Source organism: Lysinibacillus sp. NPDC056959, from assembly GCF_042674095.1.
GTDB lineage: Bacteria > Bacillota > Bacilli > Bacillales_A > Planococcaceae > Lysinibacillus > Lysinibacillus zambalensis.
The window spans coordinates 1-57,671 of record NZ_JBHURE010000008.1; the positions used below are offsets into that span (position 1 = coordinate 1).

Here is a 57,671-nt window from a genome sequence, read left to right on the forward strand (position 1 = left end):
TTGATGTCCAAAATTTTGTTTCGTTCACTAACTCAAGGTTAGTTACTAAAAACTTTATTGATTACGTTTTGCTTGTTCAGTTTTCAAGGTTCATTTTTTAATTTACTGTGTCACCTCTTGGCGACTTATACATAATAACATCGATTATTCATGAAAGTCAACACTATATCATAAGTTTTTTTAAGACTTTATTTTTCCGTATTATTTATGCCTCGGCATAATCGCGTCCAGAGGCATTAACTCCTGTAGCTGACGCTTTGCTTTCGCTACGAAAACATTTGCTGAAAGAAGTTAAAAATTTAGAAACGAGGTTGTTATGATGATTCGTAAAACATTGATTTCTCTGATTTTCATCGTAATATTGTTTGTCTTTATAAAGCCGATAAATTCTACTATGATCTCTGTATTCAACATCGCCGATGCTCCAGCAGTTGTAACAAAAGGACATTATGGCACATCACTTGTTGTCGAAATTTCTTTCTCTGATGAAGCCCTGTTGGACTGGCTTAAAACTGTAAAAGAACCTTATCCACTTCTTTTGTTAGATGCTGAGTGGATTAAACGTTCACCTGAGCACATAAAAGTCATTCAAGAACGCAAGCTACCTACAGGCTTATTAGGACCTGAGGATTCCTTGGATAAGCCAGTTGATCTTGCCGCCGTTCAAAAAGATATTAATATTTACGAAAAGCATTTACAAGAAACCCCACTTTGGTTTGCAACACGAAATCACCAGTATTCGCAGGATTTACAAAATAACTTATTTCAACAACAAATGAATATACTTTCTCCCTCCCTAATCTGGACAGGTGAAAAGACACCTAAATTACAAAAGGGAGATTTTGTTTTTCTATCTTTACACCAAAATAATAAAGTCTCGATTAAAGAGCTCAATACATTCCTACAACAAAATAAATTTATGTCGATTGAGGAAAATATATTCGGCTATAAAGTTCAAACTAAAAAATCACCATAAAATGATACTTTAATCAGTGGGGTTTCTTCATCCCCACTAGTCTTCCCCAACGGACAGTTGATCTCTCATATACCTTTACTTTCAAAAATTACTATTTGTTAATACAGGATAAAAAAGAAGTTGCCTCCACGAATTATAGAGGCAACTTCTTTTTTATGATTATGCGTTTTTAGCTTGTTCACGACGTGCTTTACGGCGTGCTTCTAATTTTTGACGATCTTCTTCGGATTTTGCATTATATTTTGGTAATACTAATAGTTGATAAGCATTTACAGCGAGTAGTGGGAATAGTAATAATGCAACATATTCGTTAATATTTTCATCTCGACCCATTAATGCAATTGTCCATTCTAGTGTTGTAACAACAATCATAAAAAATAATGCCGAAATGAAAACGTGTTTTTTTCCAGTTAATTTTACTTTTTGAATAGCTGTTGCTATAGCACCGAATATTAATAAAATTAACAAACCACTATAGAACACCCAGCTTTGTCCATCTTTCACACCAGGTATAAAGCGGAAGAATATAATATCAAAAATAGTAATAGCAATTAATACCAGCTGCACCCAATTCCATAATGTAAGTGTTCTAAAAATATTAACCCCTACTTGATGAAGCGTTAAATAAGCAAAAAAGCCTGCCTGTGCAATAACACTCATTGTAAATCCTAAGAAAACCATCCATAAAAGCCCGGCCAAAAATTCTCCCCAGTGACCGTTTGCAATATATGGTTGGAAGAAGTCCCATCGAATAAACAAACTGCAAATTCCGTTGACTGCGCCACCAACAAGCATTGCAAAGAAGAAAAACTTAGCCCAATTTCGTATTGTCACAACTAAAAGTCCCCCAATTTCTTATGTATATCTGTACTTATTTTAACAATGCATTGTTAAAAAAGCTATTTCTCATCTTAACCAATACATAAAGTCATCATAAATGTGAACAATAATTGAAAGAGTCTATCTATAAGAAAGGACTGATTATTCATGCGAAAATTCTTCTTACTACTAATTCTAATGCTGTTTCTTTCTGCCTGTTCACAAGAGAAAGCCTCTACCATGTCCTATGAAGAAATAAAAAAAATAATGATCGACTCTTTACAAACCGAGGATGGTAAAAAGGCGCTGCGAAAGCTTTTAGAGGAACCAAGTTTCCGTGAATTATTGGTTTTGGAGCATGATGAAGTGAAGAAAGCTACTGAGGCTACCTTGCTTTCCAAAGAAGCAGAAGACTTTTGGAAGAAAACTTTCGAAGATCCAAAATTTAAAGAAACCGTAGCTAAAAGTATGCAGAAGCAACAACAGGATATTATGAAGGAATTAATAAAAGACCCCACTTTCCAAAAAGATATGGAGGCTTTCTTTGGCCAGCCAGATATGCAAAAGCAGTTAGAGACCATTCTAAAATCCTCCAATATGAGAAAAGAAGTGGAAACTGTCGTCAAGGAAACGATTGAAAGTCCACTTATGCAAGCAAAATGGCAGGAGCTTATTAGGAAAAGCGGTGGCGAGACAGGTAAGGCTGGCGATAAAAAAGAAGCTAGTGGCGGTGGAGAAGATAGTGAACAAAAAGGCCCTCAGTAATCACTTATATGTAAAAACGGATTTCCTCCATTGTTTGAGGAAATCCGTTTTCATTATTTATTTAATTTATTAATGATGTTCGTCGCAATGTCTAAATAGATTTGACCTGTTGTGTGTTTTTCAGCATAAACAGAAGGTGCAAAATCTTCTTCTGACCAATCAGGTTGACCAAGAGGAATTTGACCAAGTAGCTCTGTACGTAGCTCTTCTGCTAACTTTGGTCCTCCACCTTGACCGAATACGAATTCACGGTCACCTGATTTCGATTCATACCATGCCATGTTTTCAATAACACCTAAAATTTCATGGTCTGTTTGTAAAGCCATTGCACCTGCACGAGCTGCAACAAACGCTGCCGTCGGATGTGGTGTTGTTACGACAATTTCTTTTGATGAAGGAAGCATTTGGTGAATATCTAATGCAACGTCACCTGTACCTGGTGGTAAATCCAATAGTAGATAGTCTAGCTCGCCCCATTCTACATCACGGAAGAACTGATCTAACACTTTACCTAACATTGGTCCACGCCATACAATCGGTGCGTTATTTTCAACAAAGAAGCCCATTGAAATCATTTTCACACCTAAACGATCAACAGGGAAAATTCGATTGTCCACCACTTTAGGCATATCTGTCACGCCCATCATATCAGGTACACTGAAACCATAAATATCAGCATCAATTAAACCAACCTTCTTACCTAGTCGAGCTAATGCAACAGCTAAGTTAACTGATACTGTAGATTTCCCTACCCCGCCTTTACCAGAGGCAATTGAAATAACTTGTACTGTGCTAAGCGGAGATAAAATATCTTGCGCTTCAGCTTCAGTTGCTACACCACGGAAGCTCTGTAGTTTTTCTGCTGACAACTCTTCGAAACGAATTCCAACTGTATTTGCACCCGCTTCTTTTAAAACTTCAACAATTTTCATTTGTAGCTGTAATTGTTCAGGTGTATTTGTTTTAGCAATCGCAATTTTTACACTCACATGATTCTTCTCTTCTTTTATTGTTACGTTTGTAATACCGTCTGTTTCAGCGAATGATTTATGTAAAAATGGATCTTGTAGTTGTCCTAGTATTTCTCGTACTTGTTGTTCATTTATCACGACGAACACTCCCCTTATATTATCTCAATGTTAGTATATCATAATGATTTGATTTCCGTTGTGTTGTTGCTCTATTCAATTTTTGCTAATAAATACTCTTCTATACCTTCAACAATGGCATCTCCCATTTTTTCTTGGTATTTCTTATCTATTAATAGTGCACGTTCCTCATCATTACTTATAAATCCTGTTTCTACTAGTGCAGCAGGTACCTCAGCTTTTTTCAGTAAATATATTTGTTTTATCGACATTGCTTCTCGATCAGTATTTTTCAAATTAGTGCGAATGGAATCTTGAATACTCTTTGCTAAAAATTCACTTTCAGCATGTCCTTCTTGATGATAAAACACCTGTGCTCCACGCCATTTTGTTTCAGGAATGGCATTTGCATGAATTGTAATAAAAATATCCGGTTTTTCTTTTTCTACTATGTCTTTTCTTAAAAAGATGTCCTGCTTTTTTCGTTCTCTCAAAGTTCCAAACTTTTCTGAGGACGCATGCTCATCGATTACATCACCATCTTTTGTTCGTGTCATTACGACTGTTGCGCCTTTTTTCTTTAATTGCTTCTCAACATGCTGAGCAATTGCAAGTGTAATCTCCTTTTCAATTACTTCACCCTTCGAAGCACCTCCATCTTGACCTCCGTGTCCCGCATCAATGACAATTTTTATGCCACCAAGTGGGTCCGGTAAGAAGAAGTTACGGTTCGAAGCATTCGTTTCATATGCCACGACCACTATACTCATTAGCATAATTACTCCTAGTGCAAGCCAGCGCTTCACCCATATCCACCACCCTTTTATATTTAGTGTACGAAGTTAGTGATTGAACTATGCTAGAAAGTAAAAAAACTCTTTAAGTAATTAGAAAGGAACTCTTAGCCTACTTTTTGCGGTTTTTTGTTTATCGAAAGAAGTTAAAATTGAGTGTTTGATTAGTAGTGAAAGATACTTTTTGGGTAATGATAAAACGGCATTAATCCATTTGTACTCTAAGGACTAACGCCGTTAATTTCTTATTTTAGCGTAAATTCAGGTTTAAACTTACCTGTATAAGGTTCATGCTCAACAAATACTGTTATATCCTTACCATCTTTATCTTTCCCAGTTCTTTGATACGTAAATTTCTTATTGTTTAACTCGGTAATTTCGAGTACAGCCCCATATTTATTGTCGCCAATTGAAACATGGGCTCTTAATTTATTTCCATCGATAACATTAAAGTACCCATAGTCACCGCGACTTTCACCTGTTTCAGGATTGAAAAATTCGTATTTATTCGTATTAGCATCATATTTCGCTAGGCTAATGAAATTTCTATTATACTGTGTTACATCATTCTTATTTACATCTAATACAACGCTTCCTTGCCAAAGCGTATCAGCTAAGATTTTATCTCCATCCACATCCTTAACAACAGTGCCCGTCGAATTATTTAAAGCTTTAGCTGATTCAGTAAATGTTAGCTTTTTTTCCTTATAAGGGACATGCTCAACGAAGACCTCTACATCTTTACCATTTGCATCTTCACCCATTTTTTTATACGTAAACATATCATTTTTTATCTTAGTAATCTCTTCAATTGCTTGGTAATTTTTCGTTTCTGAAATCAATATTCTATGCTTTCCGTCATTCGTAAAAAAGAAAATCCCTTTATCGTCAAGACTTCCAGCTGTATTTGGATCGAAGAATTCATAGCGTCCTGATTCAGCATCATATTTCGCAAGGGCCATTAAATTAGAATTCTCCGCTGTTACATCTTTATTATTTTTATCGTAAACTTTTGAGGCTTGCCAGTTCGTACTACTAAGAATGGCGGCATTTGCTTGACCTTCTGTCATTTCCAGCTGTCTCTGATCTTCAGTTTTCCCTGTTTTTACTTCCTCCGTTTTTTTTACGTCAGTTTTATTCTGACATGCACCAAGAAGTGCCATTGCTGCAAGTGATACTATTAGTAGCTTTTTCATCTATTGACCTCCACTTTCAGAATAAACAACTTAAAAGTAGTATCCGCCATTTCTATATAAATTACACATCATAATTGCTACTAGCATTAGCCAATAAAAGTGCCTCAGGGCTTCTTGCAATACTTGAAGTTCACTAAGAACCCAGGTATAACATTTTCCAAACAAAAAAACCCTTTCTCGAAAATATTCGAGAAAGGGTTTGGAAACGTTGATATACGTAATATTAACGTTTTGAGAACTGAGGTGCACGACGAGCGCCGCGTAGACCTGGTTTTTTACGTTCTTTCATGCGTGAATCACGAGTAAGTAATCCAGCAGATTTTAATGCAGCACGGAAATCTGGGTCTACTTGAAGTAGAGCACGTGCGATACCATGACGTACTGCACCAGCTTGACCAGTGTATCCACCACCGTTAACGTTTACGTGGATGTCATAGCTTCCTGTAGTTTCAGTAGCTACTAATGGTTGTTTAATTACTTCACGTAATGCAGCGAATGGTACGTATTCTTCGATTTCACGTTTGTTGATAACAATTTTACCTGTACCTGGTACTAAACGTACGCGAGCTACAGAGCTTTTACGGCGACCAGTGCCGATGTATTGAACTTGTGCCAAAGTAATATCCTCCTCTTAATTTATATTATCCGCGAAGCTCGTATGCTTCTGGTTTTTGTGCAGCGTGTGGGTGCTCTGTTCCAGTGTAAACGTTTAGTTTACCGAACATTTTGCGACCTAAAGAGTTTTTAGGAAGCATCCCTTTAATTGCTAATTCGATCATTCTTGTTGGGTACTTGTCTAGCATTTCACCAGCAGTACGAGTTTTTAATCCACCTGCAAATTGAGTATGGTGACGGTAAAGTTTACCCTCTAATTTGTTACCAGTTAAATGGATTTTGTCAGCGTTGATGATGATTACGTGATCACCTGTGTCAACGTTTGGTGTGAATGTTGGTTTATGTTTACCACGTAAGATAGCAGCTACTTCAGAAGCTAAACGTCCAAGAGTTTGGCCTTCTGCATCAACTACTAGCCATTTACGGTCTACTTCGTGACCTTTAGCCATGAATGTTGTACGCATGTATATATCCTCCTAATCGATTCGATTACCGTTATTTTTCATTAAACTACACTATAAGTTTTCGGGGCTTATTTGTGGTGGTAATGAAAATACCATCTGTTATCATATAATGAATGACTTTTAAAGTCAAGCAATTTCAATAAACACCTGGAGAAGTTGTTCAGATTTATTGATTGGTTAAATTAGGGCTTTTATGAGCCTTCATTTTTAAAATATAATGATATTTCGCGTCAAAAATTTCACAACATTCACCAGTTGTTCTTTTTAATAACTGTCATAAAAGCTGGAGATGACAGTTGTTAAAACGTATGCAATTACGCCAAGGCGAAATTGATATAGGTTGATTGAAGTGGAGACCGGGCGACTCCTTGGGGATCAGCAATAGAGGAACGAAGGCTAAAAGCATCACGTCCTGTGATAACGCCTTCGTGACCAACATCCTGTTGCCCCGACGCCCCCAGGGAGCTTTGCTCTGTGCGAAAGCGAAGCGTCAGTGACAAATGTTTTAACTGCGCGAAAGCGAAGCGTCAGTGACAAAGCGCCCAGTCGGAACGGAAATCAACCTCACGTTATGGTGGGAGCCTTTAATAGAAGACTTTCTCAAGATATAGACCTTGTGGAGGTGCAGTTTTGCCTGCTTGATCGCGATTCATAGATTTAACGACTAACTCCACGTTCTCAATGTCACGACGTCCTATACCAACTTCCCAAAGCGTGCCTGCGATAATTCGGACCATATTATATAAGAAGCCATTTCCTTCAATCACCATATGTAGCTCCTCACCATACCATTCAAATCGTAGCGTAGACACTGTGCGTACTTTATCTTTGACACTTGTATTGGCTGCACAAAAGCATGAAAAATCATGTGTACCGATAATAGCCTTTGCCGCCTCCTGCATTGCCTCAACATTTGGCTTCACACCATTTGTCTCTACTGTGTAATGTCTGCGGAATGGACTTTGTACGGGCTCACATGTCCATATATATCGGTACCGCTTCCCTGTTACACTGTAGCGAGCATGAAAATCAGCAGCTACTTCTTCCATCGACATTACTCGAATATCTCTTGGCAGTTGAACGTTTAATGCTTTCATGTATTTTTCTACTGGAATCGCGAGTGGTGAATCAAAATGCAATGTTTGACCTGTTGCATGCACTCTTGCATCTGTACGTCCACTAGCTGTTACCTTGATCTTTTCTCCTTTATGCATAATGGCTAGAACACGTTCAAGCTCTGCCTGTACTGTACGCTCTCCAGGCTGTACTTGGTAACCAGAAAATTGCGTTCCATCATAACTTATAATTGCTTTTAATCTTCGCATAAAGATTACTCCTTTTAACTTCTATAGAAGAATAGTAATACGGCCATTGCTACTAATAACATAAGTGCAAATGTATCACTCATATCCCACTTTAGCTTGCGATATCTCGTACGCCCTTCGCCTCCACGGTAGCCTCTTACTTCCATAGCTGTTGCTAAATCCTCAGCTCGTTTAAAAGCACTTACAAAGAGAGGTACCAATAATGGCACAACCGCTTTAATACGATCCTTAATTGGCCCTGAAGATAAATCCGAACCACGTGCCATTTGTGCTTTCATAATTTTATCTGTTTCATCCATTAACGTTGGGATAAAGCGCAATGAAATAGACATCATTAGAGCTAACTCATGTACTGGCACTTTCACCGCTTTTAATGGATTTAGCAGCACTTCAATGCCATCCGTAATGGAAATCGGTGACGTTGTAAGTGTTAAGATAGATGTCATAAACACTAGAACTAGAAAACGTATCGAAATAAATATCCCTTGTCGGATACCTTCTTCATAAATAGTGATAAACTTCCACTCAAATACAAGGGCGCCTTCTTTCGTCATAAATATATGAATTAAGAAGGTAAACGCCATTAGAAAAAGTACTGGCTTTAGACCGTTAATTAAAAAATACAATCGAATCCGTGACACTAGTACAATGAGTAAGGTAAACGCTAATAGAAAAGCATATGTCACAGTATTGTTTGCTAAAAAAACAATAATGATGAATGCAAACACAAATATAAGCTTTGACCGTGGATCGAGCTTATGAACTGGAGAATTTCCTGGAAGAAAGCGTCCAAATATCATTTTCTCCATCATGACTGTCCACGCTCCTCTCTTAGAACTCGAGCAATTTCAATTGCTAACTCTTCTTCAGTTAAGCATATCTTCGAGAATGATTTGTTTATCATTTTTTCAATTTTTTGTTGAAATCGTACGATACGAGGTGGTTCTAAGCGGAAATTCTTTAATGTCTCTACATCTTTAAAAATTTCTTGAGGTTTGCCACTTAGTACATTTTTCCCTTCATGCATAATGACAATACTATCTGCATAACGAGCTGCGTCCTCCATACTATGCGTAACGAGTATCGTTGTTAGGCCACGTTCCTTGTGTAGATTATAAAACATATCCATAATCTCTTTTTGACCGCGTGGATCAAGCCCTGCGGTTGGTTCATCTAAAACAATCACTTCAGGTTCCATCGCCAAAACACCAGCAATTGCTACCCTGCGCATTTGTCCACCGGATAAATCAAAAGGTGATTTTTCAAGTACGTCACCTGGTAAGCCTACTAAGCCTACTAGCTCCTTTGCTCGTGCTTCTGCCTCTTGCTCCGAAACACCAAAGTTCATAGGACCAAACATAATATCCTTTAATACAGTTTCTTCAAATAGCTGATGCTCCGGGAATTGAAACACAATGCCAACCTTTTGACGTACTGCCTTTAAATCCTTGGCTTTTTTTCCAGCTACAACAATACGATCCCCGATATGTACTTCTCCAGATGTTGGTTTTAGAAGTGCATTAAAATGTTGAAGAATTGTCGATTTACCGGAACCCGTATGTCCGATAATTGCCTGGTACGTATGTGAAGGAATTTCAAAATCCACATCAAATAAAGCACGTTTTTCAAAAGGTGTACCCTGTGCATAAGCATAACTTACTTGTTGAAGTTTGATGTCCATAAATCATTCACCAACTCTTCTTCTGTCATATGTTGTCCCATTAATGGAACACCTTCCTTTTGCAATAGCTTTGATAACTTCATGGCAAATGGCAAGTCTAATCCAAACTCAACTAGCTTGTCCCCAAGTGTGAAAATTTCAGCAGGTGTACCCTCAGCAAATTTCTTACCGTCATTCATAAAGAGAACACGGTCTGCAAGCATAGCTTCTTCTAAATCATGCGTAATAGATAGTACCGTTAACCCTGTTTCAGCACGTAAAGTTTGAACTGTTTGTAGTACCTCAATACGGCCTTGTGGATCTAGCATAGAAGTAGCTTCATCAAGAATAAGGAGCTTAGGTTTCAACGCGAGTGCGCCTGCAATGGCAACACGCTGCTTTTGCCCACCCGATAAATGATGTGGCTCATGATCTAAAAAGTTATTCATTTTTACTTGGTCGAGTGCTGCATGGACACGTTCTACCATCTCTTCAAACGGTACTCCGTTATTTTCAAGAGCAAAAGCAACATCATCCTGCACTGTCGCTCCAACAAATTGATTGTCTGGATTTTGAAAAACCATGCCCATTTGTGAACGGCTTTCCCACAAGTTTTCTTCACTCAATGGTTGTCGTAAAATACGGACATCCCCTTGCTGTGGATAAAGCAATCCATTCATAAGCTTTGCAATAGTGGATTTACCGGAACCGTTATGGCCAACAATGGCAATCCATTCACCTTCCTGTACCGCAAAGCTTACATTTTCGACAGCATTGCGACTTTCTTTTTCTTCTGGTGTATATGAAAATGTCACATTATTTAATGATAAAATTTCTGGCATTTCTAGAACTCCTCTCTACATGCTCAGCTCTACTAACTAACTTACACTTTTTTATGTATGATTTCTACTACAATCAGTATGTCGATAAAAGAAAAGTGCTAAAATCACTTTCCATTCTTTTGTCTGCCCCATATAAGTGTACGTATAATTTTAAGGTTATCTTTCAAGAATACATCATATATTGGAACGAGCCACCCTAATCGTCCCGGTGACTACCATTATAAAATCAGCCTATAAAAAAAAGCACCATTAAATTGGCGCTATCTCTTACTTCCCTAAAAAATAAAAAAGCGCGCACCTCATTCGATAGAAATGCGCTAGTCGTTACATTTTCAAGAAACACGGGTGCTCAAGCCCTTGTTCCCTCTGAATGAGGTGCGGAGAGCTAAACGAGACGCCACACAACAGTGTCCGCTCATCATAACGCTCAGCTTAATTATTTGTCGTATAAATCGTTTATAAAGAAAGAGGGTGGTGATTCCACCCTCTTCACCACTTGTTTTCTCTTATGATTAAACTAATTCAATCACAACAACAGGTGCACCGTCACCACGACGAGGACCTACTTTAAGAATACGAGTGTAACCACCTTGACGTTCTGCATAACGTGGTGCAACATCATCAAATAACTTTTGCAGTGCAAATGAAGTTGTTTCGTTACCTTCAGCATCAGTAGTTGTTACTAGTTCACGACGGATGAATGCAGCAGCTTGACGGCGTGCGTGTAAATCTCCGCGTTTACCTAAAGTAATCATTTTTTCAACAGCTTTACGTACTTCTTTAGCGCGAGCCTCAGTAGTTTCGATACGCTCGTTGATGATTAAATCAGTAGCTAAGTCACGTAACATCGCTTTACGTTGAGAACTTGTACGACCAAGTTTTCTGTAACCCATGGATGTTTCCCTCCTTTATAAAAAATTATCTGATCTTGTAAGTTTTGTTTAAATCGCTTAGTCTTCTTTGCGTAACCCTAAACCAAGCTCTTCTAACTTCGCTTTTACTTCTTCAAGTGACTTACGTCCAAGGTTACGAACTTTCATCATGTCGTCTTCTGACTTATTCGCAAGTTCTAGTACTGTATTAATACCAGCGCGTTTTAAGCAGTTATAAGAACGAACAGAAAGATCAAGTTCTTCGATAGTCATCTCTAAAACTTTTTCTTTTTGATCTTCTTCTTTTTCGACCATGATTTCAGCAGTTTGTGCCTCATCTGTCATGCCAACGAAGATGTTTAGATGCTCGGTTAAAATTTTTGCTCCGAGCGAAATCGCCTCTTTCGGACCGATGCTACCATCTGTCCACACATCAAGAGAAAGTTTATCGTAGTCAGAAGACTGACCTACACGAGTATTTTCCACTTGGAAATTGACGCGTGATACTGGAGTGTAAATAGAGTCGATCGGGATCACGCCGATAGGAAGATCCTCACGTTTGTTTTGATCAGCAGGAGTGTAACCACGGCCGCGTTGAGCGTACATACGCATACGTAAATGACCGTTTTTAGCGATTGTTGCAATATATAGATCCGGGTTTAAAATTTCTACATCACTGTCATGTGTAATGTCAGCAGCTGTAACTGTACCATCGCCTTTTACATCAATCTCAATAACTTTTTCTTCGTCAGAGTAGATTTTAAGAGCTAGTTTTTTCACGTTCAAAATAATTGAAGCTACATCCTCTACAACGCCTTCTACAGTTGAGAATTCGTGAAGAACACCGTCAATTTGAATTGAAGTGACAGCAGCTCCTGGTAATGAAGACAGAAGGATACGACGTAAAGAATTACCCAAAGTGTTTCCATATCCGCGTTCAAGCGGTTCTACAACAAACTTTCCATATTTGGAATCTTCGCTGATCTCCACCGTTTCAATCTTTGGTTTTTCAATTTCGATCATTTTATTTACCCTCCTTCAAAACATCGAATGTATAGGTTCTTTCCATCATAGATTCGATCGTCATTGACGTATCGTTTATTATCTGCACAAGACAGTCTGTACAAAAAATGATGTTCTCATACAATATGAGACGCACCCATTACACGCGACGACGTTTTGGCGGACGGCAACCATTATGAGGAACTGGAGTAACGTCTTTAATAGCAGTTACATCTAAACCAGCAGCTTGAAGTGCACGAATTGCAGCTTCACGACCTGCACCAGGACCTTTAACAGTTACTTCCAACGTTTTCAGACCATGTTCAAGGGATGCTTTAGCAGCAGTTTCTGCAGCCATTTGAGCAGCGAATGGTGTAGATTTACGTGAACCACGGAAACCAAGAGCACCAGCACTTGACCAAGATACAGCGTTACCTTGCATATCTGTAATCGTTACGATTGTATTGTTAAATGTAGAACGAATGTGTGCGATACCAGATTCGATATTCTTTTTCACACGACGTTTACGAGTTTGTTGTTTACGAGCCATGTTAAGAAGGAACCTCCTTTACTTATTATTTTTTCTTGTTCGCTACAGTTTTACGAGGACCTTTACGCGTACGCGCATTGTTCTTCGTATTTTGACCACGAACAGGTAAACCACGACGGTGACGGATACCACGGAATGAACCGATTTCCATCAGACGTTTGATATTTAATGAAGTTTCGCGACGTAAGTCACCTTCAAGTTTGTAAGAGTCTAATTGTTCACGGATTTTGTTTAACTCATCTTCAGTTAAGTCGCGTACGCGTGTATCTTCTGAAATACCTGCGTCTGCTAATACTTTCTGAGCTGTAGTTTTACCAATACCGTAAATGTAAGTTAATGAAATTACCACGCGTTTGTCGCGAGGAATATCAACACCAGCAATACGTGCCATGTACGTTGTGCACCTCCTTTAGAATTAACCTTGTTTTTGTTTGTGTTTAGGATTTTCACAGATTACCATTACTTTACCGCGTCGGCGAATTACTTTACATTTTTCGCAGATCGGTTTCACAGATGGTCTCACTTTCATCTAACCTAACCTCCTTAGTAGTCCGGAGCGCAAAAGATTATTTAAAACGGTATGTGATACGACCGCGAGTTAAATCATAAGGAGATAACTCGATAGTAACCTTATCTCCAGGTAGAATGCGGATAAAGTGCATACGAATCTTACCAGAAACGTGTGCTAGAATCACATGTCCATTTTCTAATTCTACCTTAAACATCGCGTTTGGCAAAGTCTCAACAACTGTCCCTTCGACTTCAATTACATCATCTTTCGCCATCTACTCTGTCTCCTCTCTATATGCAAATTAAAGTTCTCATCGTTACATCAAACGGATATCTGCTGCAACTATAGAAGCAACCTCGTTTCAACATATGTTTGGATTGTATGAGAGATGTTTGAAAGACGCTCGTCTGGTTTCGCTTCACACAATCCACGGAATATACAGAACCATTTAGGGCACTGAACCTCCCATGTTTACACGAATACCGGAATGTCTTTGATGAGATATTCATACCCGTTACACAGATGCTTCCACGAAACCCATTATACTCTTTCAAAAGTCATGTTGCACTTTTTAAAAGAAATATATACCGGGCACAATATGCTTTTGCAACTCTCAAAAAAAATTATGTTTCGTTGTTGCTCCCGCATGCCTCCCGCGGAAGCAGTATTCTGCGCCCGGAGCCGGGTATCAGCTGCGGCTGCCCTGTAAAAGAGCATCAAGATCAGCAAACACTTTGTTAATATCTTGCTGTCCATCTATATTTGTTAACACACCTTTTACTTCATAGTAGTTCAGTAAAGGTTGTGCTTGTTTCATATTTACTTCCAGACGGTTTGCAACCGTTTCAGGATTATCATCCGCACGTGTGTAAAGCTCGCCACCATCTTTATCACATTTTCCTTCCTCAGCTGGAGGATTGAAAATTAGATGATAAGATGTTCCACAAGTTTTACAAATACGACGACCTGATAGACGAGCAACTAACTCATCTTTTTCAACTTGGATGTTAATTGTATGTTCAATAGCTTTACCAAGATCAGCAAGGATGCTGTCTAAAGCTTCAGCTTGAGGAACAGTACGTGGGAATCCATCTAATAAGAAGCCCTTTTCACAATCATGTTTAGCAAGTCGCTCGCGAACAATACCAATCGTTACTTCATCAGGTACTAGAGCACCTTGATCAATGAACGATTTAGCTTGCAAGCCTAGTTCTGTACCATCTTTCATAGCAGCACGGAACATATCGCCTGTAGAAATATGAGGAATCGCGTACTTCTCAACGATTTTATCTGCTTGAGTACCTTTACCAGCACCTGGCAGACCCATTAAAACGATATTCATACGGAAATATTCCTCCCACAAAAGGTTTGCTGATTTCAGGAAACGATGAACCGTTCCCTAAAAACCAACATTATTTCATAAAGCCTTTGTAGTGACGTTTAACAAGTTGAGATTCTAGCTGTTTCATCGTTTCCAGCGCAACGCCGACTACGATAATTATACTAGTACCACCGATCTGCACTGTGGCAGGTAGATTCATAAAGTTTATGATTATAATCGGCATTACTGATATAACAGTTAAGAAAATCGCACCGACAAATGTCAGACGATATAACACGCTTGTTAAATACGTTTGAGTACTTTCACCAGGACGAATACCTGGAATGTAAGCACCTTGCTTTTTCAAGTTATCTGCCACATTTTCTGGATTCACTTGTATGAATGCATAGAAATATGTGAAAGCGATGATTAAGATAACGTAAACAATCATCCCAACAGGTTTTGTATAATCAAACGTGTTAGAAATAAATGTTGCTACGCCACCTTCACCCAAGAACGGAACTAACGTACGAGGTGTCATCAGAAACGCTGAAGCAAAAATTACCGGAATAACTCCTGCAGCATTTACTTTTAACGGTAAATGCGTTTGTTGAGAACCTGTTTGTTGATTGCGTCCAGTAACTCGTTTTGCATATTGAATTGGAATTTTACGTAGTGCTTGTTGCACATAGATAACTCCAACAACAACTGCAAGCAAAACTAAAACAAGTAAACCAAGAATCACTAGATTGATAAATAACTTATCACCAGCACCCTCGATTTGCTGTGCATAGATTTGGTTAATGCCAGTCGGTAATGCCGCAACGATACCTGCGAAAATTACAACTGAAATACCATTCCCAACTCCATGCGCAGTAATTTGATCAGCAAGCCATACTAGGAATGCTGTACCCGCTGTTAATACAATAGCAATAATAACATATGTTAAAATCCCCTCATCTTTAATCAAAGATCCACCATACATTCTATTAAAACCAAATGACATTGCGAATGATTGGATAAAGGCAAGAATAATTGTAAAGTAACGAGTAAATTGTGCAAGTTTACGTCTTCCGACTTCACCTTGCTTTGCCCACTCAGCAAATTTCGGTACTACGTCCATTTGCAATAACTGAACAATAATTGAAGCAGTGATGTAAGGCATAATCCCCATCGCGAAGATAGAGAAGTTTTTCAAAGCACCACCGCCAAAAGTATTCAGGAAACCAACGAGGTTAAACTCATCAGTTGCCTTTAATACATTAGCGTCAACGTTTGGTACTGGTACGAACGTACCAATACGGAAAACGATTAACATTAAAAGAGTAAAAATGATTTTATTTCGTATATCTCGAACACGCATAAAGTTAGAGATCGTCTGAAACATTAAATCACCTCAGTAGTTCCGCCGGCATTTTCAATTGCTTCTTTAGCCGAAGCTGAGAATTTATGAGCTTTTACTGTAAGCTTTTTGTTAAGAGTTCCGTTTCCAAGAACTTTAATTCCAGCTTTTTCATTGCTCACTAAACCTGATTCAAGTAATAATGCAGTTGTTACTTCTGCACCATCTTCAAAACGGTTTAATGTGTCAAGATTAACGATCGCGTACTCTTTACGGTTAATGTTAGTAAAGCCGCGTTTCGGTAAACGACGGAATAAAGGGTTTTGACCACCTTCGAATCCTGGGCGTACACCGCCGCCAGAACGAGAGTTTTGACCTTTATGACCTCTACCTGCAGTTTTACCGTTACCAGAACCGATACCGCGACCTACGCGGTTACGTACTTTACGGGAACCTTCTGCTGGTTTTAACTCATGAAGTTTCATATTGGATGGCACCTCCTTGTTCGTTAATTAAAAATTAGTTTTCTTTTACAGTAACTAAGTGAGCTACTACATCGATCATACCGCGAGTCGCTGCATTATCAGCTTTCTCAACAGTTTGGTTTAATTTACGTAAACCTAATGCTTCAATAGTTTTGCGTTGTGCTGGTTTAGTACCAATCACAGATTTTGTAAGGGTGATTTCTAATTTGTTAGCCATTATCTTTCCCCCCTTATCCTAATATTTCTTCCACTGATTTACCACGTAATTTAGCTACGTCCTCTACGCGTTTTAATTCAGTTAAACCTTGAATAGTTGCACGCACCATATTGATTGGTGTGTTAGTTCCAAGAGATTTTGAAAGAATATCAGTAATACCAGCAAGTTCTAGTACGGCACGTACTGGACCACCAGCGATAACCCCTGTACCAGGAGCAGCAGGTTTAATTAGGATTTCTCCTGCACCAAAGCGACCTTGCACTAAGTGTGGAGTTGTTCCACCTACGCGTGGCACTTCGATTAAGTTTTTCTTCGCATCTTCAACAGCTTTACGGATAGCATCTGGCACCTCTTGAGCTTTACCAGTACCGAATCCAACGTGACCGTTTTTATCGCCAACAACAACTAATGCTGTGAAGCGGAAGCGACGTCCACCTTTAACAACTTTAGCAACACGGTTAATAGTAACTACGCGTTCTTCAAGTTCTCCAAGTTTGTTTGCGTCAATTCGACTCATGAAATGTGTCCCTCCTTTTTATTAAAATTCTAAACCGTTCTCACGTGCAGCTTCAGCTAAAGCTTTTACACGTCCATGATATAAGTAACCACCACGGTCAAATACTACAGCAGTAATATTTTTTTCCGTAGCGCGTTTTGCGATTGTTTCACCGACTTTAGTTGCAGCATCAACATTGCTACCAGCAGCTTCAAAACCATTTTCTTGAGAAGATGCGCTAACAATTGTTACGCCTGCTACGTCATCGATAAGTTGAGCGTAGATGTTCTTGTTTGAACGGAATACGTTTAAGCGTGGACGCTCAGCAGTACCCGAAATTTTAGAACGTACGCGCGCATGACGTTTTTTACGAACCTGATTTTTATCTTGTTTCGTAATCACAAGGGTCACTCCTTTCTAATGCTTAGGCAGCATTATTTACCTGTTTTACCTTCTTTACGACGAACATATTCGCCTTCATAACGGATACCTTTACCTTTGTAAGGCTCTGGTGGACGCACGTCACGGATGTTAGATGCAAGAGCACCAACGCGTTCTTTGCTAATACCTTTAACGATGATCTTAGTGTTTGAAGGAACTTCAACTTCTAAACCATCTTCAGGTGTGAACTCAACTGGATGTGAATAACCTACGTTAAGAACAAGTTTTTTACCTTGTAATTGCGCACGGTAACCGACACCGATTAGTTCTAATGATTTTTCGAAACCTGCAGAAACACCAGTAATCATGTTCGCTAATAGCGCACGTGTTGTACCGTGGTTTGTGCGGTGTTCTTTTGAGTCAGAAGGACGAGATACAGAAATCACGTTACCTTCTTGCTCAATTTTCATATCTTGGTGGAAAGAACGAACAAGTTCGCCTTTAGGACCTTTAACGGTAACTGTGTTGTCAGCTGCAACAGTAACAGTTACGTTAGCTGGTACCTCGATAATTTTTTTACCTACACGAGACATTTAGTTGCACCTCCATTCATTTATTGCTAATTACCAAACGTATGCTAGAACTTCGCCGCCAACTTGTTTAGCGCGAGCTTCTTTATCTGTTAATAAACCTTGTGAAGTTGACACTAAAGCGATACCAAGACCGTTCAGTACTTTAGGCACTTCATTTGTTTTAGCATATACTCGTAGACCAGGTTTAGAAATACGTTTTAAGCCAGTGATAACACGTTCGTTATCTTTACCGTATTTTAAGAAGATACGGATAATACCTTGCTTGTTGTCTTCCACGTATTCTACGTCACGTACGAAACCTTCACGCTTTAAAATTTCAGCGATTTCTTTTTTCACGTTGGAAGCTGGTACTTCTAACTTCTCGTGACGAACCATGTTCGCATTACGAATGCGAGTAAGCATATCTGCAATCGGATCAGTCATTGTCATTACATTTACCTCCTTCCCAAATTAGGGGATTACCAGCTGGCTTTTTTCACGCCAGGAATTTGTCCCTTATATGCAAGTTCTCGGAAACAAATACGGCAAAGTTTAAATTTACGATATACAGAGTGTGGACGGCCACAGCGTTCACAACGTGTATATTCTTGCACTTTAAACTTTTGCTTACGTTGTTGTTTAACGATCATAGATTTTTTAGCCACGTTTTCGCCCTCCTTGTTTAATTACTTTTGGAACGGCATACCGAATTGTGTCAATAACTCGCGAGCTTCTTCATCAGAATTCGCTGTCGTTACGATCACGATGTCCATACCGCGTACTTTTGAAACTTTATCGTAATCGATTTCTGGGAAAATTAATTGCTCTTTAACACCTAAAGTGTAGTTACCGCGACCGTCGAATGCTTTTTTAGAAACACCACGGAAGTCACGTACACGAGGTAGTGAAATTGAGATTAATTTGTCCAAGAATTCATACATACGCTCACCGCGTAATGTAACTTTAGCACCGATAGGCATACCTTCACGTAGACGGAAACCTGCGATCGATTTTTTCGCTTTAGTTACAACTGGTTTTTGACCAGTGATAATTGTTAATTCTTCTACAGCTGCATCTAATGCTTTTGAGTTTTGAACTGCATCACCAACACCCATGTTGATAACGATTTTGTCAACTTTCGGCAATTGCATAACTGATTTATATCCAAACTTGCTCATAAGAGCAGTTGAAACTTCATTTAAATATTTTTCTTTTAGGCGGCTCATTTGTGTACCTCCCTTCTTTTTATAGAAATTAGTCGATTACTGCACCTGATTTTTTTGCAACACGAACTTTTTTACCGTTTTCGATTTTATAACCTACACGAGTCGGCTCGCCAGATTTAGGATCGATTAGCATTACGTTCGAAACGTGAATTGCAGCCTCTTGGCTTACAATTCCACCTTGTGGATTCAATTGGTTAGGTTTTACGTGTTTTTTCACGATGTTCACACCTTCAACAAGAACGCGATCTTGTTTAGGGTAAGAAGCAAGGATAACGCCTTCTTTGCCTTTGTCCTTACCAGTGATTACCTTAACCTTGTCACCTTTTTTTACATGCATGCTGTCGCACCTCCTTGATTGGCACTATCATGAAATTAAAGAACTTCTGGAGCTAGAGAAACGATTTTCATGAAGTTGCTGTCACGTAATTCACGTGCAACAGGTCCGAAAATACGAGTTCCGCGTGGTGATTTATCATCACGAATAATTACACAAGCATTTTCATCAAATTTGATGTACGTACCATCTTTACGACGTGCGCCTGATTTTGTACGAACGATAACAGCTTTAACAACGTCACCCTTCTTAACAACGCCACCTGGTGTTGCTTTCTTAACTGTACAAACAACGATATCACCGATGTTAGCAGTTTTACGGCCAGAGCCACCAAGGACTTTAATTGTAAGAACTTCACGTGCACCTGAGTTGTCAGCAACTTTCATACGACTTTCTTGTTGGATCACTTAGGTTACCTCCCTTCGGAAATTGGTTGTTCCGAAATAGTTATTAAATAATAACCGCTTTTTCTACAACTTCAACTAGACGGAAACGTTTAGTAGCTGATAGCGGGCGAGTTTCCATGATACGTACGATATCACCGATTTTCGCTGTGTTTAATTCATCATGAGCCTTAAACTTTTTAGAGTATTTTACACGTTTACCATAAAGCTTGTGCTTTTTATGAGTTTCAACTAAAACAGAAATTGTTTTATCCATTTTATCTGAAACAACGCGGCCCGTGTAAACTTTGCGTTGATTACGCTCAGTCATACTTGAAAACCTCCTTTATCAGTTATTTGCACTGATTTCTCTTTCACGAATAACAGTTTTCATACGCGCGATTGCTTTACGCACTTCACGAATACGAGCTGTGTTTTCTAATTGACCAGTCGCCAATTGGAAGCGAAGGTTGAAAAGCTCTTCTTTCAGTGATTTCACTTTTAATTCTAATTCAGAAGTGGCAAGGTCACGGATTTCATTAGCTTTCATTAGATTCACCACCAGTTTCTTGACGTTTTACGATCTTACATTTAACAGGAAGCTTATGTGATGCTAAACGAAGTGCTTCACGTGCGATCTCTTCAGATACACCAGCGATTTCGAACATTACTTTTCCTGGTTTTACTACTGCAACCCAACCTTCAGGAGAACCTTTACCAGAACCCATGCGGACTTCTAGAGGTTTTTTAGTGTAAGGTTTGTGTGGGAAGATTTTAATCCAAACTTTACCGCCACGTTTCATGTAACGAGTCATCGCGATACGTGCAGATTCGATTTGACGGTTAGTAATCCAGCTAGCTGTTTGAGCTTGTAAGCCCCATTCGCCGAAAGATACTTCTTTACCGCCTTTCGCTTCGCCACGCATGTTTCCGCGGTGTTCACGACGGTATTTTACGCGTTTAGGCAATAACATATTATTTGCCTCCTTCCACAGATTTCTTCGTAGGAAGAACTTCACCACGGTAGATCCATACTTTAACGCCTAATTTACCGTAAGTAGTGTCAGCTTCTGCGTGTGCATAGTCGATGTCAGCACGTAGAGTATGAAGTGGAACAGTTCCTTCACTATAGTGTTCAGCACGCGCGATATCAGCGCCACCTAAACGACCAGATACTTGTGTTTTAATTCCTTTTGCACCAGCGCGGATTGTGCGTTGGATCGCTTGCTTTTGCGCACGACGGAATGATACACGGTTTTCTAATTGACGAGCGATGTTTTCAGCTACTAGACGAGCGTCAAGATCAGCACGTTTGATTTCGATAATGTTGATGTGTACACGTTTACCAGTTAAATCGCTAAGGTATTTACGAAGATTCTCAACTTCAGAACCACCTTTACCGATTACCATACCTGGTTTCGCAGTGTGAATTGTAATGTTTACACGGTTTGCAGCGCGTTCGATTTCTACTTTAGAAACAGAAGCGTCTTTAAGAGCCGTTTCAATATATTTACGCACTTTGATGTCTTCATGAAGTAGAGTTGCATAGTCTTTTTCAGCGTACCATTTTGACTCCCAGTCACGAATAATACCAACGCGCAGTCCTATTGGATGTACTTTTTGACCCACGGATTAACCCTCCTTCTTCTCAGATACCACTAGAGTAATGTGGCTTGTGCGTTTGTTAATTGCGCTTGCACGTCCTTGTGCACGTGGACGGAAACGTTTTAATGTTGGACCTTCATCAACGAATACTTCAGAAACTACTAAAGAGTTGATGTCAAGATCGTAGTTATGCTCAGCGTTAGCAACTGCAGATTTTAATACTTTTTCAACGACTGGAGACGCCGCTTTTGGAGTATGACGTAAAATTGCAACTGCCTCACCAACTTGCTTGCCTCGGATTAAGTCTACAACTAGACGGACTTTACGAGGAGCAATGCGAACAGTACGAGCGATAGCTTTAGCTTGTGTCATTAGGATTTACCTCCTCTCAAAATTAGCGTCTTGTTTTCTTGTCGTCTGCACCGTGACCTTTGTAAGCACGTGTTGGTGCGAATTCACCAAGTTTGTGGCCTACCATATCTTCTGTTACGTATACAGGAACGTGTTTACGTCCATCATAAACAGCAATCGTTAAACCGATGAAAGTCGGGAAAATTGTAGAACGGCGAGACCAAGTTTTGATAACTTGTTTTTTCTCAGAAGCCTCTTGCGCTTCCACTTTTTTCATTAAGTGGTCATCAACAAAAGGTCCTTTTTTCAAGCTGCGACCCATGTAGGAACCTCCCTCCGTGATTCCACCACGGCTCTCACATAGAACCGTAGTTTAACCACATTATTTTTTACGACTACGGATGATGAATTTATCCGATTTGTTTTTCTTCTTGCGAGTTTTGTAACCAAGTGCTGGTTTACCCCAAGGAGTCATTGGTGATTTACGTCCGATTGGAGAACGTCCTTCACCACCGCCGTGTGGGTGATCGTTAGGGTTCATTACAGAACCACGAACTGTTGGGCGTTTACCTAACCAACGGCTACGACCTGCTTTACCGATGTGTACTAGTTCGTGTTGTTCGTTACCAACTTGACCGATTGTAGCGCGGCAAGTAGCTAACACTAAACGTACTTCACCAGATTGTAGACGAACGATTACGTATTTGTCTTCACGACCAAGTACTTGTGCAGAAGTACCAGCAGAACGTACTAATTGTCCACCTTTACCAGGTTTTAACTCGATGTTATGGATTGTTGTACCCATAGGAATGTTTGCTAATGGTAATGTGTTACCTACTTTAATATCAGCATCTGGACCAGATACGATTGTTTGACCAACCTCTAGACCTTTAGGTGCTAAGATGTAAGCTTTTGCTCCATCAGCGTAGTTGATTAATGCGATATTCGCAGAACGGTTTGGATCATATTCGATAGTAGCAACTTTAGCCGGAATGCCATCTTTTACACGTTTGAAATCGATAACACGGTATTGCTTCTTATGTCCACCGCCATGATGACGAACAGTGATTTTACCTTGGTTGTTACGACCAGCTTTGCGTTTAGTTGGTTCAAGCAATGATTTCTCAGGCTTGTTAGTTGTAATTTCCGCAAAGTCTAAAGACGTCATATTACGACGACCATTAGAGGTAGGTTTATACTTTTTAATCGCCATTGTGTTTCCCTCCTTCTTGATTGTTCAAATCATAAATCCATAAAGGATTACATTTCGAATAATTCGATTTCTTTGCTATCAGCAGTTAATTTAACAATCGCTTTACGACGTTTGTTAGTGTAACCACCGTAACGGCCAACGCGTTTGAATTTACCTTTGTAGTTAAGAACGTTTACTTTCTCAACTTTTACACCAAAGATTTCTTCTACAGCGTCTTTTACTTGAGTTTTGTTAGCGCGAGTGTCTACTTCGAAAGTATACTTTTTCTCTGCCATAAGTTCTGAAGAACGCTCAGTAATGACCGGACGTTTTAAAATATCACGTGCTTCCATTATCCAAGCACCTCCTCAACTTTTTCTACTGCAGACTTAGTGAACACAACTTTTTCGTGACCTAATAGATCAAGAACGTTGATTCCGTTTGCAGTTAAAACTGTTACACCAGGGATGTTACGAGCAGATAATGCTACGTTTTCATCTAGGTCAGCAGTTACGAATAAAGATTTTTTCTCTAAAGAAAGATCTTTAAGGATTTTTGTGAATTCTTTTGTTTTTGGTGCTGCTAGTGAAAGAGCATCAAGAACTAAGAAGTTCTGTTCTACTACTTTAGCTGATAAAGCAGATTTAAGAGCTAAGCGACGAACTTTTTTCGGTAATTTGTAAGAATAGCTACGTGGAGTTGGGCCGAATACGACACCACCACCGCGCCATTGTGGAGAACGGATAGAACCTTGACGAGCACGACCAGTTCCTTTTTGACGCCATGGTTTACGACCACCACCAGCAACTTCAGAACGGTTTTTAACCTTGTGATTACCTTGACGTAGAGAAGCACGTTGTGCAACTACAGCGTCGAATAATACTGCTTCATTTGGCTCGATTCCGAAGATCGCATCGTTTAATTCGATTTCACCAACTGAAGCACCTGTTTGACTAAGTACAGATACTTTTGTCATTCCTGTTTCCTCCTTTCCTTAGGTGATTACTTAGCTTTAATTGCAGTTTTAACTGTAACTAGAGCTTTTTTAGAACCAGGAACATTACCTTTAACAAGTAGTAAGTTACGTTCCGCATCAACTTTCACGATTTCTAAGTTTTGGATTGTAACTACAGTGCCACCCATTTGACCAGGTAATTTCTTTTGTTTGAATACGCGGTTCGGAGCAACTGGACCCATTGAACCAGGACGACGGTGGTAACGAGAACCGTGGGCCATAGGACCACGAGATTGACCATGGCGTTTAATTACACCTTGGAAACCTTTACCTTTAGTAACACCTGTTACATCAATTACATCGCCTTCTGCGAAAATTTCTACTTTGACTTCTTGACCAACTTCGTATTCTTCAACGTTCACGTTGCGGAATTCACGAATGAAGCGCTTAGGAGCAGTGTTCGCTTTTGCTACGTGACCTTGTTCTGGTTTGTTAGAAAGCTTAACGCGCTTGTCTTCGAAACCAACTTGGATAGCTTCGTAGCCATCTGTATCAGCAGTTTTCTTTTGAAGAACTACGTTTGGAGTAGCTTCGATAACTGTTACCGGGATTAAATCGCCGTTTTCAGCAAAAACTTGTGTCATACCAATTTTTCTACCTAAGATTCCTTTAGCCATTTGTCACACCTCCTGTAAGTTTTAAATAGTTATATTTTTACCATTAAAGTTTGATTTCGATATCAACGCCAGATGGTAAATCAAGTTTCATTAACGCGTCAACAGTTTGTGGTGTTGGGTTAACGATATCGATCAGACGTTTATGCGTACGCATTTCGAATTGTTCACGAGAATCTTTGTACTTGTGAACGGCACGAAGAATCGTGTACACAGACTTCTCAGTTGGAAGTGGAATCGGACCTGATACACTTGCACCTGAACGTTTTGCAGTTTCCACAATTTTCTCAGCAGACTGATCTAAAATACGGTGATCATACGCTTTCAAACGAATACGAATCTTTTGTTTTGCCATTATTTTCCCTCCTTCTCGCCTATTTTCTAGACATTCTCCACGAAAATTTTCCGTCACACCGCCATGGCAAAGCGGCCGGGTGTGTCGGCAACCTCTCGTTTCATCGCAGTCAAAGACCAACATTCAACATTATACCCAATAAAAAAAGAATAAGCAAGTCTTTTCGCTAAATTCTTTTAAATGTTGCTGATATTCTTACTACTAATATTTTTCGTTCCTCTGAACCGTTTACTAGTATATAAAATTCCCATGCACTTTGCAACACATAAGGTTGTTATATCAACGTTTTCGAATATTTCAAACAATAACTGACTACAAGAACGCGTTCGCTAAAGCACTGGTGAGCTCAATTTGTAGATGATGCACTTAGTTATGTTACCATTAACATTCTATAATTTCTTAAAGACAATAAAAAAGCAGCTTCTAATAGTTAGAAACTGCTCTTTCTATTACTTATAAGAAAAACACACATGCAACCCAGCCAAATATAATGAGAGGGATGTTAATAAAGATAAACGTTGGCACACATGTATCCCAAATGTGATTATGCTGTCCATCTACATTTAAGCCTGCAGTTGGTCCAAGAGTAGAATCCGAAGCAGGAGAACCTGCATCACCTAAAGCACCTGCTGTACCTATAAGGCATATAATAGCCAAAGGACTCATTCCTAACCCTTGTGCAAGAGGAACAAATAAAGTTGCAATGATAGGTACTGTCGCGAAGGATGAACCAATCCCCATCGTCACTATTAAACCAATGACCAACATAATCAATATAGCTAGACTCTTATTTCCTTGAAGAATTGTTAGTGAGTTTGAGATTAAGCTATCCACATGACCCGTGGCGTTAATAACAGATGCAAAACCATTTGCAGCGATCATCACAAAACCGATGAAGGCCATCATCTTCATTCCCTCAGAAAGAATCTCATCTGCCTCTTTCCATTTTAGTGCACCAGTAAAATACATCATCATAATTCCTGCAAAGGCGCCTACAATCATCGAGTCAGTATAAATTTGTGCACATAGAGAGACAATTAAAGCTACAGTCGTAGAAAAAATAACGAACTTACTGACATGAACATTTAAAGACTCTGTCTCAACATCTTTATTTTGATATTGTCGAGGTTTTCGATATACGAAAAAGGCTACACATAATCCAATTAACATCCCTAGAACGGGTATAGCCATCGCTACCGGTACATCACGCGAAGTTGCTTCCATACCTGCCTCGGTTACTTGAGTAGAAACGATATCTTGGAAAATAGCTCCGAAGCCTGCAGGTACGAAACTATACGTCCCTATTAAACCAACAGCAATTAATGTAGCGATTATTCGTCGGTCAACCTCTAGCATATTTAAAACCTTTAAAATCGGAGGTATCAATAATGGGATAAAGGCTATATGAATTGGAATTAAGTTTTGTGAGAAAATAGACACCATAAAGATCAGTAGGAAAATTAAAACCTTCACTAATCCTTTTCGATTACTTGTACCGTTTTTATTTAATATTTTTAAAATCCCTGCAATCATTAATTCAGGAATTCCTGTTTTTGAAATGGCAATAGCGAAACCACCAAGTAACCCATAACTTAAAGCAATCGTTGCGCCTGCTCCTAATCCTTCTGTAAATGATTGTACAGTTGCTTCAATACCCATTCCGCTTGTTAGACCTCCTGCGAAGGCGCCTAATACAAGAGAAAGAACAACATTGATACGGAGCAAGCTTAATATTAACATGACGGCCACTGCCACAATTACTGCGTTCATTTCAACACTTCACTTTCGTACACTAGATTACTAATATACTAAACTTTAATCGTCTAATACTTGAAAGTCAAGATGTTTTTACCCCCTGGAAAAATCCCCTAAATTTAAACAACAAAAAAACAGTATGACCATAACTAATCATACTGTTTTAAGATTTCTTCCTATTTATAACGATTCACGAATGACTTTTTTATAATAGCCAACAGAAAGTACAGCGAAGATAGCATATAACGCTATATAGCAGCTCATAGCAATCCATAATGGTGTGGTTAACTCTGAGCCGAATAAAAACCATCCCGACTTAACAGCAAAGTAACTATGGAGTAGCCCTATTATTAATGGAACACCAAAATTAAAGGCTTGTTTCATATATATACCTTTCATAATATCTTTTTCAGCGAAGCCAATCTTTCTTAATATCGTATAAGAGCCTCGCTCCTCTTCAGCCTCAGACATTTGCTTAAAGTATAAAATACTACCCGTTGTCACTAAAAATGCTAACCCTAAAAATGCTGCGGTAAATATCGTAATTCCTAATGTTTCAATATTCCCCTTACGTGCTTCTTCAAAGGATTGTATATCATTTGAGTAATTTTCTTTATTTAATTGTATATATAATTTCTCTGCTTGAGCTAAGTCACTTTTATTCTTTATCTTAATAGAAGTTTGTTTGTGCCATTCAGAAGCGCTTGAATAAGTAGCTAGTTTTTCAAACAATGCATCCGAAACTACGAAAATTGGCCCCCCAGGCCCTGATGTCACAGTACCACTTATAATACTTTCATGTTGAACATCTTTGACATGAAGCATTTCTTCCTTAGTTACCTCTGGACCTCCAGGAGTGACAACTACATCACGATCCTTTTCAAGTGGAAACATCTCTGCCATATAACCACCGTAGTTTGTTACTATAACCTCATTATCCGAAACGGTAGCTTCAGGAACTATTTGTTGATAATCAGAAAGTGGAATTGTATAAATGAGTCCTTCTACACCATCAAGGGGATTATCTTTATTTTGCTGTTCTTTCGATAATAGCTGTGAAAAGGAAGCTGAAACGCTCTGTAATCGGTAATCTATTTTATCAAAAGCAATATTATTGTCCTCTAGCTTCTTTAAAAATTCCTGGCCCCTATCTTCAAGTAAAACATAATCACCAGGTACTCGGCCATACGCCGACGCTTCTGATGAATAATACGATATATAAGCTAAAGTTGTAACGCCAAGCGAAACACCCGTTAAAACCGTAATAAGCGTTAAGGATTTCGCATTACTCTTCATACGATGCATAATCGGTGTTAACGCTAAGACATCACGAGCAGTTAAATGTCCATTTTTCTTAAGACGAATTGAATTCATAATAAATGCTACAGAGAAACGGAAAACAAGGAATGTTCCGCCAATAGTAGTAGCTAAAATAATAGTCATATTAAGAGCTAAATCACCAGTAGTGTTAATATCGAAAAGCTTAGTTGATGCATAGTAGCCATATGCAATTAGTACAAGCCCTAAAAAACCAATAACCATTTGTAATGGGCTGAAACGTTTTACGCGCTCATCAGCTTGCTTGGAAGCACTAAATAGTGATAGTAATGATATACGGTAAATCATCAAAGCCATTTGCACAAGTACAATGGCTAGTAGAATGGCAAATACTACGATAGACTGCTGTAGTGCCTCAGTACTAAACGTCATTGTCACAAGTGTCTCTTTTTCAAGTACGTGCAGTAAAATCATTGCGAATAAGCGTGAACTAAAGAACCCTGCAAGTATACCTAAAACGACCGCGCCTACAAATAAGAGGATACTTTCTACCGCTAATAAACGTACGATAAGCCCCTTTGTCATCCCTATTAGCTGATACAAGCCTATCTCCTTACTACGACGCTTCATAAATAGATGGTTGGCATATAGGACGAAAAATAAGACAATAAAGTACAACATATAGGTTGCTGCTTTAAAACCCGCTGTGGCCGTACCGCTCTTCTCTACTGTAGCGAGCACTTCAGCATTATTTTGCAATGTCACAAAAGAAAAATATAAAGTAACACTAAAAATAAGTGCGAAAAAATATAAATAATAATGCTTCATATTTTTCTTCATACTGCGCAATACGAGTTTACTAAGACTCATAGCCGTCACCGCCTAGCACACTTTGCGTATGCATGATTTCTTGGAAAAAAGCCTGTCTCGTTTTATCTCCTTTATATAGCTCACTATAAATGAGTCCGTCCTTTAAAAATAAAACACGTGTACAAAAACTCGCTGCTACCGCATCATGCGTAACCATCATAATCGTTGCTTTTTTTGACTCATTAATACTTTGTAGATTTTTTAAAAGCGCAGTAGCTGATTTTGAGTCAAGTGCGCCTGTAGGTTCATCAGCAAATACAAGTGAAGGATTTGTAATTAGTGCCCGAGCTGCCGATGTACGTTGCTTTTGACCACCTGATATTTCATTTGGATATTTGTTTAAAATCTCACCAATACCTAATAATTGTGTAAGCTCCTTTACACGACTCTCTGCAACAGCCTTTGGTAGTCTGCCAATAGCTAATGGTAGTAGAATATTCTCTTTCACCGTTAGTGTATCTAATAAATTATAATCTTGGAATATGAACCCCAATTGTTCACGACGGAAATTAGCTAACGCCTTCTCATTCATACCACGTAAGTTTTGACCATTTATTTCAATAACACCTTCTGTAGCAAAGTCAATTGAACATAAAACATTTAAAAGTGTTGTCTTCCCAGAGCCTGAAGGTCCCATAATGCCAACAAATTCACCTTGATTCACTTCTACATCAATACCCTTTAACACCTCTTGGGCTGTTGATTTTTTACCATATACTTTTTTTACTTTACGACCAATTAAAACCGCCACTTGTAAACGCCCCTTTCTATAGTTCAAGTGTACCCTGTCTACGTCGGCAATTCGTGTGTTTTACATGACAATATAAAAAGGTAGGTGACAATTTCGTCATCTACCTGTTAGTTTGACATATTCATTTTGTAATGGAAAACGTAATGTAAATATCGAGCCTTCACCTACACTAGATTGGACAGTAATACGGACGCCAATTTTCTGCGCCACATTATGTGCTAAGTATAGACCCATACCTGTCGATTGCGCAGATTCTCTTCCGGCTGTTCCAGTATACGATTTGTAAAAAATTCGTGGTAGATCCTCCTTACGGATACCAATACCTGCATCTTTTATATGTAATAGTGTTGCTCCAGTAGCATCTACTTCTGTAAATAGTAATACCTCTGAATTTTCAGGACTATATTTAATCGCATTGGATAGAATTTGTCGGATGATAAAGGCTAGCCATTTAGCATCCGTCGTCACTGTATCTGTTAACTCTTCCACATCAAAACCGATACCTTTTTCAATACACCATGCCTGCATAGCTCTTATTTCTTTATAGACAACCGTTCTTAGCTCAATCTCCATCATATAATTATCTTTTTCTATTGAAGCTAACCGTGTTTGATGTAGCTGCTGATCAACCAATAAATGCAGTCTTAGCCATTCTGTCTCTAATTTACGACGTAGTGTCAAATCTTCTACGCGATCCAGCATCAAATTAACTGCAGTTAAAGGTGCCTTTACTTCATGAACCCATGCTAGAAGTTCATCCGAATATTCCTGCAGCTGTACCTTTGCTTGATTTAACTCTGTGTTCTTGCCGTAGAGAACATCTTCAATTTTCGTAAAGTATGCCATTTGAAAAGGTGATAACACCAAATTTTTGCTATGCACGTCATCAAATTGGTTTTCCACATTTCCTAGGAAATTTTTCAGCCGCCCAACTTCTACTACGTATCGCCAAAAAAGAAAGATCATAAAACTAATAAGCATGCTAATATTAATATACAAAATTGAGATCCCCACTAATCCAACGTCTAAAGAAAATAAAACATTGATCATAACGATGATAAAAACAAAAAAGCCTATCCATGCGAGGCGTTCTCTTAAAAATAAAATGAGCATTGTCCATCACGTCCCTTGTGTTAAAGCCATATAACCAAGTCCCTTTTTAGTTAAAATCACTTCTTGTAAACCTATTTCCTCAAGCTTAGTACGTAACCGATTAACATTTACCGATAATGTATTATCATTGACAAAGCGTTCATCGTCCCATAACTTTCTCATTAAATCATCTCTAGAAACAATTTGATCGGCCTTCTCCACTAAAATACGTAAAATAAAGAGCTCATTTTTAGTTAATGAAGAAAGATTACCCTCATACATAATCTCACTGCGCGCATAGTCAATAACTGCACCATTAAACCGTGTGACATCCATTGATTCTTCTATATAATCATATGTACGACGTAAAACGGCTTGTACCTTTGCAAGTAATACCTCCATATGGAACGGCTTTTGTACAAAGTCATCTGCACCCATTTGCATTGCCATAACCATATCCATTGGATGGTCTCGTGAAGATAGAAAGAGAATTGGCACCTTTGAGATATGACGTATTTCACGACACCAATGAAAGCCATCATAGGCAGGTAGCTGAATGTCTATCAATACAAGCTGTGGTTTTTCTTCAATAAAATCATCCATTACTTTTTGAAAATCTTTAGCACCTACAACTTGAAGCGACCACTGTGCAAAACGTGTCTGAATCATTTCGAAAATGGATGGATCATCTTCTATCAACAATATTTTCATCTCCACTTGCAAACTCTCCTTCCATGAAATTATATGTATTAATCTTCACACCATAACGTTGGGTTGATTTCCGCTCCGACTGGGCGCTTTCCTGGGGGCGTCCGATGAGCCGCTTTGCTTTCGCTGCAGGGTCTCGGGCCAACACGATGTTGGTCACGAAGGCGTTATCACAGGATGTGATGCTTTTAGCCTTCGTTCCTCTATTTGCTAATCCCCAAGGAATCGCCCAGTCTCCACTCCAATCAGCATACTTAACATACGTTCTAACAAATATCATCCACCAATCTTTTGGAGAGGACCTATTAAAAAATTATAGAAACAAAAGGGGATTTTGATCTATGGCACTAGCTATCATTTCCGGCTACTTCGTATAAAAGAAATTTTATTCTTACTTTTAGCGTGTTGAGTTATTTCTGCTTTTTGGTATTTCACCTAGTATGTATACATAAAATAATCTAATTCAAGTAAAATCATCAAATGTTTTTAACTTATTTTAACATAAAAAACCAATCTGTAAGCGTCCCTACAGATTGGTTTTGAAAATAAGCTAAATGCTTAAATTATTTTTGGATAGAAGCAACTACGCCAGCGCCTACAGTACGGCCACCCTCACGGATAGAGAATTTAGTACCTTCTTCTAGAGCGATTGGAGCGATAAGTTCTACTGTCATTTCGATGTTATCGCCAGGCATTACCATTTCAACGCCTTCTGGTAAGTTACAGATACCTGTTACGTCAGTTGTACGGAAGTAGAACTGAGGACGGTAGTTAGTGAAGAATGGAGTATGACGGCCACCCTCTTCTTTTGATAAAACATAAACTTCAGCTTTGAAGCTTGTGTGTGGAGTGATTGAACCTGGTTTAGATAATACTTGACCACGTTGGATATCTTCACGAGCTACACCACGAAGTAAAGCACCGATGTTGTCACCAGCTTCAGCATAGTCTAATAATTTACGGAACATTTCTACACCAGTTACAGTTGTAGATTTTGCTTCTTCAGTAATACCTACGATTTCAACTACGTCACCAACTTTAACTTGACCACGTTCAACACGGCCAGTTGCAACTGTACCACGACCAGTGATAGAGAATACGTCCTCTACTGGCATCATGAATGGTTTGTCAGTTTGACGTTCTGGAGTTGGGATATAAGAATCTACAGCGTCCATTAATTCAACGATTTTTTCTTCCCATTCTGCTTCGCCTTCAAGAGCTTTAAGAGCAGAACCTTTGATTACTGGAAGATCGTCACCTGGGAAGTCATATTCAGATAGTAGGTCACGGATTTCCATTTCTACTAATTCTAATAATTCTTCGTCGTCAACCATATCACATTTGTTCATGAATACTACTAAGTATGGAACACCTACTTGACGAGATAAAAGGATGTGTTCACGAGTTTGTGGCATTGGGCCATCAGCAGCAGATACTACTAAGATACCGCCGTCCATTTGTGCAGCACCAGTGATCATGTTTTTAACATAGTCAGCGTGTCCTGGGCAGTCAACGTGTGCATAGTGACGAGTATCAGTTTCATATTCTACGTGAGAAGTATTGATAGTGATACCACGTTCTTTTTCTTCTGGAGCGTTATCGATATCAGCGTATGATTTAGCTTCCCCACCCATTTTTTTAGAAAGAACTGTTGCGATAGCAGCAGTTAAAGTTGTTTTACCATGGTCAACGTGTCCGATTGTACCAATGTTAGCATGCGTTTTTGAACGGTCAAATTTTTCTTTAGCCATTAGAGATTGCCTCCTCAAAATTATATGTTTATATTTTTTGAAAATTTATAGAATGATTGCTGATGGTGAACGGGCCCATCCACCATCCCACAATCATAGCTTACAAATTAGTTATACTTTATGCAAGATGAAAATTCAATTATTCACCTTTATTTTTTTTGATGATGTCAGCAGCGATTGATTTTGGTACTTCTTCGTAATGATCGAATGTCATTGAGAATACACCACGACCTTGCGTTGCTGAACGAAGAGTTGTTGCATAACCAAACATTTCCGATAAAGGAACCATTGCACGAACAACTTGTGAGTTACCGCGAGCTTCCATACCCTCAACGCGTCCGCGACGAGAAGTAATGTTACCCATGATATCACCAAGGTATTCTTCTGGAATTACAACTTCTACTTTCATCATTGGTTCTAAGATAACTGCATCACATTGTTTAGCAGCTTCTTTAAGAGCCATAGATGCAGCAATTTTGAACGCCATCTCATTCGAGTCAACGTCATGGTAAGAACCGAATACTAATTTCGCTTTAATGTCGATAAGTGGGTAACCAGCTACTACACCGCGGTCAAGAGAGTCACGAAGACCAGCTTCTACTGCAGGAATGTATTCACGAGGTACTACACCACCAACGATAGCGTTTTCGAATTCAAAGCCTTTACCTTCTTCATTTGGAGAGAACTCAATCGTTACGTCACCATATTGTCCACGACCACCAGATTGGCGAGTGAATTTACCTTGAACTTTTGCAGAGCCACGGAATGTTTCACGGTAAGATACCATTGGAGCACCTACGTTAGCTTCTACTTTAAATTCACGGCGCATACGGTCAACTAAGATATCAAGGTGAAGCTCACCCATACCTGAGATGATTGTTTGACCAGTTTCTGTGTCAGTGTGAGCACGGAAAGTTGGATCCTCTTCTTGAAGTTTTTGTAAAGCTTGACCCATTTTATCTTGGTCAGCTTTTGATTTTGGTTCTACAGAAAGAGAAATTACTGGCTCAGGGAATTCCATTGATTCAAGAATAACTAGGTTTTTCTCGTCACATAGAGTATCACCAGTAGTAGTATCTTTAAGACCTACTGCTGCTGCGATGTCCCCAGCGAATACTTTAGAAATCTCTTCACGAGAGTTTGCGTGCATTTGTAGGATACGGCCTACGCGTTCACGTTTACCTTTAGAAGAGTTTTGTACGTATGAACCTGATTCTAAAGTTCCAGAATACACACGGAAGAAAGTTAATTTACCTACGAATGGGTCAGTCATAACTTTGAATGCAAGAGCTGAGAATGGCTCTTCATCTGAAGAATGACGTTCTAATTCCTCGTCACCATCAACATCAGTACCTTTGATTGCTGGTACATCTAATGGAGATGGTAAGTAATCGATAACTGCATCTAACATTGGGCGTACGCCTTTGTGTTTGAATGCTGTACCACAGATTACTGGGTAAAATTCTACTGCAATCGTAGCACGACGGATAGCCGCTTTAAGTTCAGCAACAGAAATTTCTTCGCCTTCTAAATATTTTTCCATGATTTCTTCATCAACACTTGCAACAGCATCGATTAATTTTTCACGGTATTCTTCAGCTTGTGCGCGGTGCTCTTCAGGAATTTCGCCTTCAGTCACTGCTGTACCTTTTTCGTCGCCGTAGAAAGTAGCTTTCATTTCAACTAAGTCAATGATTGCTGAGAACTGATCTTCAGCTCCGATAGGTAATTGGATAGGATGAGCGTTTGCTTGTAAACGTTCGTGTAGAGTTCCTACAGAATATAGGAAATCTGCTCCTGTTTTATCCATTTTGTTAATGAACACGATACGTGGAACGCCGTAAGTTGTAGCTTGACGCCATACTGTTTCAGTTTGAGGTTCAACACCAGATTGAGCATCAAGAACTGTTACAGCACCATCAAGTACGCGTAATGAACGTTCAACTTCTACAGTGAAGTCTACGTGTCCAGGAGTATCGATGATATTTACACGGTGGCCGTTCCATTGAGCTGTTGTTGCAGCAGAAGTGATTGTGATACCACGTTCTTGCTCTTGCTCCATCCAGTCCATTTGAGAAGCGCCTTCATGAGTTTCACCAATTTTGTGAATCTTACCTGTGTAATAAAGGATACGCTCAGTTGTTGTTGTTTTACCAGCATCAATGTGAGCCATGATCCCAATATTACGTGTATTCTCTAGGGAGAATTCGCGTTTCATAGGTATTTCTCCTTCCATATTGGGCGTATGCGGTTTAGATATTGATTACCAACGGTAGTGAGCGAATGCTTTGTTCGCTTCTGCCATTTTGTGCATATCTTCACGTTTTTTAACTGATGCACCTGTGTTGTTAGAAGCATCAAGGATTTCGTTAGCTAGACGCTCTTCCATAGTTTTTTCACCACGAAGACGAGCGTAGTTAACTAGGTAACGAAGACCTAAAGTTGTACGACGTTCTGGACGTACTTCTACTGGTACTTGATAGTTAGAACCACCAACACGGCGAGCACGAACTTCAAGAACTGGCATTACGTTGTTAAGAGCAGCTTCGAATACTTCAATTGGATTTTCACCAGAACGTTCTTTAACAATATCGAACGCACCGTATAAAATCTTTTGAGAAGTACCTCTTTTACCATCAACCATCATTTTATTAATTAAACGAGTTACTAGTTTTGAACTATAAATTGGATCTGGTAACACGTCACGTTTGGAAACAGGACCTTTACGAGGCATGTGTTTTCCTCCTTTCGAATAGTTATCGATTTATTTTATAAGAATTACTTTGTAATAGTTGATTGGCAAATTTCCAATCTGCTAGCAAGATTAAAAATTTGCAACAACTATTTTAAAGTTCATTATTAAGCAATGCTTAATAATGTTAAATTATTTTTTTTCTTTAGGGCGTTTTGTTCCGTATTTAGAACGTGATTGTAAACGACCGTTTACACCAGCTGTATCAAGAGCACCACGTACGATATGGTAACGAACACCCGCTAAGTCTTTTACGCGTCCGCCACGGATAAGAACAACACTGTGCTCTTGTAAGTTGTGGCCTTCACCTGGGATATAAGCAGTTACCTCGATTTGGTTAGTTAAACGTACACGAGCGTATTTACGTAACGCTGAGTTTGGTTTACGAGGTGTCATTGTACCTACACGAGTACAAACTCCGCGTTTTTGTGGAGATTTAACGTCAGTTAAAGATTTTTTAAATGAGTTATATCCTTTGTTTAACGCTGGTGATTTTGATTTCGTGCTTTTAGATTGACGAGGCTTACGAACTAATTGGTTAATTGTAGGCATCGGTTTTTCCTCCCTTCATTTATTCCTTTTTAATACCACACATCCAGGTGGTTCATTTTTTGGGTAAAAACAAAGTCTTTGTGTTTAATACACAAAAACTACTCTACAGTAATCGCAACTACTGCAGCTCCAACGTGGATTCTACAGGCCTTGCCCAGTTCCTTTTTCGACTCAACAAGAGTAACTGGTATACCGATTTCTCTCGCGAAAGATATGGCCGAATCGGTTACCCAATTGTCTGCATCGAGTGCCACAAAAAGTTCTTTCACTGAACCGGCTCGCATTGCTTTTACTGTTTGCTTTGTACCTATGATTGTTTGACTATCCCTTACTCTATCATAAGACATTTTCATATCCTCCGAAGTACAGACAGTTAACTATCAACCTTCAATATATTATCATTACCAATTTCGGCTGTCAACTCATATCTTTAAAAAGTCCGAAGAGATGATAAAAATACATCTCCTCGGCACTTATTTTAATGATTATTCAGCAGAAATTAGGTTTTCTGTCTCAAGCTCATCTTTTTCAATACGGATTTGACGGTAACGTTGCATACCAGTACCTGCAGGAACAAGTTTACCGATAATTACGTTTTCCTTCAGACCAAGAAGTTCATCACGCTTACCTTTAATAGCAGCATCCGTTAACACACGAGTTGTTTCTTGGAATGATGCAGCAGATAAGAATGATTCTGTTTCAAGAGACGCTTTTGTAATACCAAGGATCACAGGACGACAAGTCGCAGGGTTTTTGCCATTCATAACAGCATCTACGTTTGCCTCTGAGAATTGGTGAATATCTAGTAATGAACCTGGTAATAATTCAGTATCTCCAGCTTCAATTACACGTACTTTACGAAGCATTTGGCGAACCATTACCTCGATATGTTTGTCACCAATTTCTACCCCTTGCATACGGTATACTTTTTGTACTTCTTTTAACAGGTATTCTTGAACTGTTGAAACGTCTTTAACTTTTAACAATTGTTTTGGATCGATAGAACCTTCTGTTAATACTTGACCGCGTTCTACAAAGTCGCCTTCTTGTACTTTCAGACGAGCATTGTAAGGTGCTGCGTATTTACGTGTTTCTACTTCACCTTCAATTGTAATCTCTTTTAGACCTTCACGGATTTCAGTGATGTCTGAAACAGTACCTGCGATATCAGAAATAACTGATTGACCTTTAGGATTACGTGCTTCAAAAATCTCTTGGATACGTGGAAGACCTTGTGTAATATCATCCCCGGCAACCCCACCTGTATGGAATGTACGCATTGTTAACTGTGTACCTGGTTCACCGATTGATTGAGCCGCAATAATACCAACTGCTTCTCCAACTTCAACCTCTTCACCTGTTGCTAAGTTCATGCCGTAACATTTTTTACATACGCCATGTTTTGTATTACATGTAAACGCAGAACGGATTGTAACTTCTTCGATACCTAGCTCTATAATGATACGAGCGATATCTTGGTCGATCAAACCGTCTTTTTCTAAAATTACTTCACCTGTTTCTGGATGGTGGATTGTTTTCTTCGTATGACGACCGATAATACGCTCATCTAACGCTTCAATTAGCTCTGTACCTTCCATTAACGCACCAATTGTTAAACCACGGTCAGTTCCACAGTCATCCTCACGAACGATAACATCTTGTGCTACGTCAACAAGACGACGTGTTAAGTAACCTGAATCGGCAGTTTTTAGGGCTGTATCGGCAAGACCTTTACGAGCACCGTGAGTTGAGATGAAGTACTCTAATACCGTTAAACCTTCACGGAATGAAGATTTAATTGGAAGTTCGATGATACGACCAGCCGGGTTGGCCATCAGACCACGCATACCTGCTAACTGTGTAAAGTTAGATGCGTTACCACGGGCACCTGAGTCAGACATCATAAAGATTGGGTTTGTTTTCTCAAGCGACTTCATCAGCTTTGATTGAATTTCATCTTTCGCAGCACTCCAGCTTGAGATAACGCGATCATAACGCTCATCCTCCGTGATGAAACCACGACGGAATTGCGCTTGAACTTTATCTACTTTTTCTTGAGCTACCGCTAAAATTTCGCCTTTGTCTGGTAATACGACGATGTCAGATACACCTACAGTAATACCAGCGCGTGTTGAATATTTGAATCCTAGGTTTTTCATGCGGTCAAGCATTTTAGATGTTTCAGTGATGTGGAAACGTTTAAATACTTCAGCAATGATATTACCTAAGAATTTTTTACGGAATGGATTTACAACTGGTACTGATGCAAAGTGTTTGCGCAATACAGCTGTGCGTTGTGCTTCAACTTTACCTTTTTCATCAAGCCCATTATAAGATGCATCTGCCTCAAGCTCTTTTAATGTTTCTTCATCAATTGTTAAGTTAACGAAGTATTTGCTTGGTGTTTCTTGCTCTAAGTTGAAATCAGTTGGCTCATTAATGTATGGGAATGATTTAGGCAAGATTTCGTTAAAGATTACTTTACCAACAGTCGTTAATAGGAACATATTATTTTGTTCCTCAGTAAATGTTGGGTTGTTTAACGAGCTTGCTTTAATCGCAATACGAGTATGCAAATGAACATGACCTGTATCATATGCAATTAATACTTCGTTTGGTCCATAGAAAATTGTTCCTTCGCCGCGAGCTGTTTCACGTTCAAGTGTTAAGTAGTAGTTTCCTAATACCATATCTTGAGATGGTGTTACAACTGGTTTACCGTCTTTCGGGTTCAGGATATTTTGTGCAGCAAGCATTAGAAGACGAGCCTCTGCTTGCGCTTCCGCTGATAATGGTACGTGAACCGCCATTTGGTCACCATCGAAGTCAGCGTTATAAGCTGTACATACTAATGGGTGAAGACGAATAGCACGACCTTCAACTAGTGTTGGTTCAAACGCTTGAATACCAAGACGGTGAAGCGTAGGTGCACGGTTTAGTAATACTGGATGCTCACGAATAACATCTTCTAAAACGTCCCATACATCGTTGTTTAAACGCTCTATTTTACGTTTAGCAGATTTAATATTATGAGCAAGGCCACGTTCTACTAACTCTTTCATTACGAAAGGCTTGAATAATTCAATTGCCATTTCTTTTGGTAGACCACATTGGTACATTTTTAAGTTTGGACCTACTACGATAACCGAACGACCAGAGTAGTCAACACGTTTACCAAGTAAGTTTTGACGGAAACGACCTTGTTTACCTTTCAGCATATGTGAAAGTGATTTTAATGGACGGTTACCAGGACCTGTTACAGGACGACCACGACGACCGTTATCAATTAATGCATCAACAGCTTCTTGTAACATACGTTTTTCGTTTTGTACGATGATGCTTGGAGCACCAAGGTCTAGTAAACGTTTTAAACGGTTATTACGGTTGATTACACGACGATATAAATCGTTTAAGTCAGAAGTTGCAAAACGACCACCATCTAATTGCACCATCGGACGAAGCTCTGGTGGAATAACCGGTAGTACATCTAAAATCATCCATTCAGGAGAGTTACCTGAGTTACGGAATGATTCTACAACTTCAAGACGTTTAATGGCACGTGTACGACGTTGACCTTGTGCTGATTTCAACTCTTCTTTTAAAGATTGAGTTTCATCTTCAAGATCAATTTTGCCTAATAATCTTTTAATTGCTTCCGCACCCATAGATGCTTCGAATGTGTTTCCGAATTTTTCACGATACGCACGGTACTCTTTTTCAGAAAGTAGTTGCTTACTTTCTAAGTTTGTAGCACCTGGTTCGATTACAACGTAAGATGCAAAGTAAATTACTTCTTCTAGTGCACGTGGGGACATATCTAAAATAAGGCCCATACGGCTAGGAATACCTTTGAAGTACCAGATATGTGAAACTGGTGCTGCTAATTCGATGTGGCCCATACGTTCACGACGAACTTTCGCGCGTGTTACTTCAACACCACAACGATCACAAACTACGCCTTTGTAGCGTACACGTTTGTATTTACCACAATGACACTCCCAGTCCTTAGTTGGACCAAAAATACGCTCACAGAATAAACCATCTTTTTCTGGTTTTAATGTACGATAGTTAATTGTTTCAGGTTTTTTAACTTCACCGTATGACCAAGAACGAATCTTGTCAGGAGAAGCTAAACCAATTTTCATATATTCAAATTCATTAACGTCTATCAAGGAGCCTACCTCCCTCTAGTATAGGTCTTTATAAAGACTCTTTTACGCAGCTCGATAATCGTTTGCAAGAATCATTTCTCTTTAGCAAAAGATTAAAAATAGAATGATTTAATCAATTATGCCTCGGCATAATTGTGTCCTGAATCGGCTTTGTGTTTGCATAAAGCATTCCTTTCCGATTCCGTGACTTCCGCCGGAGGCTTTAACTTCTTTCAGCAGGTGTTTGGACACCCGCTGAAAACAGCTTAAACCCGCATTCATCTCACCACCTATAGAGGTGGGAGACTTCCGCTGAAAGAAGTTAAAAGAAAAAGCCGGACAGGGCGTTAAATCCTGCCCGACTAATTTGAAAAATAACTTTGACCGTGTTCACTAATAATGTGAATTAACGTTTTCCATTATTCAAAAGACTCTACTGGCTCTTCTTCTGTATCTTTCTGTGGTGCAATGTTAAGTGCATCAGCTGGTTGAAGATCTTCTTCTTCGTCTAAGTCGCGAAGCTCTACTTCTTCATCATTGACCGTTAACATTTTCACATCCATACCAAGAGATTGAAGTTCTTTAATCAATACTTTGAATGATTCAGGAACGCCTGGCTCTGGTACACTTTCACCTTTAACGATTGCTTCGTATGTTTTCACACGTCCAACAACGTCATCGGATTTAACTGTTAAGATTTCTTGAAGAGTATAAGCAGCACCGTATGCTTCAAGTGCCCATACCTCCATCTCACCAAAGCGTTGTCCACCGAACTGTGCTTTACCACCAAGTGGCTGTTGCGTAACAAGTGAGTAAGGACCAGTTGAACGTGCGTGAAGTTTATCATCAACCATGTGAGCAAGTTTGATCATGTACATGATCCCTACTGATACACGGTTATCAAATGGTTCACCTGAACGTCCATCATACAGGATTGTTTTACCATCACGGTTCATGCCTGCCTCTTCCATCGTTTCCCAAACATCTTCTTCGTTGGCACCATCAAATACTGGAGTTGCCATATGAATGCCTAGGGAACGAGAAGCCATACCTAAGTGTAATTCTAAAACTTGTCCGATGTTCATACGAGAAGGTACACCAAGTGGGTTTAACATGATATCAACAGGAGTACCGTCTGGCATGAATGGCATATCCTCTTCCGGTAAGATACGAGAGATAACCCCTTTGTTACCATGACGTCCGGCCATTTTGTCCCCTACGCGAATTTTACGCTTTTGAACAATGTAAGCACGAACTAATTGGTTAACACCTGGTGGTAATTCATCGCCATCTTCACGGTTAAATACTTTTACATCAAGAATAATACCGCCAGCACCATGTGGTACGCGTAATGAAGTATCACGAACTTCACGAGCTTTTTCACCGAAGATAGCATGTAATAAGCGTTCTTCAGCTGTTAATTCTGTAACCCCTTTAGGTGTTACTTTACCTACAAGAATGTCACCGTCACGTACTTCCGCACCAACGCGAATGATACCACGTTCATCTAAATTACGAAGTGCATCTTCTCCGACGTTTGGAATATCACGAGTGATTTCTTCAGGTCCTAATTTTGTATCACGAGACTCTGATTCATATTCTTCAATATGAACAGATGTATATACATCGTCTTTTACAAGGCGTTCGCTCATAATAACAGCATCCTCATAGTTAAAGCCGTTCCAAGTCATGAACGCAACAAGTACGTTACGACCAAGAGCAAGTTCGCCTTTTTCCATAGATGGACCGTCTGCTAAAATGTCACGAGGTTTCACACGTTCGCCAACTTTTACAAGTGGACGTTGGTTGTATGAAGTACCTTGGTTAGAACGAATGAATTTTTGTAATTTATATTTTGTTAAATCGCCTTTAACCTCTTTACCGTCAACGACTTCAATACGGCGAACATGGATAGAGCGAGCTTCAACGTGCTCAACTATACCATCATATTTCGCTACTACCGCCGCACCTGAGTCACGCGCATCAACGTGTTCCATACCAGTACCAACAAATGGTGCTTCTGGGTTAAGAAGAGGAACTGCTTGACGTTGCATGTTGGCACCCATAAGTGCACGGTTCGAGTCATCGTTTTCTAAGAACGGGATACATGCAGTCGCAGCTGACACTACTTGTTTAGGTGATACGTCCATGTAGTCCATTTGCGATTTATTAAATACTGTGTTATCCCCACGGAAACGGCCTACTACTTCTTCTTTAGCAAATGTACCATCAGGATTTAATAGTGAGTTCGCTTGTGCTACATAGTAGTTATCTTCTTCATCAGCTGTTAAATAATCAATTTGATCCGATACTTTACCTGTTTCATGGTCAATACGACGATAAGGTGTTTCAATGAATCCGAATTTATTTACTTTGGCAAATGAAGATAAAGAGTTGATTAAACCAATGTTTGGACCCTCTGGTGTCTCGATTGGACACATACGACCATAGTGAGAATAGTGAACGTCACGTACTTCGAAACCAGCACGCTCACGTGTTAAACCACCAGGTCCTAATGCAGATAGACGACGTTTATGCGTTAACTCTGCCAGTGGGTTTGTTTGGTCCATGAATTGTGATAATTGAGAGCTACCAAAGAACTCTTTAATTGACGCAATTACTGGACGAATATTAATTAATTGCTGTGGTACGATTGCCGCTGTATCGTTAATAGACATACGCTCACGTACTACACGTTCCATACGAGATAAACCGATACGGAATTGGTTTTGTAGAAGCTCACCAACAGAGCGTAGACGACGGTTACCTAAGTGGTCGATATCATCTGTTGCCCCTACTTGGTAAAGTAAGTTGAAGAAATAACTTACTGAAGATAATACGTCAGCAGGCGTAATATTCTTCACTTCTTCATCGATGTACGCATTACTAATAATATTGATTTCTTTTTGCGCTTCATCTTTTGGTGCATAAATTTTAATAGACTGGATTGTTACATCATCCTCAAGCACTCCACCTACTTGTGATAAAGTGCGGAAACCGATTCCTTTTGATGAATCTTCTAAATACGGTAAGATTTTATCTAAAGTACGACGGTCAAGAACTGTACCTTTTTCTACTAAAATTTCGCCTGTTTCTGGATCTACAAGCGTTTCAGCAATCGTTTGGTTAAATAAACGATTTTTGATATGAAGCTTTTTATTCATTTTGTAGCGACCAACATTCGCTAAATCATAGCGTTTTGCATCAAAGAAACGAGAGTATAATAAACTCTTCGCACTTTCAACTGTTGGTGGCTCACCTGGACGTAAACGTTCATAGATTTCTAAAAGTGCTTTTTCAGTACTTTCAGAGTTATCTTTTTCTAACGTATTACGTAAAAATTCATTGTCACCGATAATATCGATAATTTCTTGGTCTGAACCGAAACCTAATGCACGAAGTAACACTGTTACTGGTAGCTTACGAGTACGATCAATACGCACGTATACTACATCTTTTGCGTCAGTTTCATATTCCAACCATGCACCACGGTTTGGAATAACTGTTGCTCCGAAACCTTTCTTACCGTTTTTATCAGTTTTATCATGGAAATACACACTTGGTGAACGAACTAATTGTGAAACGATAACACGTTCAGCACCATTGATAATGAACGTACCTGTTTCTGTCATTAATGGGAAGTCGCCCATGAAGACATCCTGTTCCTTCACTTCGTCTGTTTCTTTGTTGTAAAGACGTACTTTCACACGTAATGGAGCTGCGTAAGTAACATCTCGCTCTTTACACTCATCGACTTCATACTTAGGATCTCCTAATGAATAATCGATGAATTCTAATGAAAGATTACCTGTAAAGTCCTCGATCGGCGAAATGTCACGGAACATTTCACGTAGACCTTCTTCAAGGAACCACTCGTAAGACGCCGTTTGAATCTCAATCAGATTTGGAAGCTCAAGCACCTCGTTAATACGCGCAAAGCTTCTACGCTGGCGGTGTTGTCCATACTGAACTAGTTGACCTGTCAACTCATTCACCCCTCAATAAAGCGATATTAGGTCTTTGCAAAATCATACAAATAGTGTATGATTTCGAAAGACAAAAAGAAAACGAGTCTTCAAAAAGATCTCATTTTCGGTTAACTAAACTTATCTTGGCAAGTATACCCACATTATAACAATCATATACAAAAGGGCATACGACCTCAAAATAATATTTTTGCATTTTACCATATTATCATAGCCGATTTGTCAAGTCAATAATTTATGCATATTTCATTTATTTTTTTGCACGCACTATCCAGTAGCCTTTTTTCTTCTCCACAACATCGACTTCAGAAAATTTTTCTTCTAAATAACTTACCGTTGATGGTGCACCTTGCTTCTTCTGTATTACTACCCACAACTCGCCAGATGACACTAACTTATCATAAGCTCCATCGTAAAAACGGAAAATTGTTTCCTTTCCTGCGCGAATTGGAGGATTGGTTAAAATAGCTGCGGCTTTTATATCGTTGCCAACCATCGATAGTCCGTCACTCACAAATATCCGTACATTTTGAACACCGTTTACTTGCGCATTTTTTTGTGAGAGTGCAACTGCACGTTCATTTATATCCATCATAAGAACGGTACGATCTGGGTTTGTCTTGGCAATCGATAATCCAATTGGTCCATACCCACACCCCACATCAAAAATTGCACCATCAATATCAGGCATTTGAAAAGCATCTATTAATACACGGGATCCAAAATCTACTTCGCTTTTACTAAATACCCCTGCATCCGTTTCGAAGGAAAACGTATGCCCTAACAATTTGAATGTCCAGTGACGAGGTTTACTCTCAGTTTGAGGCTTACTTGTATAATAGTGATCTGACATTTTCACGCCTCCTCATAATGAAGAAAAAAAGCTCGCCGCAATGACGAGCTTTCCTTTTGTTTAAAAGTAACGCGAGATTACTTAACTTCTACAGATGCGCCAACTTCTTCAAGTTTAGCTTTGATTTGTTCAGCTTCATCTTTAGAAACGCCTTCTTTAAGAGCTTTAGGAGCGTTATCTACTACTTCTTTAGCTTCTTTAAGACCTAAACCAGTGATTTCACGAACCGCTTTGATTACTTTGATTTTTTCGCCACCAGCAGATGCTAGTACTACGTCAAACTCAGTTTTTTCTTCAGCAGCGCCAGCAGCAGCACCACCTACTACTGCTACAGGAGCAGCAGCTGTTACACCGAATTCTTCTTCGATAGCTTTTACTAAATCGTTTAATTCAAGAACTGTCATAGCTTTGATAGCTTCTAAGATTTGCTCTTTATTCATTATAATTTCCTCCTAATTGGATAATGTTTTTTTGTTGCGGGTTAGGCCGCAGAAGTTATAGTGCGTATGAAATTACGCGCCTTGTTCTTCTTTTTGTTCTGCAACAGCTTTTGTTGCAAGTGCGAAGTTGCGCACTGGAGCTTGAAGTACAGATAAAAGCATAGAAAGAAGACCTTCGCGTGATGGAAGTTCTGCAAGTGCTTTAACATCTTCAACAGAAGAGATTGTACCTTCAATAATACCTGCTTTAATTTCTAAAGCTTCATTTTTCTTAGCGAACTCGTTGATGATTTTAGCAGGAGCTACAACATCTTCATTAGAGAACGCAATTGCGTTAGGACCAACTAATACGTCATTGATTCCTTCAAGGCCAACAGCTTCAGTCGCACGACGAGTTAAAGTGTTTTTGTAAACTTTGAACTCAACGCCAGCTTCACGAAGTTGTTTACGAAGCTCAGTCACTTGTGTAACGTTAAGACCACGGTAATCCACAACTACTACAGAAGCAGCATTTTGGAATTTCTCAGTAATCTCTTGAACTTGTACTTGTTTGTTTTCGATTGCTTTGCTCATGATGACACCTCCTATTAGAATGGGTCATTTATACCGACAAAAGAAAAGCCTCCGGGTCAAATAGACACAGAGGCTGAAAGTCATCATCTTTAAAATAAGAATCCGAATTCCGATGTCCTCGGTAGGATCATTAAGTGACAAGTCACTCCTACTGTCTACGGTACAAATGGATGATTCACAACAGCATCCATCATATCACAGATAGACAGAGCCGTCAACAGATTTATATAAAAAAACTAATTATTTTACTACTACGCTTGAAGCGTCAACTTTAATAGCTGGGCCCATTGTAGTTGTAACGTTTACAGATTTCATGTAAGTACCTTTAGCAGCAGCAGGTTTTGCTTTTTGTACTACATCAAATACAGTTAAGAAGTTTTCTACTAATTTTTCTGCAGAGAAAGAAACTTTACCGATAGGAGCGTGGATAATACCAGCTTTATCAGCACGGTATTCTACTTTACCAGCTTTAATTTCTTCGATCGCTTTAGTTACATCAAAAGTAACTGTACCAGTTTTAGGGTTTGGCATTAAACCTTTAGGTCCTAATACACGACCAAGTTTACCAACTTCACCCATCATGTCAGGAGTTGCAACGATTACATCGAAATCGAACCAACCTTGTTGGATTTTTTGGATGTATTCTGCATCGCCTACATAGTCAGCACCAGCTGCTTCAGCTTCTTTAAGTTTTTCACCTTTAGCGAATACTAATACACGTTGAGTTTTACCAGTACCGTTTGGTAACACTACTGCACCACGGATTTGTTGGTCGTTTTTACGAGTATCGATTCCTAGACGGAAAGCAACTTCTACAGTAGCGTCGAAGTTCACTGAGCTAGTTTTTTGAGCAAGTTCGATTGCTTCTTGTGCGCCGTATACTGCGTTACGGTCGATTAATTTTACTGCATCTTGCAGTTTTTTACCTTTTTTAGCCATTATATAATTCCTCCTTGATTGTGGTTATAGCGGATTTTACCTCCCACGAATAAAGGTTGCGCGTTCACAAAGAAACTCCGCAACCTTCCAAAAACAAATACATCATCAAGTAATGGGATTAGTCTTCGATAACAATACCCATGCTTCGTGCAGTACCTTCAACCATTAACATTGCAGCTTCAACTGAAGCAGCGTTAAGGTCTGGCATTTTAGTTTCAGCGATTTCGCGAACTTTATCACGTTTAACCGTTGCAACTTTTTTACGGTTTGGTTCACCTGATCCAGATTGGATACCAGCTGCTACTTTAAGTAGAACTGCTGCAGGTGGAGTTTTCGTAATGAAAGTGAATGAACGGTCCTCGAATACTGAAATTTCAACTGGAATAATAAGACCAGCTTGATCAGCAGTACGCGCGTTGAATTCTTTACAGAATCCCATGATGTTCACACCCGCTTGACCTAATGCAGGACCAACCGGTGGAGCTGGATTTGCTTTACCAGCAGGGATTTGAAGTTTAACAACTTTAATAACTTTTTTAGCCACGAGACACACCTCCTTAAGTCCGTGATGTGGTAATTGGGTTGCCCCTCCCACTCAATATCTGTCTGTCAGCTAAGTGCCGATAACATTAAAATTATCATTACAGACGTCAAAGCAAAGTATGACAGTCTGACCTTTGAAATGATACCACTTTTATTTTTTTTAAGCAAGTAGTAAATAACAAATTCTGTGACATACTCATCAGACATATGGCACTTTAGTTGCTAAAACTACATTTTTTGTATTTGCTCAAAATCAAGTTCCATAATTGTTTCGCGACCAAACATGTCTACAGAAACCTTCACTTTTCCTTTTTCAGTATCAATTTCTTCAACACGTCCTTGGAAGTGTGCGAAAGGCCCTTCTAATACTTCTACCGCTTCTCCAACAGAAATATCAATCTCGACAACTTTGTCAGTCATACCCATTTGTTGTAGTAGACGGTCCGCTTCTTCAGGTAATAATGGTGTTGGCTTCGCACCACCGCCAGATGAACCGATAAAGCCAGTTACGCCTGGCGTATTACGCACAACATACCATGAATCATCTGTCATAATAAGCTCTACTAAAACATAACCAGGGAAAACTTTACGCATCATTGTACGCTTTTTCCCATCCTTCAATTCCGTTTCTTCGTGTTCAGGCACAATAACACGGAAAATCTTATCTTGCATACCCATCGTTTCTACACGTTTCTCTAGGTTTGCTTTTACACGGTTTTCATACCCTGAATACGTATGAACAACATACCAATTTTTCTCCATAACTACTAGGACTCCTCGTCCGTCCCTCCCTTACTAAATCAATTACGCCTTGGCGTAATTGTGTCTGGATTTTGTATTGTGTTTGCACAATTAGTCCCTTTCAAAATCCGTGACATATGCCAGTGGCTTTATCTTCATTCAATCGGTGTTTGGACACCTACCAAAAAGGAACTGCATTTGCATTCAACCTACCACTTTTAGAAGCAGGAATCTTCTACTGAATGATGATAAAAGTGAAAAGAATTGGATATGCTAAGTGCATTCTTTACTCTTTTCACAAACTGCTATTAGAAAAACATAGCTTTCGCTAATAGCTAGCGAAAGCCTGATGATATATACCAAATCTAGCATAGTCATCTATCGCTACCCTCATACTATCCCGAGTAGCCTACTTATCATATTAAGAATATTTTACTGCTGATCACTTCATACAACAAACGAAACAAACGAAAAAACCCGTTTATTGTAATGACGGGCTATTTCAGAAGTATTAACATGCTATTTACTAAATTATAACTCTAAGTACCAGCGGAATAATGATGAAATACCTAAGTCTACTAACACAAAAAATAAAGCCATAATTACAACAGTTGAAATTACAACGACTGTATATTTCGTCAGTTCTTTACTTTTTGGCCAGCTTGTTTTGCGCATTTCCGACATTACATTGCTGAAAAAGCCTTTAATCTTGCCCATTCTAGCCTAACCTCCGAATCAATCATATCTGTCTATTTACAAATTATTTTATAGCGTTTGTTTATGCACTGTATGTTCTTTGCAATGCGAGCAAAATTTCTTTAATTCGAGGCGTACAATTGAATCTTCCTTAGCTGGAAACGTATAATTTCTCGATCCGCATTTTTCGCAATTTAGAACGACTTTTTTTGCCATATAATCACCTTTTCGGCACTTTGTCTTTTCAAGACTAACACCTATATTTGTCAATGTCAACAAAGGCATACAACTGCTAAGACATTTCTTCGAGAACTAAATGTCGCTCTAATTTACGCTTTACTCGTTGTAAAGCATTGTCAATAGACTTCACATGACGATTTAGTTTCGCAGAAATTTCATGATAAGACTGACCATCCAAGTAAAGAGCTAACACTTGTAATTCTAGTTCACTTAAAATCTCACCCATCTTCTCTTCTAAGTAGCCAAACTCTTCTCTATGAATCATTAACTCTTCCGGATCATCCATAATAGCACCCGTTAATACATCCATTAAAGTACGATCTGACTCTTCGTCAAAAATAGGCTTGTCCAGAGAAACATATGAGTTAAGTGGAATATGCTTTTGTCTCGTAGCTGTTTTAATAGCCGTAATAATCTGCCTTGTAATACATAGCTCAGCAAAAGCTCTAAAAGAAGCAAGCTTATCTCCCTTAAAATCGCGAATGGCTTTATATAAACCAATCATGCCCTCTTGCACAATGTCTTCCTTATCTGCACCAATTAAAAAATAAGATCTAGCCTTTGCTCTTACTAACAAACGGTATTTCGTAATTAAATAATCCAACGCATCTGTATTACCTTGATGCACCATTTCAATAAGTTCTTCATCATTGAATCGTTCAAAATCTTGTGTCACTTGTACAATACTATTTTTAAACATGGTATCACCTCAGCCACAACAGATAATTAGAAACAGTATAACGGAATTGGAAAATATGAGTCAATCAATCATTTCAAACCACGCCGCCATTTTTCAAAGGCCAAAGCAATATCCGGCTTAAGCTCCATGCGGGATGGCGGTTTGCTATCATGTTTTTGTTTCACCTCATGAGAAATTTTATGTTGGATAATACCCATATCAATTTCTAGCTCTCTTGCCGATTTTCGCAGAGCACCGTTACCAAAAATAACGTTTTGCTCTGCCATATCGGAGGTTGCTACGTGAATCTGTACATTTCTAGCCTTTAGTTCGTGTGTCATTTTTTCAATACGTTCATCTGCTGTTTCATTTTTCCGTGTATAAATGATTTCGACATCGTTTTCTAAATAAGTTTGCTCCACACCCGGTACAAGATGTGCGTCAAAAACTATAATTACGCGCCACCCCATAGCTGCCTTATACTCAGCCATAAGCTCTATTAATCTCTTACGGGCATCTTCAAAATTTGTATCACGTAATGGTCGTAGCTCTTTCCAAGCTCCTATCATATTATAGCCGTCAACAAGCAAAATAGTTTTCATTGTCAATCATTCGCTTCTTGACGTTTACGATACACTTCGTACATTAAAAGTGCAGCAGCTACCGATGCATTTAGTGATGTGACATGTCCAATCATCGGTAAATGATATAAAAAGTCACACTTCTCTTTTAATAAGCGGCCCATTCCTTTGCCTTCACTACCAATAATAATCGCAAGCGGCAATGTTGCATCCATTTTACGATAGTCTGCAGAACCCTTGGCATCTGTACCTGCAATCCATACTCCTCGTTCTTTTAGCTCATCAACCGTTTGCGCTAAATTATTAACACGCACGACAGGTACATGCTCAATTGCTCCAGTTGATGCCTTTGCCACTACGGCTGTCAAACTCACAGAACGACGTTTCGGAATAATAATACCATGCGCGCCTATCGCATCAGCAGTTCGCATAATAGAGCCTAGATTATGCGGATCCTCTAGCTCATCTAAAATTAAGAAAAATGGGTCTTCTTGTTTTTTTGCCGCAACCGCAAATAAATCCTCTAGCTCTGCATATTGATATGCCGCAACAGAGGCAACAATTCCTTGGTGATTGGCATCTGATAATTGATCAACCTTTTTCTTCGGGACAAATTGAACAATGACACCACGTTCACGTGCCAAATCTAGAAGTTCGTTAACCCCTGATTTTTTCACACCTTCTGCAATCCATACTTTATTCATATCGCGGCCTGAACGAAGCGCTTCTAACACTGGGTTTTTACCGGCAATCATTTCTCCATTTTGCTCTGCCATTAATTTGACACTCCTTTCGATTCCTCGATTATTTGAATAGCGTATGCAATGATTGCATAAACGCGTTCCAATTCATTTAATAAAAATAAACTACCAAGCACCGCCTCAAAACCGGAGCTATTACGGTATGTTTGAACATCTGTATTTTTCGGCACAGAGCCGGATTTGGCATTGCGTCCACGACGGAACACAGCCAACTCCTCCTCTGTTAAAAAGCCTTCATCCATCATTCGATGTACAATCGTAGATTGTGCTTTCGCTGATACGTAATGTGTCGCTTCCCTATGAAGTGTGTTAGGTTTGACGCGACCGGCACGTAGCAGATGCTCTCGTACCTTTTGTTCTAAAACTGCGTCCCCCATATAGGCTAACGCTAATGCATTCAATTGCTTAACATCTTCGTTGCGGAGTTTACCCAAATTACTTACCCTCGTTTCCATCTAGTTCCTTGTCGCGTATCTTCTAAAATGATACCTTGTGCTTGCAAATGGTCACGAATTTCATCTGAACGGGCAAAATCACGATTTTTACGAGCTTCTATACGCTCCTGTAAAAGAGCTTCAATTTCTTCGTCTAACAACTCTTCTTCTTTTGCAAATTCAATACCTAAGACGTCACCTAACACCTCAAAAGTTTCAGTAAAACGCAATAATACTTTTTCATCAGTATTCGTTTCGTTTAAATAAATATTTGCGATTCGCGCTAATTCAAATAATACAGAAATAGCATTGGCTGTATTAAAATCATCATCCATCGCTTCTTCAAAATGAGCTTTTTGTTCAGCAATTTTTTCAAGCCATTCTTCTGAGCAATCACCTAAGCTTGCTGTTGCTGTTAAACGGTGTTTGACATTGTTGTAGGCAGTAAGAATTCGTTCTAAACCATTTGCAGCTGCATCTACTAAATCCTTCGCAAAGTTAATCGGATGACGATAATGCACCGAAAGCATAAAGAATCGTAAAATTTGCGGGTTAATTTGTTTACGAATATCATTTACGAGTATAAAATTGCCAAGAGATTTGGACATCTTTTCATTATCTATATTAATATACCCATTGTGCATCCAATAACGCGCAAATGTTTTATCATTATGAGCTTCAGATTGTGCAATTTCATTTTCATGATGCGGGAATGTTAAATCTTGCCCACCAGCATGAATATCCATAGTATCTCCTAAATGCTCACGCGCCATTACTGAGCATTCAATATGCCAACCTGGACGTCCTTTGCCCCACGGACTTTCCCAGTAAATTTCGCCTGGCTTCGCAGCTTTCCATAGAGCGAAATCTAACGCATCATCTTTTTTCTCACCCGCTTCTATACGAGCACCGATTTTTAAATCATCCACCGCTTGGTGAGATAATTTACCGTAACCATTAAATTTACGAGTGCGGTAATAAACATCACCAGCTGACTCATAAGCGTAGCCTTTATCGATTAATACTTGAATGAATTGAATGATATCATCCATATGCTCTGTTACGCGTGGATGTACATCTGCTTTCTTGCAGCCTAACGCCGTAATATCTTCAAAGTATGCAGCAATAAAGCGTTCCGTTAATTCATGAACCTCTTCTCCAAGCTCATTAGCAGCCTTAATAATTTTGTCGTCAACATCTGTGAAATTTGAAACAAATTTCACATCGTAGCCTTTGTATTGGAAATAGCGACGCACTGTATCGTAGACAATAACAGGACGTGAATTCCCAATGTGAATGTAGTTATATACTGTCGGACCGCAAACGTACATTTTTACTTTGCCTTCCTCCAGCGGTACGAAAGTTTCCTTTTGTCGTGTTAATGAGTTGAAAATTTGAATACTCATTGTATTTCTCTCTCCTTTTGTAAGCGTTCGATTTCCTGATTCATTGCTGCAATCTGCTTCTCGAAAGCTTGACAACGTTCTTCTACAGGGTCAGGAATATTTTGATGGTCTAGTTTTTTCTCTAGACGGACTCCATCCTTAATCACTATTTTACCAGGAATACCGACAACCGTAGCATTTGGCGGCACTTCTTTTAAGACAACTGAGCCTGCACCAATTTTACTATTTTCACCAATTGTAATAGAACCTAACACTTTTGCACCTGTTGCAACTAGTACATTATCCTCTAATGTCGGATGGCGTTTCCCCTTTTCTTTTCCTGTGCCACCTAAAGTTACACCTTGATACAACGTTACATTATCACCAATCTCACATGTTTCACCAATGACAACACCCATCCCATGGTCAATAAAAAAACGTCGACCGATTTTCGCTCCAGGGTGAATTTCAATTCCAGTAAAGAAGCGACTAATTTGTGAAATGGTACGGGCTATAAAATAAAAACGCTTTTTAAAGAACCAATGGGCAACTCGATGTGCCCAAGTAGCGTGCAGGCCCGAGTATGTTAATATCACTTCGAATACACTACGCGCTGCTGGGTCATTCTCAAAAATTGTTTCTACATCTTCCTTCATTCTTTTAAACACAAAAGCTCCCCCTTTTCATTTTGATCTGCCTTGATCCTTTGAAATACTATAACTGACGTTGATTTCACCCCAGAGTTAGCCGAGTGAGTTTTGGTGCATCCCCCACTTTAAGTCTATGTCGTCTAGAAAATAAAAAAGCGCCCCTATCATCCCAAAAAAGGAATGACAGAGACGCTAAATTTGCGCGGTTCCACTCTGATTGAAGGCGAATGCCTTCCACTCTGGACGTTCTGTAACGGGAACGAATCGATAAAGCCTACTTTTGTTCAGCTTCATGCTCAAAGGTGCATTTCAGTTTTGCCTAGGCTCAGACCACTTTCAGCCGGTGATGGTCCTCTCTTTAGAGCATGCGCCACTTACTTCTCCTTATCAACGCTTTTTCAATGTAAATACATTTTACAACGAACTAATAAATTGTCAATCAATTTCTACTTATTGCGCAAATTTTTCTACACGATCAATTGTTTTCTGTTTGCCAATTAAGCAAATTGCGTTCGGAAGTTCTGGACCATGCGTTTCACCCGTCGTTACGACGCGAATTGGCATAAATAGATTTTTACCTTTGTGTCCAGTTTCTTTTTGAACAGCTTTAATAGCCGCTTTAACAGTATCAGGCGTAAATTCCTCTAAACTTTCAAGCTGTGCTTTAAATGCAGTCATTACCTCAGGTACCTGTTCACCTTCTAAAACTGCTTTTGCTTCTTCATCATATTCAATATGATCGTTAAAGAATAGGCGAGATAGTTCTACAATTTCAGCACCAAAGCTCATTTGATCATGATAAAGTGCGATTAAATCTGTAGCCCATGCACGTTCTTCTTCTGTTAATTCTTCTGGTAATAAACCAGCTTTTTGTAAGTGTGGTAAAGATAAAGCCACTACTTCTTCTAAAGATAATTTTTTAATGTATTGGTTATTCATCCAAGTGAGCTTTTGTTTATCGAACATAGATGGTGATTTTGAAAGACGTTTTTCATCAAAGATTTTAATAAATTCTTCTTTTGAGAAAATCTCTTCTTCCCCTTCAGGAGACCAGCCAAGTAATGCGAAGAAGTTAAACATTGCTTCAGGTAGGTAACCTAAATCTTTATATTGTGTTACGAATTGAATAATTGATTCATCACGTTTTGATAATTTTTTACGGTTTTCATTAATGATTAATGTCATATGACCATAGCTTGGATATTCCCAGCCGAATGCATCAAAAATCATCATTTGTTTTGGTGTATTCGATAAATGCTCTTCACCACGGAATACGTGTGAAATTTCCATAAAGTGATCATCTAGCACTACCGCATAGTTATACGTTGGGATTCCGTTTGCTTTAACAAGTACCCAGTCACCAATATCTTTTGACTCAAATGTTACTTGTCCACGTACTAAATCTTCAAATTCATATGTTACATTTTCAGGTACGCGCATACGAATTGTATATTGTTCACCAGCAGCTTCTTTAGCTGCAACTTCCTCTGCTGATAAATGACGGCAAGTTCCATCATAAGTCGGAGCTGCTACACCTCGTGCTTTTTGTTCTTCACGAGACGCTTCTAATTTCTCTGAAGAACAGAAGCATTTGTAAGCTGAACCTTGCTCTAGTAGCTTTTCAGCGTGCTCTTTATAAATATCAAGACGCTCCATTTGACGATATGGTGCATACGGTCCACCAATATCGATCGACTCATCATATTCCATACCTAACCATTTTAAGTTATCTAGCTGAGATGCTTCTCCGCCCTCTACATTACGCTCAACATCTGTATCCTCAATACGTACGATGAATTTACCGTTATGATGTTTAGCATATAAATAGTTAAATAACGCTGTACGCGCTCCACCGATATGTAAGAAACCAGTAGGGGATGGCGCGTAACGAACACGAACTTCTTTCGCCATAATTAAAAGCCTCCTAAATTTTCGTTCAAAAAATTGACTTTGTTCATTTTACCACTCTGTTACAGGAAATAAAAGCACTGTGAACCCGCTTTTATTTCTTCATCAATAGGATTGTCGCCATCGCTGCAATCCCTTCCTCGCGACCTGTAAAACCTAAACGCTCAGTTGTTGTTGCTTTAACATTCACTTGAGAAGGCTCTGCATGAAGCAATTCAGCAATACGATTTTGCATTTGTCCAATATACGGCGCCATTTTCGGACGCTGTGCCATAATCGTACAATCCACATTACCTAAAACATAGCCTTTATCCTCAACAATCTTCCAAATATGCTCTAATAATTTCGCTGAATCAGCATCTTTGAACGCAGGATCTGTGTCTGGGAAATGACGACCGATATCGCCCTCACCAATAGCCCCTAACGCTGCATCTGTTACAGTGTGTAATAAAACATCTGCATCCGAATGCCCTACTAACCCTTTTTCATGAGGAATTGTTATACCACCAATAATTAATGGACGCCCTTCTTCAAATGCATGCACGTCAAAACCTTGTCCCACTCGAAACATATGATTTTGAAACTGTCTAATAAGCTAAATAAAAAATCCACCAATCGAAGCTCATTTACTTCAAGAAATATGCAGACTTAAAAAGCTTCTATTCAGCTTATAAGGCAGTCTCATTCACCTTCCTTCACTTTTATATTTACTCTATATTATACCCTCATATTTTAACATATTTCCTAGGAAATTGAGTTAACAGTAAACCTTACTCTAGACTAAAGTTCAATTAAAAAATAAAATCTCATCAGCATCTACTGCTAATGAGATTTTTTGTATGCTATCATAATGTTTTCAAAGCACGTTTACGCAAAATCGCTTCACCAAAAACTAAATCCTCTTGTGTCGTCATCTTTACATTTTCGTAGCTACTTTCTACAATATGCACCTCATGGCCAAGACGTTCAACAAGCATTGCTTCATCGGTACCAAGGAAGCCCACCTTCTCAGCGACATCCTCTGCCTCTACAATCAAATCAAATTGAAATGCTTGAGGAGTTTGAATCATCCATAAGCTTTCTCGATCAATCGTCTCTTCAATTACACCATCACGTACTTTTTTCATCGTATCCTTCGCACGAACACCCGCAATCGCAGCGCCAAAGTCATGCGCACTTCGCACAAGATTCGCTATAATGTCGTGAGTAATAAATGGACGCGCAGCATCATGCA

General features: G+C 39.2%; 70 protein-coding genes, 1 pseudogene and 2 other annotated features (1 of these 73 running past the window's edge). Of the genes and pseudogenes, 2 read left to right on the forward strand and 69 right to left on the reverse strand.

Annotated elements, in window-relative coordinates; genetic code table 11:
* The first annotated feature begins 316 nt into the window (after positions 1-316).
* Positions 317-976: a hypothetical protein gene (locus ACFTQ7_RS11435; RefSeq protein WP_349660279.1), complete on the forward strand. Its 660-nt coding sequence runs from the start codon at positions 317-319 to the stop codon at positions 974-976.
* A 159-nt stretch (positions 977-1,135) separates the two neighbouring features.
* Here ACFTQ7_RS11435 and ACFTQ7_RS11440 read toward each other — a convergent pair whose 3' ends face one another.
* Positions 1,136-1,810: a KinB-signaling pathway activation protein gene (locus tag ACFTQ7_RS11440; protein WP_079562349.1), complete on the reverse strand. Its 675-nt coding sequence runs from the start codon at positions 1,808-1,810 to the stop codon at positions 1,136-1,138.
* Between the two features lie 153 nt (positions 1,811-1,963).
* On the opposite strand from ACFTQ7_RS11440, the gene gerD reads away from it, so the two are divergent.
* On the forward strand, positions 1,964-2,560 hold the full coding sequence (gerD, locus tag ACFTQ7_RS11445; protein ID WP_386828835.1) for a spore germination lipoprotein GerD: 597 nt from the start codon (positions 1,964-1,966) through the stop codon (positions 2,558-2,560).
* A 53-nt stretch (positions 2,561-2,613) separates the two neighbouring features.
* On the opposite strand, the gene ACFTQ7_RS11450 is transcribed toward gerD, so the two are convergent.
* The 68 genes and pseudogenes from ACFTQ7_RS11450 to ispD form a co-directional block, all read right to left on the reverse strand.
* Positions 2,614-3,669 (reverse strand): P-loop NTPase, encoded by a 1,056-nt coding sequence (locus tag ACFTQ7_RS11450; protein WP_349660276.1) that lies wholly within the window; start codon positions 3,667-3,669, stop codon positions 2,614-2,616.
* Positions 3,670-3,740: 71 nt separating this feature from the next.
* Complete coding sequence (locus ACFTQ7_RS11455; protein WP_197142500.1) at positions 3,741-4,454, reverse strand: N-acetylmuramoyl-L-alanine amidase; 714 nt, start codon at positions 4,452-4,454, stop codon at positions 3,741-3,743.
* A 233-nt stretch (positions 4,455-4,687) separates the two neighbouring features.
* Entirely contained in the window at positions 4,688-5,638 is a 951-nt protein-coding gene (locus ACFTQ7_RS11460) for a DUF4822 domain-containing protein (protein WP_386828837.1), read from the reverse strand.
* Positions 5,639-5,861: 223 nt separating this feature from the next.
* Positions 5,862-6,254 carry a 30S ribosomal protein S9 gene (rpsI, locus tag ACFTQ7_RS11465; RefSeq protein WP_004233744.1) on the reverse strand — a complete coding sequence of 131 codons (393 nt, stop codon included), beginning with the start codon at positions 6,252-6,254 and terminating at the stop codon, positions 5,862-5,864.
* Between the two features lie 25 nt (positions 6,255-6,279).
* On the reverse strand, positions 6,280-6,717 hold the full coding sequence (rplM, locus tag ACFTQ7_RS11470; protein WP_053596074.1) for a 50S ribosomal protein L13: 438 nt from the start codon (positions 6,715-6,717) through the stop codon (positions 6,280-6,282).
* A 584-nt stretch (positions 6,718-7,301) separates the two neighbouring features.
* Complete coding sequence (gene truA / locus ACFTQ7_RS11475) at positions 7,302-8,042, reverse strand: tRNA pseudouridine(38-40) synthase TruA (protein WP_386828838.1); 741 nt, start codon at positions 8,040-8,042, stop codon at positions 7,302-7,304.
* A gap of 14 nt (positions 8,043-8,056) precedes the next feature.
* A complete protein-coding gene (locus ACFTQ7_RS11480) occupies positions 8,057-8,854 on the reverse strand; it encodes an energy-coupling factor transporter transmembrane component T family protein (RefSeq protein ID WP_349660273.1) in 798 nt (265 codons plus the stop codon).
* Positions 8,851-9,723: an energy-coupling factor ABC transporter ATP-binding protein gene (locus tag ACFTQ7_RS11485; RefSeq protein ID WP_386828839.1), complete on the reverse strand. Its 873-nt coding sequence runs from the start codon at positions 9,721-9,723 to the stop codon at positions 8,851-8,853. The genes ACFTQ7_RS11480 and ACFTQ7_RS11485 overlap by 4 nt, the downstream gene beginning before the upstream one ends.
* On the reverse strand, positions 9,699-10,544 hold the full coding sequence (locus tag ACFTQ7_RS11490; protein ID WP_349660271.1) for an energy-coupling factor ABC transporter ATP-binding protein: 846 nt from the start codon (positions 10,542-10,544) through the stop codon (positions 9,699-9,701). Before ACFTQ7_RS11490 ends, ACFTQ7_RS11485 begins: the two co-directional genes overlap by 25 nt.
* A gap of 512 nt (positions 10,545-11,056) precedes the next feature.
* The gene (gene rplQ, locus ACFTQ7_RS11495; protein WP_012296051.1) at positions 11,057-11,437 is read right to left on the reverse strand and encodes a 50S ribosomal protein L17; all 381 of its coding nucleotides are present in this window, start codon (positions 11,435-11,437) and stop codon (positions 11,057-11,059) included.
* 57 nt (positions 11,438-11,494) lie between these two features.
* A complete protein-coding gene (locus ACFTQ7_RS11500; protein WP_004233733.1) occupies positions 11,495-12,439 on the reverse strand; it encodes a DNA-directed RNA polymerase subunit alpha in 945 nt (314 codons plus the stop codon).
* 139 nt (positions 12,440-12,578) lie between these two features.
* Entirely contained in the window at positions 12,579-12,968 is a 390-nt protein-coding gene (gene rpsK / locus ACFTQ7_RS11505; protein WP_053482801.1) for a 30S ribosomal protein S11, read from the reverse strand.
* 25 nt (positions 12,969-12,993) lie between these two features.
* Positions 12,994-13,359: a 30S ribosomal protein S13 gene (gene rpsM, locus ACFTQ7_RS11510; protein ID WP_049662875.1), complete on the reverse strand. Its 366-nt coding sequence runs from the start codon at positions 13,357-13,359 to the stop codon at positions 12,994-12,996.
* A 24-nt stretch (positions 13,360-13,383) separates the two neighbouring features.
* Entirely contained in the window at positions 13,384-13,497 is a 114-nt protein-coding gene (gene rpmJ, locus ACFTQ7_RS11515; RefSeq protein WP_000868344.1) for a 50S ribosomal protein L36, read from the reverse strand.
* A 37-nt stretch (positions 13,498-13,534) separates the two neighbouring features.
* A complete protein-coding gene (gene infA, locus ACFTQ7_RS11520) occupies positions 13,535-13,753 on the reverse strand; it encodes a translation initiation factor IF-1 (protein WP_004233690.1) in 219 nt (72 codons plus the stop codon).
* 86 nt (positions 13,754-13,839) lie between these two features.
* Positions 13,840-13,917 (reverse strand): annotated as a pseudogene (locus tag ACFTQ7_RS11525) (type I methionyl aminopeptidase); the annotation flags it as partial.
* Positions 13,918-14,167: 250 nt separating this feature from the next.
* Positions 14,168-14,821, reverse strand: coding sequence for an adenylate kinase (locus tag ACFTQ7_RS11530; RefSeq protein ID WP_079562358.1), 654 nt, complete (start codon positions 14,819-14,821; stop codon positions 14,168-14,170).
* 70 nt (positions 14,822-14,891) lie between these two features.
* Positions 14,892-16,187, reverse strand: a complete 1,296-nt coding sequence (gene secY, locus ACFTQ7_RS11535; protein ID WP_349660270.1) for a preprotein translocase subunit SecY — start codon at positions 16,185-16,187, stop codon at positions 14,892-14,894.
* Positions 16,187-16,627, reverse strand: a complete 441-nt coding sequence (rplO, locus tag ACFTQ7_RS11540) for a 50S ribosomal protein L15 (RefSeq protein WP_079562360.1) — start codon at positions 16,625-16,627, stop codon at positions 16,187-16,189. Before rplO ends, secY begins: the two co-directional genes overlap by 1 nt.
* Positions 16,628-16,661: 34 nt before the next feature.
* On the reverse strand, positions 16,662-16,844 hold the full coding sequence (gene rpmD, locus ACFTQ7_RS11545; RefSeq protein WP_349660269.1) for a 50S ribosomal protein L30: 183 nt from the start codon (positions 16,842-16,844) through the stop codon (positions 16,662-16,664).
* Positions 16,845-16,857: 13 nt separating this feature from the next.
* The gene (gene rpsE / locus ACFTQ7_RS11550; protein ID WP_053482806.1) at positions 16,858-17,361 is read right to left on the reverse strand and encodes a 30S ribosomal protein S5; all 504 of its coding nucleotides are present in this window, start codon (positions 17,359-17,361) and stop codon (positions 16,858-16,860) included.
* Between the two features lie 21 nt (positions 17,362-17,382).
* Positions 17,383-17,742, reverse strand: a complete 360-nt coding sequence (gene rplR, locus ACFTQ7_RS11555; RefSeq protein WP_075807301.1) for a 50S ribosomal protein L18 — start codon at positions 17,740-17,742, stop codon at positions 17,383-17,385.
* A 32-nt stretch (positions 17,743-17,774) separates the two neighbouring features.
* Positions 17,775-18,314, reverse strand: a complete 540-nt coding sequence (rplF, locus tag ACFTQ7_RS11560; RefSeq protein WP_079562361.1) for a 50S ribosomal protein L6 — start codon at positions 18,312-18,314, stop codon at positions 17,775-17,777.
* Between the two features lie 30 nt (positions 18,315-18,344).
* Positions 18,345-18,743 (reverse strand): 30S ribosomal protein S8, encoded by a 399-nt coding sequence (rpsH, locus tag ACFTQ7_RS11565; RefSeq protein WP_008181717.1) that lies wholly within the window; start codon positions 18,741-18,743, stop codon positions 18,345-18,347.
* 29 nt (positions 18,744-18,772) lie between these two features.
* Entirely contained in the window at positions 18,773-18,958 is a 186-nt protein-coding gene (locus ACFTQ7_RS11570; protein ID WP_004233656.1) for a type Z 30S ribosomal protein S14, read from the reverse strand.
* 21 nt (positions 18,959-18,979) lie between these two features.
* Entirely contained in the window at positions 18,980-19,519 is a 540-nt protein-coding gene (gene rplE / locus ACFTQ7_RS11575; protein ID WP_079562362.1) for a 50S ribosomal protein L5, read from the reverse strand.
* 28 nt (positions 19,520-19,547) lie between these two features.
* The gene (rplX, locus tag ACFTQ7_RS11580; RefSeq protein ID WP_053596063.1) at positions 19,548-19,856 is read right to left on the reverse strand and encodes a 50S ribosomal protein L24; all 309 of its coding nucleotides are present in this window, start codon (positions 19,854-19,856) and stop codon (positions 19,548-19,550) included.
* Between the two features lie 35 nt (positions 19,857-19,891).
* Positions 19,892-20,260 carry a 50S ribosomal protein L14 gene (rplN, locus tag ACFTQ7_RS11585; RefSeq protein WP_349660268.1) on the reverse strand — a complete coding sequence of 123 codons (369 nt, stop codon included), beginning with the start codon at positions 20,258-20,260 and terminating at the stop codon, positions 19,892-19,894.
* Positions 20,261-20,303: 43 nt separating this feature from the next.
* Complete coding sequence (rpsQ, locus tag ACFTQ7_RS11590) at positions 20,304-20,567, reverse strand: 30S ribosomal protein S17 (RefSeq protein ID WP_053482810.1); 264 nt, start codon at positions 20,565-20,567, stop codon at positions 20,304-20,306.
* A gap of 18 nt (positions 20,568-20,585) precedes the next feature.
* Positions 20,586-20,786, reverse strand: coding sequence for a 50S ribosomal protein L29 (gene rpmC / locus ACFTQ7_RS11595; protein WP_049662852.1), 201 nt, complete (start codon positions 20,784-20,786; stop codon positions 20,586-20,588).
* Positions 20,776-21,210, reverse strand: a complete 435-nt coding sequence (rplP, locus tag ACFTQ7_RS11600; RefSeq protein WP_010860599.1) for a 50S ribosomal protein L16 — start codon at positions 21,208-21,210, stop codon at positions 20,776-20,778. The genes rpmC and rplP overlap by 11 nt, the downstream gene beginning before the upstream one ends.
* A gap of 1 nt (position 21,211) precedes the next feature.
* On the reverse strand, positions 21,212-21,865 hold the full coding sequence (gene rpsC / locus ACFTQ7_RS11605) for a 30S ribosomal protein S3 (protein WP_049662850.1): 654 nt from the start codon (positions 21,863-21,865) through the stop codon (positions 21,212-21,214).
* 3 nt (positions 21,866-21,868) lie between these two features.
* Positions 21,869-22,213 (reverse strand): 50S ribosomal protein L22, encoded by a 345-nt coding sequence (rplV, locus tag ACFTQ7_RS11610; RefSeq protein ID WP_004233639.1) that lies wholly within the window; start codon positions 22,211-22,213, stop codon positions 21,869-21,871.
* Positions 22,214-22,235: 22 nt separating this feature from the next.
* Positions 22,236-22,514, reverse strand: coding sequence for a 30S ribosomal protein S19 (gene rpsS / locus ACFTQ7_RS11615; RefSeq protein WP_049662848.1), 279 nt, complete (start codon positions 22,512-22,514; stop codon positions 22,236-22,238).
* Between the two features lie 60 nt (positions 22,515-22,574).
* Positions 22,575-23,405, reverse strand: coding sequence for a 50S ribosomal protein L2 (gene rplB / locus ACFTQ7_RS11620; protein WP_049662846.1), 831 nt, complete (start codon positions 23,403-23,405; stop codon positions 22,575-22,577).
* 47 nt (positions 23,406-23,452) lie between these two features.
* Positions 23,453-23,737, reverse strand: a complete 285-nt coding sequence (rplW, locus tag ACFTQ7_RS11625) for a 50S ribosomal protein L23 (protein WP_004233628.1) — start codon at positions 23,735-23,737, stop codon at positions 23,453-23,455.
* Positions 23,737-24,360 (reverse strand): 50S ribosomal protein L4, encoded by a 624-nt coding sequence (gene rplD / locus ACFTQ7_RS11630; protein ID WP_386828847.1) that lies wholly within the window; start codon positions 24,358-24,360, stop codon positions 23,737-23,739. The genes rplW and rplD overlap by 1 nt, the downstream gene beginning before the upstream one ends.
* Before the next feature lie 26 nt (positions 24,361-24,386).
* On the reverse strand, positions 24,387-25,016 hold the full coding sequence (gene rplC, locus ACFTQ7_RS11635) for a 50S ribosomal protein L3 (RefSeq protein ID WP_197142515.1): 630 nt from the start codon (positions 25,014-25,016) through the stop codon (positions 24,387-24,389).
* 43 nt (positions 25,017-25,059) lie between these two features.
* The gene (gene rpsJ, locus ACFTQ7_RS11640) at positions 25,060-25,368 is read right to left on the reverse strand and encodes a 30S ribosomal protein S10 (protein WP_004233624.1); all 309 of its coding nucleotides are present in this window, start codon (positions 25,366-25,368) and stop codon (positions 25,060-25,062) included.
* Positions 25,369-25,821: 453 nt separating this feature from the next.
* A complete protein-coding gene (locus ACFTQ7_RS11645) occupies positions 25,822-27,138 on the reverse strand; it encodes a Na+/H+ antiporter family protein (protein WP_386828850.1) in 1,317 nt (438 codons plus the stop codon).
* Positions 27,139-27,303: 165 nt separating this feature from the next.
* Complete coding sequence (locus tag ACFTQ7_RS11650) at positions 27,304-29,271, reverse strand: FtsX-like permease family protein (RefSeq protein ID WP_386828852.1); 1,968 nt, start codon at positions 29,269-29,271, stop codon at positions 27,304-27,306.
* Positions 29,261-30,022 (reverse strand): ABC transporter ATP-binding protein, encoded by a 762-nt coding sequence (locus tag ACFTQ7_RS11655; RefSeq protein WP_386828854.1) that lies wholly within the window; start codon positions 30,020-30,022, stop codon positions 29,261-29,263. The genes ACFTQ7_RS11650 and ACFTQ7_RS11655 overlap by 11 nt, the downstream gene beginning before the upstream one ends.
* Before the next feature lie 96 nt (positions 30,023-30,118).
* Positions 30,119-31,135 carry a sensor histidine kinase gene (locus tag ACFTQ7_RS11660; RefSeq protein ID WP_386828855.1) on the reverse strand — a complete coding sequence of 339 codons (1,017 nt, stop codon included), beginning with the start codon at positions 31,133-31,135 and terminating at the stop codon, positions 30,119-30,121.
* Positions 31,136-31,141: 6 nt separating this feature from the next.
* Positions 31,142-31,825 carry a response regulator transcription factor gene (locus ACFTQ7_RS11665; RefSeq protein ID WP_386829008.1) on the reverse strand — a complete coding sequence of 228 codons (684 nt, stop codon included), beginning with the start codon at positions 31,823-31,825 and terminating at the stop codon, positions 31,142-31,144.
* Between the two features lie 560 nt (positions 31,826-32,385).
* Positions 32,386-33,573 (reverse strand): elongation factor Tu, encoded by a 1,188-nt coding sequence (gene tuf, locus ACFTQ7_RS11670; protein ID WP_079562372.1) that lies wholly within the window; start codon positions 33,571-33,573, stop codon positions 32,386-32,388.
* Between the two features lie 139 nt (positions 33,574-33,712).
* Entirely contained in the window at positions 33,713-35,791 is a 2,079-nt protein-coding gene (gene fusA / locus ACFTQ7_RS11675) for an elongation factor G (RefSeq protein ID WP_349660262.1), read from the reverse strand.
* A gap of 45 nt (positions 35,792-35,836) precedes the next feature.
* Positions 35,837-36,307, reverse strand: a complete 471-nt coding sequence (gene rpsG, locus ACFTQ7_RS11680) for a 30S ribosomal protein S7 (protein WP_079562374.1) — start codon at positions 36,305-36,307, stop codon at positions 35,837-35,839.
* A gap of 150 nt (positions 36,308-36,457) precedes the next feature.
* Positions 36,458-36,877 carry a 30S ribosomal protein S12 gene (gene rpsL, locus ACFTQ7_RS11685; protein WP_008181595.1) on the reverse strand — a complete coding sequence of 140 codons (420 nt, stop codon included), beginning with the start codon at positions 36,875-36,877 and terminating at the stop codon, positions 36,458-36,460.
* 98 nt (positions 36,878-36,975) lie between these two features.
* A complete protein-coding gene (locus ACFTQ7_RS11690) occupies positions 36,976-37,224 on the reverse strand; it encodes a ribosomal L7Ae/L30e/S12e/Gadd45 family protein (RefSeq protein WP_349660261.1) in 249 nt (82 codons plus the stop codon).
* A gap of 138 nt (positions 37,225-37,362) precedes the next feature.
* Complete coding sequence (gene rpoC, locus ACFTQ7_RS11695; RefSeq protein WP_349660260.1) at positions 37,363-41,049, reverse strand: DNA-directed RNA polymerase subunit beta'; 3,687 nt, start codon at positions 41,047-41,049, stop codon at positions 37,363-37,365.
* 398 nt (positions 41,050-41,447) lie between these two features.
* The gene (gene rpoB / locus ACFTQ7_RS11700) at positions 41,448-45,023 is read right to left on the reverse strand and encodes a DNA-directed RNA polymerase subunit beta (protein WP_349660258.1); all 3,576 of its coding nucleotides are present in this window, start codon (positions 45,021-45,023) and stop codon (positions 41,448-41,450) included.
* Positions 45,024-45,264: 241 nt separating this feature from the next.
* Positions 45,265-45,867, reverse strand: coding sequence for a class I SAM-dependent methyltransferase (locus ACFTQ7_RS11705; protein WP_349660257.1), 603 nt, complete (start codon positions 45,865-45,867; stop codon positions 45,265-45,267).
* A gap of 77 nt (positions 45,868-45,944) precedes the next feature.
* Positions 45,945-46,307, reverse strand: coding sequence for a 50S ribosomal protein L7/L12 (rplL, locus tag ACFTQ7_RS11710; protein ID WP_079562379.1), 363 nt, complete (start codon positions 46,305-46,307; stop codon positions 45,945-45,947).
* Between the two features lie 72 nt (positions 46,308-46,379).
* A complete protein-coding gene (rplJ, locus tag ACFTQ7_RS11715; protein ID WP_079562380.1) occupies positions 46,380-46,880 on the reverse strand; it encodes a 50S ribosomal protein L10 in 501 nt (166 codons plus the stop codon).
* 32 nt (positions 46,881-46,912) lie between these two features.
* Positions 46,913-47,059: a sequence feature (ribosomal protein L10 leader region), on the reverse strand.
* A 61-nt stretch (positions 47,060-47,120) separates the two neighbouring features.
* The gene (gene rplA / locus ACFTQ7_RS11720; RefSeq protein WP_386828858.1) at positions 47,121-47,819 is read right to left on the reverse strand and encodes a 50S ribosomal protein L1; all 699 of its coding nucleotides are present in this window, start codon (positions 47,817-47,819) and stop codon (positions 47,121-47,123) included.
* Between the two features lie 118 nt (positions 47,820-47,937).
* Entirely contained in the window at positions 47,938-48,363 is a 426-nt protein-coding gene (rplK, locus tag ACFTQ7_RS11725; protein WP_004233593.1) for a 50S ribosomal protein L11, read from the reverse strand.
* 227 nt (positions 48,364-48,590) lie between these two features.
* Positions 48,591-49,124 carry a transcription termination/antitermination protein NusG gene (nusG, locus tag ACFTQ7_RS11730; RefSeq protein WP_079562382.1) on the reverse strand — a complete coding sequence of 178 codons (534 nt, stop codon included), beginning with the start codon at positions 49,122-49,124 and terminating at the stop codon, positions 48,591-48,593.
* A gap of 510 nt (positions 49,125-49,634) precedes the next feature.
* Positions 49,635-49,820: a preprotein translocase subunit SecE gene (gene secE, locus ACFTQ7_RS11735; protein WP_053596042.1), complete on the reverse strand. Its 186-nt coding sequence runs from the start codon at positions 49,818-49,820 to the stop codon at positions 49,635-49,637.
* A 48-nt stretch (positions 49,821-49,868) separates the two neighbouring features.
* Entirely contained in the window at positions 49,869-50,084 is a 216-nt protein-coding gene (gene rpmG / locus ACFTQ7_RS11740) for a 50S ribosomal protein L33 (protein WP_386828860.1), read from the reverse strand.
* Positions 50,085-50,091: 7 nt separating this feature from the next.
* Entirely contained in the window at positions 50,092-50,739 is a 648-nt protein-coding gene (gene sigH, locus ACFTQ7_RS11745) for an RNA polymerase sporulation sigma factor SigH (RefSeq protein WP_079562384.1), read from the reverse strand.
* A gap of 68 nt (positions 50,740-50,807) precedes the next feature.
* Complete coding sequence (locus ACFTQ7_RS11750) at positions 50,808-51,320, reverse strand: NYN domain-containing protein (RefSeq protein ID WP_386829009.1); 513 nt, start codon at positions 51,318-51,320, stop codon at positions 50,808-50,810.
* Positions 51,321-51,322: 2 nt separating this feature from the next.
* A complete protein-coding gene (rlmB, locus tag ACFTQ7_RS11755; RefSeq protein ID WP_386828861.1) occupies positions 51,323-52,075 on the reverse strand; it encodes a 23S rRNA (guanosine(2251)-2'-O)-methyltransferase RlmB in 753 nt (250 codons plus the stop codon).
* Positions 52,075-52,494 carry a Mini-ribonuclease 3 gene (locus ACFTQ7_RS11760; RefSeq protein ID WP_349660253.1) on the reverse strand — a complete coding sequence of 140 codons (420 nt, stop codon included), beginning with the start codon at positions 52,492-52,494 and terminating at the stop codon, positions 52,075-52,077. The genes rlmB and ACFTQ7_RS11760 overlap by 1 nt, the downstream gene beginning before the upstream one ends.
* A 5-nt stretch (positions 52,495-52,499) precedes the next feature.
* Entirely contained in the window at positions 52,500-53,900 is a 1,401-nt protein-coding gene (cysS, locus tag ACFTQ7_RS11765; protein ID WP_386828864.1) for a cysteine--tRNA ligase, read from the reverse strand.
* Complete coding sequence (epsC, locus tag ACFTQ7_RS11770; RefSeq protein ID WP_079562388.1) at positions 53,897-54,547, reverse strand: serine O-acetyltransferase EpsC; 651 nt, start codon at positions 54,545-54,547, stop codon at positions 53,897-53,899. Before epsC ends, cysS begins: the two co-directional genes overlap by 4 nt.
* A 164-nt stretch (positions 54,548-54,711) precedes the next feature.
* Positions 54,712-54,929: a binding site (T-box leader), on the reverse strand.
* A 50-nt stretch (positions 54,930-54,979) separates the two neighbouring features.
* On the reverse strand, positions 54,980-56,440 hold the full coding sequence (gltX, locus tag ACFTQ7_RS11775; protein ID WP_386828866.1) for a glutamate--tRNA ligase: 1,461 nt from the start codon (positions 56,438-56,440) through the stop codon (positions 54,980-54,982).
* Between the two features lie 91 nt (positions 56,441-56,531).
* Entirely contained in the window at positions 56,532-57,008 is a 477-nt protein-coding gene (gene ispF, locus ACFTQ7_RS11780) for a 2-C-methyl-D-erythritol 2,4-cyclodiphosphate synthase (protein WP_349660250.1), read from the reverse strand.
* A 274-nt stretch (positions 57,009-57,282) separates the two neighbouring features.
* Positions 57,283-57,671, reverse strand: partial view of a 2-C-methyl-D-erythritol 4-phosphate cytidylyltransferase gene (ispD, locus tag ACFTQ7_RS11785; protein WP_386829011.1) — the 3' portion only. The gene runs 304 nt beyond the window's last position; 389 of the gene's 693 nt are visible here — the last part of the coding sequence; the start codon falls outside the window, past its right edge; the stop codon is at positions 57,283-57,285.

Coding starts and splice junctions, on each gene's coding strand:
- ACFTQ7_RS11435 (WP_349660279.1), top strand. CDS start 317: ATGATGATTCGTAAAACATTGATTTCTCTGATTTTCATCGTAATATTG.
- gerD (WP_386828835.1), top strand. CDS start 1,964: ATGCGAAAATTCTTCTTACTACTAATTCTAATGCTGTTTCTTTCTGCC.
- ACFTQ7_RS11460 (WP_386828837.1), bottom strand. CDS start 5,638: ATGAAAAAGCTACTAATAGTATCACTTGCAGCAATGGCACTTCTTGGT.
- rplM (WP_053596074.1), bottom strand. CDS start 6,717: ATGCGTACAACATTCATGGCTAAAGGTCACGAAGTAGACCGTAAATGG.
- truA (WP_386828838.1), bottom strand. CDS start 8,042: ATGCGAAGATTAAAAGCAATTATAAGTTATGATGGAACGCAATTTTCT.
- ACFTQ7_RS11480 (WP_349660273.1), bottom strand. CDS start 8,854: ATGATGGAGAAAATGATATTTGGACGCTTTCTTCCAGGAAATTCTCCA.
- ACFTQ7_RS11485 (WP_386828839.1), bottom strand. CDS start 9,723: ATGGACATCAAACTTCAACAAGTAAGTTATGCTTATGCACAGGGTACA.
- ACFTQ7_RS11490 (WP_349660271.1), bottom strand. CDS start 10,544: ATGCCAGAAATTTTATCATTAAATAATGTGACATTTTCATATACACCA.
- rplQ (WP_012296051.1), bottom strand. CDS start 11,437: ATGGGTTACAGAAAACTTGGTCGTACAAGTTCTCAACGTAAAGCGATG.
- ACFTQ7_RS11500 (WP_004233733.1), bottom strand. CDS start 12,439: ATGATCGAAATTGAAAAACCAAAGATTGAAACGGTGGAGATCAGCGAA.
- rpsK (WP_053482801.1), bottom strand. CDS start 12,968: ATGGCTCGTAAACAACAAACTCGTAAACGTCGTGTGAAAAAGAATATC.
- rpsM (WP_049662875.1), bottom strand. CDS start 13,359: ATGGCACGTATTGCTGGTGTTGATATTCCTCGCGACAAACGCGTGGTA.
- rpmJ (WP_000868344.1), bottom strand. CDS start 13,497: ATGAAAGTGAGACCATCTGTGAAACCGATCTGCGAAAAATGTAAAGTA.
- infA (WP_004233690.1), bottom strand. CDS start 13,753: ATGGCGAAAGATGATGTAATTGAAGTCGAAGGGACAGTTGTTGAGACT.
- ACFTQ7_RS11530 (WP_079562358.1), bottom strand. CDS start 14,821: ATGAATATCGTTTTAATGGGTCTGCCAGGTGCTGGTAAAGGTACTCAA.
- secY (WP_349660270.1), bottom strand. CDS start 16,187: ATGTTTCAGACGATCTCTAACTTTATGCGTGTTCGAGATATACGAAAT.
- rplO (WP_079562360.1), bottom strand. CDS start 16,627: ATGAAACTTCATGAGTTAAAACCAGCAGAAGGTTCCCGTAAAGTACGT.
- rpmD (WP_349660269.1), bottom strand. CDS start 16,844: ATGGCTAACAAATTAGAAATCACCCTTACAAAATCTGTGATTGGTACT.
- rpsE (WP_053482806.1), bottom strand. CDS start 17,361: ATGAGTCGAATTGACGCAAACAAACTTGGAGAACTTGAAGAACGCGTA.
- rplF (WP_079562361.1), bottom strand. CDS start 18,314: ATGTCTCGTGTAGGTAAAAAAATTATCGAGGTACCAGCTAACGTAACT.
- rpsH (WP_008181717.1), bottom strand. CDS start 18,743: ATGACAATGACTGATCCGATTGCAGATATGCTTACTCGCATTCGTAAT.
- rplE (WP_079562362.1), bottom strand. CDS start 19,519: ATGAGCCGCCTAAAAGAAAAATATTTAAATGAAGTTTCAACTGCTCTT.
- rplX (WP_053596063.1), bottom strand. CDS start 19,856: ATGCATGTAAAAAAAGGTGACAAGGTTAAGGTAATCACTGGTAAGGAC.
- rpsQ (WP_053482810.1), bottom strand. CDS start 20,567: ATGACTGAGCGTAATCAACGCAAAGTTTACACGGGCCGCGTTGTTTCA.
- rpmC (WP_049662852.1), bottom strand. CDS start 20,786: ATGAAAGCTAATGAAATCCGTGACCTTGCCACTTCTGAATTAGAATTA.
- rplP (WP_010860599.1), bottom strand. CDS start 21,210: ATGTTATTGCCTAAACGCGTAAAATACCGTCGTGAACACCGCGGAAAC.
- rplV (WP_004233639.1), bottom strand. CDS start 22,213: ATGACACAAGCTAAAGCTATCGCTCGTACTGTTCGCATTGCTCCTCGT.
- rpsS (WP_049662848.1), bottom strand. CDS start 22,514: ATGGGTCGCAGCTTGAAAAAAGGACCTTTTGTTGATGACCACTTAATG.
- rplB (WP_049662846.1), bottom strand. CDS start 23,405: ATGGCGATTAAAAAGTATAAACCTACCTCTAATGGTCGTCGTAATATG.
- rplW (WP_004233628.1), bottom strand. CDS start 23,737: ATGGAAGCACGTGATATTTTAAAACGTCCGGTCATTACTGAGCGTTCT.
- rplD (WP_386828847.1), bottom strand. CDS start 24,360: ATGACAAAAGTATCTGTACTTAGTCAAACAGGTGCTTCAGTTGGTGAA.
- rplC (WP_197142515.1), bottom strand. CDS start 25,016: ATGGCTAAAGGAATCTTAGGTAGAAAAATTGGTATGACACAAGTTTTT.
- rpsJ (WP_004233624.1), bottom strand. CDS start 25,368: ATGGCAAAACAAAAGATTCGTATTCGTTTGAAAGCGTATGATCACCGT.
- ACFTQ7_RS11645 (WP_386828850.1), bottom strand. CDS start 27,138: ATGAACGCAGTAATTGTGGCAGTGGCCGTCATGTTAATATTAAGCTTG.
- ACFTQ7_RS11650 (WP_386828852.1), bottom strand. CDS start 29,271: ATGAGTCTTAGTAAACTCGTATTGCGCAGTATGAAGAAAAATATGAAG.
- ACFTQ7_RS11660 (WP_386828855.1), bottom strand. CDS start 31,135: ATGCTCATTTTATTTTTAAGAGAACGCCTCGCATGGATAGGCTTTTTT.
- ACFTQ7_RS11665 (WP_386829008.1), bottom strand. CDS start 31,825: ATGAAAATATTGTTGATAGAAGATGATCCATCCATTTTCGAAATGATT.
- tuf (WP_079562372.1), bottom strand. CDS start 33,573: ATGGCTAAAGAAAAATTTGACCGTTCAAAAACGCATGCTAACATTGGT.
- fusA (WP_349660262.1), bottom strand. CDS start 35,791: ATGAAACGCGAATTCTCCCTAGAGAATACACGTAATATTGGGATCATG.
- rpsG (WP_079562374.1), bottom strand. CDS start 36,307: ATGCCTCGTAAAGGTCCTGTTTCCAAACGTGACGTGTTACCAGATCCA.
- rpsL (WP_008181595.1), bottom strand. CDS start 36,877: ATGCCTACAATTAACCAATTAGTTCGTAAGCCTCGTCAATCTAAAAGC.
- ACFTQ7_RS11690 (WP_349660261.1), bottom strand. CDS start 37,224: ATGTCTTATGATAGAGTAAGGGATAGTCAAACAATCATAGGTACAAAG.
- ACFTQ7_RS11705 (WP_349660257.1), bottom strand. CDS start 45,867: ATGTCAGATCACTATTATACAAGTAAGCCTCAAACTGAGAGTAAACCT.
- rplL (WP_079562379.1), bottom strand. CDS start 46,307: ATGAATAAAGAGCAAATCTTAGAAGCTATCAAAGCTATGACAGTTCTT.
- rplJ (WP_079562380.1), bottom strand. CDS start 46,880: ATGAGCAAAGCAATCGAAAACAAACAAGTACAAGTTCAAGAGATTACT.
- rplA (WP_386828858.1), bottom strand. CDS start 47,819: ATGGCTAAAAAAGGTAAAAAACTGCAAGATGCAGTAAAATTAATCGAC.
- nusG (WP_079562382.1), bottom strand. CDS start 49,124: ATGGAGAAAAATTGGTATGTTGTTCATACGTATTCAGGGTATGAAAAC.
- secE (WP_053596042.1), bottom strand. CDS start 49,820: ATGGGCAAGATTAAAGGCTTTTTCAGCAATGTAATGTCGGAAATGCGC.
- rpmG (WP_386828860.1), bottom strand. CDS start 50,084: ATGCCTTTGTTGACATTGACAAATATAGGTGTTAGTCTTGAAAAGACA.
- sigH (WP_079562384.1), bottom strand. CDS start 50,739: ATGTTTAAAAATAGTATTGTACAAGTGACACAAGATTTTGAACGATTC.
- ACFTQ7_RS11750 (WP_386829009.1), bottom strand. CDS start 51,320: ATGAAAACTATTTTGCTTGTTGACGGCTATAATATGATAGGAGCTTGG.
- rlmB (WP_386828861.1), bottom strand. CDS start 52,075: ATGGCAGAGCAAAATGGAGAAATGATTGCCGGTAAAAACCCAGTGTTA.
- cysS (WP_386828864.1), bottom strand. CDS start 53,900: ATGAGTATTCAAATTTTCAACTCATTAACACGACAAAAGGAAACTTTC.
- gltX (WP_386828866.1), bottom strand. CDS start 56,440: ATGGCGAAAGAAGTTCGTGTTCGTTACGCGCCATCCCCTACTGGTTTC.
- ispF (WP_349660250.1), bottom strand. CDS start 57,008: ATGTTTCGAGTGGGACAAGGTTTTGACGTGCATGCATTTGAAGAAGGG.